The following is a 56897-nucleotide window of genomic DNA, read 5'->3' on the forward strand; positions in this document are numbered from 1 at the left end:
CAGGTCGAGGAGCGTCGGCCACGGCAGGTTGGTCGGGTACGCCGCGTCGAGGGCGCCGTGCTCGCGGAGGTCGAGGTCGAGCACGGGGTAGCGGGCCCGCCGGCCCGCGGCGCCGTCGCGGCCGTCGGAGGCCAGCACCCACCACCGCCCGTCGCGCTGCAGGAGCGTCACGCCCTCGGTCGCCGTCCGTCCGGTGTCGGTCGCCCGCGCCCCCAGCCGGTCGAGGGCGGGCCCCTCGGCCACGGCCGGGCCGAAGGAGAAGAACCGGGTCGCGGAGACGAAGGCCACCACCCAGCCGCCCTCGGGGTCGCGCACCAGGTGCGGGTCCCAGCGCCCGACCGACCGGTTGCCGTCGGGCAGCGGCAGGTCCAGCGGCACCGTGTCGAGCACGTGCGTGCCCCGCGTCGGGTCGTCGCCCGCCGGCACCTCGGCCACGGTGGTGGTCACCCGTGGGTGCCGGCGCCGGTCGAAGTCGCCCCACGTGCTGGTCGCCACCAGCCACCGGTCGCCGTCGCGCAGCACGTGGGTGGCGTGGTCGCCGAGGACGCCGGACCGTTCGGGCCGGCGGAAGAACAGGTCGCCGCGGTGCCGCAGGTCGAGCGAGAGCGGATCGAGGGCCCACACCGACGTGTGGCCGGTGCGGAACCCACCGGGCCCCGCGCTCGTGGCGCTCAGCAGGACCGCGCCCCCGGCCCCGTCCCGGTACGGCGTCGCGTCGGCGTGCGTGACCGCGCGGACGTCGCGCAGGCCGAGCTGCCCGAACGCGCCGGCGCGGTCACCCTCGGCCCGCAGGCCCGCGAGCCAGTCCTCGTCGTGCACGTCGGGCGCACCGCGGACGAGCGCGAGGTCGACCACCGCGCGGGCCGTCCAGGTGCCGTCGTGCCGCGCCCAGGCGGTCACGACCGGCCCGGTGAGGCTGACCGCGAGCGCCTCCGGAGCCGGGACCCGGCCGTGGCGCCGGCTGCGGTGGCGCGCCGACCGGCCCGCGAGCACGGTGCGCAGCGCGACCGCGCGCCCGTCCCAGGTGGCGGCCAGGCGGTCGGCTCCCGCGGTGAGGGCGACCTCCGCGCGCGGAGCACCCGGTGCCAGGTCGACCTCGGCGGCTGCGTACGGCGCGGGCGGCAGTGCGGTGCCCGGCTGGACGATCGCGACGGGGCGCCGTCGGGCCACCGGAGCGAAGGACGGCAGCCGTGGGCCGGGGCTCAGCGCAGGGCCCCGGGCCACATCCGGTCGACCGACCAGCGGTCGCCGATGGAGAAGTCGTACTGGACGAGGCGGAAGTCGGCGAGCAGCCGCTGCGTCTTGGGGTCGAGCTGCTCGGGCGTGACCTCGCGGCCCTGCGGGTCGATCATCCGGCCCTGCTCGAGGGCCGGCAGGCGCTGGCGGAGCCGGTCGAGCAGCACGTAGAAGGGTGGGAGCGGCACGTCCATCGTGTCGTAGAGCAGGGGGAGGAACTGGGTCGGGCTGACCTGCGGCAGCCGGCGCTGCTGGTTGCCCTCGGAGCTCCAGATGAAGAACGGCGTCGTGTACATCGTCTCGCCGGGGTTCTGGTCGGCGATCGAGGAGTCGTAGATGCCCGGCAGGTGGTCGCCGTAGAAGACCACGACGGTCTTCTCGTCGGACTTCTCCAGCTGGTCGAGGAAGTCGGCGAGGGCGCGGTCGGTGTAGGAGAGCCCGCGGGCGTAGTTGCCGATGCGGTCGGCCTGTGCGGCGTCGACGCCGGTGACCCCGATCGGGTCGGTGTAGTTGCCGTCGACCGGGATGTGGTTCTGCATGGTGACGAGGTTGACCATCAGCGGCGTCGCCGAGTCGTCGATCTGCTTGCGCACCTCGTCGAACGCCGACTGGTCGTCGATGAACTCGTTGTCGTCGATGCGCTCCTGCTCGCTCATCGTCGTGTCGTGGACGAACTGGTCGAAGCCCAGGACGTCGTAGACCTGGTCGCGCTTGTAGAAGCTCGTGATGTAGGGGTGCACGCCGACGGCGTCGTGGCCCTGGGACTTGAACGCGCCGACCGCGGAGGGGTACTGGTCGTACTCGGGCACCAGCATCTGGTACGGCGAGTTGAGCTGCGGGTTGAACAGGCCGATCGACTGGCCGGTGAGGGCCTCGAACTCCATGTTGGCCGTGCCGCCGCCGTACAGCTGGGCGAGCATGGTGCCGGAGGTGCCGGCCTCCATCAGCGCGCGGGTGCGCGGGATGGGGTCCTCGTCGAGCTGGAAGCCCTGGAGCTTGGTCGGGTCGGAGAACGACTCGCTGAGCACCACCACGACGTTGGTGTCGGCCAGCGACCCGGTGCGCTTGCGGTTGACCTTGGCGGCCGCCCGCTCGTAGCGCGTGGCCAGGGCGTCCATCGTCTCCTCGCCGTAGCCCTCGGGCGTCTCCATGGCCACGGTCGGCATGTTGTAGAGGAAGCCGCCGACGAAGCCGTTGGCGAGGTAGTTGGTGCGCTGGTTCCAGTAGCGCCACTTGCGGTCGCCGACCTCGTAGATGCCGCGCCAGCCGTTGCCGGGGTCGTTGAACTTCGTGGCGTCGGTCAGGAGCGCGAGGGCCAGGGTGACGAACGCCGCGCGCACCAGCACGGTGCCGAGCTGCCGGCGCACGGGCAGGTGGGCCGGCCAGATGCGGGCCATCGGCGGCTCGATGCGGCGACCGAGCCACCAGGAGAACGCCACCACGGCGACGAGCCCCAGCACCCCCACCACGATCATCGCGGGGGAGACCTGGGACAGCAGGAAGCCGGGCTGGCTGAGGAAGTCGACGTCGCTGGGGTAGATCGGCTCGGAGCGCAGGCCGAGCTTGACCCGGTTGGCGCCGGCCAGCACGAGCGTGAAGGCGGTGACCAGGCCCAGGGAGAGGATGACGCGGTTGGTCAGCCCGATCAGGACCACCAGGACCAGCCAGATGACCAGGCTGTCGGCGACGTAGCTGAGGCCGTCGACGAACGTCGAGCGCCACCAGCCGGACTCCTCGCCGACCAGGCCCGACAGCTCGAGGACGAGCGCACAGGCCATGGCGCCGATCCACGACACCCGCTGCGCCCACAGCACCGCACCCCAGGTGCTGCGCTCCTTCGGGGTACGCCGCCACCAGGGTGTCCGAGGCTCGTCGACGTCGGCGGCCGGCACCGGCACGTCGGGGAGTCGTTCGGACACGCGGGGCCTCTCGTCTCGCGGGGGTGTCCCCGGTGGGACCGGGGGAGCGCGGCTGGCGGTGGATCGGGGGTGGCCGCGACGGTGCGGCCGGCCAGAAGGGCCGAGTTTATCCGTTCCGACGCCCAGGCTTCATTCCGTATTTCCCGCACGGCGCCGTTCCACGCCCGCCCGTAGGGGTGGGTGTGAGCGGGGCCACCGCCGGGTCCACCCGCGGGCCGGAGGCGGCCCGCCGCTCCCCGCGACGGGCCGCCCTGCAGCCGCCCCGGCCGTCTGTGGGGACCGGCCGCGGCGAGGAGTCATGTAACCGATGCCACACCGGGCATTCGCGGGTCCAGACCACTTTTCGGGTGGTCGGTCGTGGCGAGCGGACGGCGTTCCCGCCGCGGCTTGGGCTGGGTACCCTAGGGGGGTAGGGTAGTTCTCATGGACCACGGACCGGGCTACGCCAGCCGCAAGGACGACTACCTCAAGCGCATGAGGCGCATCGAGGGGCAGGTGCGCGGGATCGAGCGCATGATCGAGTCCGACACCTACTGCATCGACATCCTGACCCAGGTCTCGGCGGTCACCAAGGCCCTCCAGGCCGTGGCCCTCGGCCTGGTCGACGAGCACATGAGCCACTGCGTGCTCGACGCCGCCAAGGCCGGCGGGCCCGAGGCCGAGGCCAAGCTCAAGGAAGCATCCGCAGCGATCGCGAGGTTGGTGAAGGCATGACCACTCCATCCACCCACACGTTCCACGGCACCGTCTCCGGGATGACCTGCCAGCACTGCGTCGCCTCGGTGACCGAGGAGGTCGGCGAGATCGCCGGCGTCTCCGAGGTGACCGTCGACCTCGAGTCCGGCGCCCTGACCGCCACCAGCGACCGACCCCTCTCCGACGACGACGTCCGCGCCGCCGTGGAGGAGGCCGGCTACGAGCTGACGTGAGCACGCTCGCGCGGCTCGGCGCCTTCGTCGTGGTGCTGGTCGCCGTCTTCCTGCTCGCGCTCGGCGTCGGCCGCGCGACCGGCCCCGTCGGACCGGTCGGGCCGGCCCCGGAGCGGCACCACGACGCCGGTCACGCGGCCGGGGACCCGAGCGGAGCTCACCGATGACGGCCACCACGACTCCCGACCACGGCGAGCGGGTCGAGCTCGCGATCACCGGCATGACCTGCGCGTCCTGCGCCCAGCGCATCCAGCGCAAGCTCAACAAGCTCGACGGCGTGGAGGCGTCGGTCAACTACGCCACCGAGAAGGCCACGGTCACCTACGCCGCGCCGGTGACGACCGACGACCTCCTCTCGACCGTCGAGGCCGCGGGGTACGCCGCCGCGCTGCCGGTCACGGAGGCTGACGCGCCCGACGGCGACGGACCCGCGGTGGTCGACCCGGTCCGGGCCCTGCGCGACCGCCTCGTCGTGAGCGCTGTCCTCAGCGTGCCCGTGGTGCTCCTGGCGATGTGGCCCGCGATCCAGGTCGACGGCTGGCAGTGGCTGTCCCTGACCCTGGCGGCGCCGGTCGTGGTGTGGGGCGCGCTGCCCTTCCACCGCGCAGCCTGGACCAACCTGCGCCACGGTGCGGCCACGATGGACACCCTGGTCTCCATCGGCGTGCTGGCGGCGTTCGGCTGGTCGGTCTACGCGCTGTTCTGGGGCACGGCCGGCGAGATCGGCATGACCCACCCCTTCGACCTCGTCATCGAGCGGACCGACGGCGCCGGCACGATCTACCTCGAGGCCGCGGCCGGCGTCACCACGCTCGTCCTCCTCGGCCGCTGGATCGAGGCCCGCTCCAAGCGGCGGGCCGGCGCCGCCCTGCGCGCGCTGCTCGACCTCGGCGCCAAGGACGTCGCGGTCCTGCGGGGCGGCGTCGACGGGCCCGAGGTCCGGGTCCCGGCCGCCGAGCTCGTCGTCGGCGACCTGTTCGTGGTCCGCCCGGGGGAGAAGGTCGCCACCGACGGCGAGGTCCTCGACGGCACCTCCGCGGTCGACGCCTCGATGCTCACCGGGGAGTCCGTGCCCGTCGAGGTCGGACCCGGAGTCCCCGTGGTGGGCGCCACCGTCAACGCCGGTGGGCGCCTCGTCGTCCGGGCCACGCGAGTGGGGTCGGACACCCAGCTGGCGCAGATGGCCCGGCTGGTCGAGGAGGCCCAGAGCGGCAAGGCCGCGGCCCAGCAGCTCGCCGACCGCGTCTCCGGCGTCTTCGTGCCGGTCGTGCTCATCATCGCGGCGGCGACCCTCGGCTTCTGGGTCGGCACCGGCGCCGGCACCGCCGCCGCGGTGACCGCCGCGGTCGCCGTCCTCGTGATCGCCTGCCCGTGCGCACTCGGCCTGGCCACCCCGACCGCGCTGCTCGTCGGCACCGGCCGGGGCGCGCAGCTCGGCATCCTGGTCAAGGGCCCCGAGGCCCTCGAGCAGGCCCGCCGCGTCGACGTCGTCCTGCTCGACAAGACCGGCACGGTCACCACCGGCGAGATGACGGTGCGGTCAGTGCACGGCGACGAGCGCACCCTCGAGCTGGCCGCCGCCCTCGAGCACGCCTCCGAGCACCCGATCGCCCGGGCCGTGGCCGGGGCCGTCGACGCCCCCCGCCCGGTCGCGGACTTCACGGCCCTGGAGGGTCTCGGGGTCACCGGCCGGGTCGACGGCACCGAGGTCGTGGTCGGCCGCCCGAGCCTGCTCGCCGAGCGTGGGCTGCCCCTCGGCGACGACCTGGCCCGCACGGTCGACGAGGCCCGGGCCGCCGGCGGCACCGCGGTCGCCGTCGGCTGGGACGGCGCCGCCCGCGGCGTCGTCGTGGTCGCCGACACCGTCAAGCCGACCTCGGCCGACGCCGTGCGCCGGCTGCGCGACCTCGGCCTCACCCCGGTGCTGCTCACCGGCGACCACGAGGCGGTGGCGCGGTCGGTCGCGGCCGAGGTCGGCATCGCGCCCGACCACGTCGTGGCCGACGTGCTCCCGGCGCAGAAGGCCGACGTCGTCGCCGACTGGCAGGCCCGCGGGCACGGCGTGGCGATGGTCGGCGACGGGGTCAACGACGCCGCGGCCCTCGCCCGGGCCGACCTGGGCCTGGCCATGGGCACCGGCACCGACGTGGCCATGGAGGCGGGCGACCTCGTGCTGGTCCGGGGCGACCTCGGGGCCGCGGCCGACGGCGTGCGCCTGGCGCGGCGCACGCTCGGCACCATCCGCGGCAACCTGGTGTGGGCCTTCGGCTACAACGTCGCCGCGATCCCGCTGGCCGCCGCGGGGCTGCTCAACCCGATGATCGCCGGTGGGGCGATGGCGTTCTCCTCGGTGTTCGTCGTGCTCAACTCCCTGCGGCTGCGGACCTTCCGGTGACCCCTTCCGCCGGACGCGTCCACTTGCGTACAGTCTGTATGTGACCTCCGCCGCACCCGTCGTCGAGCTGCCCGCCGTCCGGCGCGAGGACCGGGGCCTGCCGGTCCTCGGCCGCGCCCTGGTCTACGCCAAGGACCCGGTCTCGCTCTTCCGGCACCAGTGGGAGCACTACGGACCCGTGGCGCCGCTGCGCGGTCTCGGCGAGGAGTGGGTGATGCTGCTCGGTCCCGACGCCTGCCAGGCCGCACTGACCAACCCCACCAAGGCCTTCGTCAACGGCCCGGCCTGGTCGCAGCTGGTCGGCCCGTTCTTCGACCGCGGCCTGATGCTGCTCGACCTCGACGAGCACAAGCTGCACCGGCGGATCATGCAGGAGGCGTTCACCCGCCCCCGCCTCGAGGGGTACGTCGCCCGCACGCACCCCGCCGTCGAGCGGGGCCTGGCGGCGTGGCCGGCCGAGCGGCCCGGCTTCGAGGTCTACCCGGCGCTCAAGCAGCTGACCCTCGACGTCGCGGCCGACATCTTCATGGGGGGCGCGGAGGACGCGACGCCGCAGGAGATGGACGCGGTCAACCAGGCCTTCATCGACTGCGTCCAGAGCGCCGGTGCGATCGTCCGCAAGGACCTGCCCTTCACCCGCTGGGGTCGCGCCCACCGGGGCCGCCGGGTGCTCGAGGAGTGGCTGCGCCACTACCTGCCGTCACGCCGGGCGCGGGTCAGCGACGACCTGTTCTCCCAGCTGTGCCACGTCCAGAGCGAGGACGGCGAGCGCTTCAGCGACGACGACGTCGTCAACCACATGGTCTTCTTGATGATGGCCGCCCACGACACCTCGACCACCACGCTCTCGACGATGATGCAGCTCCTCGGCCAGCACCCCGAGTGGCAGGACCGCTGCCGCGCCGAGTCGCTGGCCCTGGGGCCCCGGCCGACCATGGCCGAGCTCGACGGGCTGACCTCGCTCGACCTGGTGATGAAGGAGAGCCTGCGGCTGCGGGCCCCCGTGCCGGTCGTCGTGCGCCGTACGGTCAAGGACGTCGTGGTCGAGGGCGTGCGCATCCCCGAGGGCCGCTTCGTCATCGTCGCCGCGCAGTTCTCCCACCTGATGCCCGAGCTGTGGACCGACCCCGAGCGCTTCGACCCCGAGCGGTTCTCGCCCGAGCGGCGCGAGGACAAGAGCCACCGCTTCGCGTGGGAGCCGTTCGGCGGCGGCGTGCACAAGTGCCTCGGCATGGTCTTCGCCGGCCTGGAGGTCAGCGCGATCATGCACCAGCTCCTGCGGGGCTGGGAGTGGCGCGTCGACCCGTCGTACGTCGCGCCGCTCAACAACCACTCGCTGCCGTTCCCCACCGACGGCCAGCCGGTCGACCTGCGGCCCCGCTCCGCCTGAACGCGGAGCCCAGCACGGGGGCACGGAGCCAGCACGGAGGCACCGAGCCAGCACGACGACGGCCCGCCGACCGGGTGGTCGGCGGGCCGTCGTCGCCCGTGGTGAGGGCTCGGTGAGGGGTCAGCCGGCGGCTGCGGCCGCCTCCTGCTCGCTGTGGGCGTCGGCCGTCGAGAGGTTGCCGCCCTTGTCCTCCAGGTGCGCCCGGACGAACCAGTGGAACAGCTCCAGCTTGTCGGTCTGGGCGATCAGCATGTCCTGGGTGACCAGGTCGAGGTCGTCGAGCTCCTGGATGTTCTCGCGGTAGCTCGTGATCACGCCCTGGTAGACGACGTCGAGGGCACCGAGGTGCTCCTGCGTCGTCGCCCGACCGATGGAGTACTCGTCCCAGCTGCGGCGCTGGGTCAGGCCGCCCGGCGTGCCCTGCGGGGAGCCGCCGAGGGTCGCGATGCGCTCGGCGAGGTCGTCGGCGAAGCCGCGGACCTCGTCGACGTGCGGGTCGATCATCTCGTGCACGGAGATGAAGTGGGGACCGACGACGTTCCAGTGCACGTGCTTGAGCGTGAGGTGGAGGTCGTTGGCCGCGTCGAGCCGGTCCTGGAGGATCGCCACGACGCGCTCGGCGTCGGCGGCCTCCAGCCCGGGGGTGGTGTAGCGAAGCTTGCCGTTGCTCGTAGCCATGTCCTCGAACGTAGCCACGCTCCCGGGGCCGGACGTCCACCGCAAGGGGTGGCACCCGCGGGCCCGTAGGGGTGGTCCTGCGGACCCTGGCCCTCCCTAGTTTCGACCCCATGGTCGATCACTCGGGGGCCACCGAGCCCAGCACCGCCGAGCTGCTCTCGCGGCTCGGCGACCAGTCCCGCCAGCTGGTGCGCGACGAGCTGCGCCTCGCCCAGGCCGAGACCTCGCAGAAGGTCAAGCAGGCCGGGGTCGGCGTCGCGGGCTTCGGCGCCGCCGGCGTCCTCGGGCTGTACGGCGTCGGCCTGGTCCTCGCGACCGCCGTGCTCGGCCTCGCGCAGGCCGTCGACGCCTGGCTGGCCTCGCTCATCGTGACCGTCGTGGTGCTGGTCGCGGCCGGCATCGCCGCGCTGGTCGGCAAGAAGAAGGTCGCCGCCGCCACGCCGCCTGCCCCGGAGCGGGCGGTCGCCGGGGTCAAGGAGGACGTCGAGACGTTGAAGGGACACCGGTCGTGAGCGAGGAGAAGAAGGGCGGCTCACCGTCGCCGGAGCAGATCCAGGCCGAGATCGAGCAGACGCGCGCCGAGCTCGCCGACACCGTCGACCAGCTCGGTGACCGGCTCACCGAGCGCAAGCAGCAGGCCACCCAGGCCGCGACGTACGCCGCGGCCGCGGTGGGCGCGCTCGTCGCCGTCCTCGTGGTGGTCAAGGTCGTCAAGAAGGTGCGCTCGTGAGCGGCCGGACGCCTCGGGCCAAGATCGAGGACCGCAGCAGCAAGTCCGCCAAGATCCTCTACAAGCCGTGGGGCATCGTCGGCTCGCTGCTCTCGGCGATCGTGGCCCGGCAGATCTTCCAGAAGGTCGCCACCAAGGTGATCCCCGTCGACTCCGACGACCCGCCCAAGCCGCTGGAGTCGGAGTACCGGCTGCGGGAGATCGTCATCACCGCCCTGGTCCAGGGCGCGATCTTCGCCGTGGTCAAGGCCCTGTTCCAGCGCGGGTCGGCGCGGGCCTTCCAGCGCTGGACAGGCGAGTGGCCGGGTGACTGACCGGCTGCTTCCCGCGCTCCGCCCTACCTGGTAGGCATGCCCGGTGAAGACCCTGTTGCGCTGCCCCTGCGGCGAGGAGATCCGTGGCGCCGACGAGGACGACCTCGTCGAGAAGGCCCAGACCCACCTCGCGGCGCAGCACCCCGGCCGTGAGTACGAGCGCGAGATGATCCTCTTCATGGCCACCTGATGGCCGACCTCCTCCTGGGCCCGCTGCTGCGCCACGTCGACGAGACGTCCGCGACGATCTGGGTCGAGACTGACGGGCCCGGCCGGGTGCGGGTGACCACCGACCCCGGTGACGCCGACGAGCGCCGCACCGAGGTGCCGACGTTCGCCGTCCACGGCCACCACTACGCCCTGGTCTGCCTCGACGGCCTGGACAAGGGGCGCCACCACCCCTACACCGTCGACGTCGACGGCGAGCGCTGCTGGCCGCCCCCGGACTCCTCGCTGCCGCCGTCGGTCGTGCCGACCCTCGACCACGCCAAGCCGCTGCGCCTGGCCTACGGCTCGTGCCGCACCTCGGTGGGCCACACCAAGGCCGACAACGACGTCCACGGCATCGACGCGCTGCGGGCCTACGCGCTGCGGATGGCCGGCCGCTCGCCGCGCGAGGCCGACGACCCCGACGGCGACACCCCCCGCTGGCCCGACCTCGTGGTCTTCCTCGGCGACCAGGTGTACGCCGACGAGACGACGAAGGCGATGCACGACTTCATCGCCGCCCGCCGCTCCCTCGACGAGCCGCCGGGCAAGGAGCTGAAGGACTACGAGGAGTACGCTCACCTCTACCTGCTGGCCTGGAGCGACCCGGTCAACCGCTGGCTGCTCTCGACGCTGCCCAGCCTGATGATCTTCGACGACCACGACGTCCGCGACGACTGGAACACCTCGGCGTCGTGGAAGCAGGAGATGAACGCCACCTCGTGGTGGCACGACCGGATCGTGGCCGGCCTGGCGTCGTACTGGGTCTACCAGCACGCCGGCAACCTCTCGCCCGCCGAGCTGGCCGAGGACGAGGTGTGGCGCGAGATCCAGGCCCACTCCGACGAGCCCGGCTGGGACGCCGGACCGCTGCTGGACGACCTCGCCGACCGGGTCGACCGCGACCCCACGTGCTACCGCTGGTCCTACGCCCGCGAGCTGGGCACCCAGGCCCGGCTGGTGGTCGTCGACTCGCGCGCCGCGCGCGTGCTCGACCCCGACGCCCGCGACATGCTCGACGACGACGAGCGCGCCTGGGTCGACGAGCAGGTCCGCGGCGACGTCGACCACCTGTTCCTGGCCACCTCGCTGCCCTACCTGCTGGGCACCGGCCTGCACTACGTCGAGGCGTTCAGCGAGGTCCTCGCCGGCGGCGGGTACGCCGGCGAGCGCGGCCGTCGGGTGGGGGAGTGGCTGCGCCAGACCGTCGACCTCGAGCACTGGGGCGCCTTCCAGGCCGGCTTCGGCGCGATCGCGCAGATGGTCCTGGAGACTGGCCGCGGCGAGCGCGGACGTCCGCCGGCGACGATCACCTTCCTCTCCGGCGACGTCCACCACTCCTACCTCGCGGCGGTGGAGCCGCCCGAGGGCGTGCACAGCCGGATCATGCAGGCCGTCTGCTCCCCGATCCGCAACCCGCTCTCGCGCAAGTGGCGCTTCGCCACCGCCGTGCTGGTCTACGGCCTCGCCGGTCCCATCGGCCTCGGGCTCAAGCGGCTCCGCAAGGTCCCCGACGCGCCGTTCGGCTGGAGCATCGTCGAAGGCCCCTGGTTCGACAACAACCTGGCGACCGTCGAGGTGAAGGGCCGCGGGTTGCGGATGTGGTGGGCCACCGGCCGTCCCGGCGACGACGTCGACCTGCCCCGCCTGGTGCGCGCCACCGACGTCAGCGTCGACTGCTGAGTCGGGCCGGGGTGCCCGGCCGACGGGTCAGCGCGCGAGCCGGGCGGCCTCGACGAGGGAGGGGCCGTACCAGGTGAGCAGGCGTCCGCTCACCAGCTCGGTGGGGGTGCGGGTGAACGCCTCGGGCCCGTCGGTGGCGGTGAACACGTAGGGCTCGTCGGGCAGCAGCACCACGTCGGCGCCCGCGCCGTCGACCTCCCCGAGCGCCAGGGTCGGGTAGCGGTCGCCGTCGGGCCGCTGCTCGGCCACCACGTTGGCCCAGCCGAGCCGTCGCAGCAGGTCGGTGGTGAACGTCCGCGACCCCACGACCATCCACGGGTCCCGCCACACCGGTACGACGACCCGGCGGGTCACCGGGGTCAGCGGTCCGCACCACAGCCGCCGCGCCTCGGCCAGCCAGGGCGGCCGGGTCCAGCCCAGGGCGTCGACGAGCCGCTCCATCGAGGCCACCGCGTCGGGCACGGTCTCGATCTCGGTGACCCACACCCGCACGCCCGACTCCCGCAGTCGGCGTACGTCGAGCTCCCGGTTCTCCTCCTTGTTGGCCACCACCACGTCGGGGGTCAAGGCGCGGATCGCGGCGAGGTCGGGGTTCTTGGTGCCGCGCACCCGGGTGACCCCGCGCTCGTCGAGGTCGGCGGGGTGGGTGCACCAGGCGGTCGCACCGACCACGGCGCCGGGCTCGATCGAGACCAGCGCCTCGGTCAGCGACGGGACCAGGCTGACCACCCGTCCGACCGGGCGGTCCAGGTCGAGGCGGGTGCCGAGGTCGTCCACGCTCATGGCTCCTCCTCGGCCGCGGCCCACCGGGCGAGCTCCGCCGCAGCCGCCGGCGGGTCGAGCATCCGGACCCACCGCTCCGCGTCCTCGCGCCGGAGCTCGTCGCCCACCTCGACGACGAGGACGAGGTCGGGGTGGTCGTCCAGGGTGCCGTCGGTGCGCAGCGGCAGCAGGCTCCCGGCGAGCAGGTCGGGCACGACCCGGCGGTAGGCGGCGAGCCCCGCGTCGTCGGCCCCGAACCGGTCGCCCGCCACCTGCAGCTCGGCCGCCACGGGCGCCAGGGGTGCGTCGGGGTCCTCGGCGTCGTCCTCCAGGTCCCACTCCTGGGGCGCCCACCGGTAGCAGGTCGGGTCGTCCGGGTCGGCCGAGACCAGCTCGGCCAGGTGCGCGCGCGTGCAGGCACCCATGGCGATGGTCACGCAGTCGGCGTCGGTCCACAGGCCCAGGCCCACCACCTCGCCCGGACGCTGGTCGGCGAGGAGACCGCGCGCGGCGCCGTGGACCGCGGACCCCAGGCGGGGCGTGAGGTCGGCGGCCCAGGAGCCGAGGTCGGTCGGTCCGCGGCGGAGGCGTCGCACGTCGTCTCCTAGCGCCGCAGGGTCAGGCCGGTCGCCGCGTCGGCGGCCCAGGCAGTGGTGGCGATGTCGGCGTCGAGCGCGGCGGCGACGTCGTCGGGCACCGGCACCGCGCGGCGCTCGTCGAGCGAGACGTGCACGTAGAGGATCTCCATCGTGCAGGCGATGACGTCGCGGGACTCGTCGACGATGAAGGAGATGCCGTGCAGCGCCTTGCCGGCCCGGCCCACGAACGCCGGCCGCACCGACAGCGGGTCGCCGAGCCGCAGCTCGCCGAGGTAGCGGATGTGGTGCTCGACGGTGAAGAACGACATCCGCCGCTCGGTCAGGTAGGACTCGTCGACGCCCAGCTCCTCCACCCGCTTCCACGGGGCCCAGGCCCCGAGGTCGAAGTAGCGGGTGATGTTCATGTGTCCGTTGACGTCGATGTAGTCCTCGGGGACGGTCATCTCGAAGTACGCCGGGAGGCTCCGGACCTCGTCGATGCCAGGCAGGCTGCTCACCCGCCCGACCGTAGTGGGACCACGGGTGGTCCGGACCAGGGTGTCGGCGGTCACGCCCCAGGGCAGCGTGCCCCCATGACCTCCGAGCGTGCACCCGAGCCCGTCGACGACCTGCCGTGGGAGCTGCAGGGGGTCGCCGAGGAGCTCGCCGCCGAGGAGGAGGCCGAGCAGCGCGACGCGGTCGCCCGCGAGCACGAGCCGGTCTCGACCAACGGGCTGGCCATCGCCTCGCTCGTCGTCGGTCTCTGCGGCGGCTCGATCATCGCCGTCGTGCTGGGTCACGTCGCGCTCGGGCAGATCAAGCGCCACCCGCGCCAGCAGGGCCGCGGCATGGCCATCGCCGGCATGGTGCTCGGCTGGCTCCCGATCGTCGTCGTGGTGGTGTTCCTGTTCGCCGCCGCGATCCTCAGCGAGGCCCAGGGCACCTGAGGCCAGCGCCCAGGACCAGCGGTTCAGCGGCCAAGTCGGGCAGGTCCCCACCACCCCGGGGACACCACGACAGCCCGGGCAGCTCGCGAAGCTGCCCGGGCCGTGACCACGTCACCGACGCCGGTCACCCGCCGCTGTAGGGCCCGGTGTCGGGACCCTCGTCGGGCACGACGGCCTGGCCGGCCTCGTCGCCCAGCCGCTCGGTGAGGTCGCCCAGGTGCTGGTCGAGCAGCTCGTCCATGCGGTTGTTGTTGGCCCCGAGGTACTCCTGGGGGTTGAAGACCTTGTCGGCGGTCTCCAGGTTGCCCGTGAACACGTCGAGGCCGCTGGAGAGCAGGTTGTTGGCGCCCTGGGTGACGGCCATGTCGACGACCGCGCGGGTCAGGTCGGCGGTGGCGTCGCCGTCGCCGTGCTGCCCCTGGTCGATGGCCTGGACGACCCCGGCCCCGGTGATGACGGCGGCACACGCCCCGAGGGCGACCTTGAGCGCGATCAGGCCGTAGGAGAAGTTGCGGTTGCACAGCACCGACGACGCCAGGCCCTGGGCGTAGACCGCCTGCGACGGGCCGAGGTTGCCGACGATGCTGGCCACGGCGGCGTAGAACAGGCTCGCGTTGGCGAACTGGATCGCCCCGACCACCGTGCAGCCCACGGGCCAGACGCCCAGCGCGATCGCCGCGGCGCGCAGGGTGCCGGAGACCACCTCGGCGAAGGTCTGGGCGTCCCCGATCTGGAGGGCGAGCTGCTGCACCTCCACCTCGAACGCGTCGCGGTCGTCACCACTCCACTGGTCCGAGCCGAGGCTCGAGACCAGGGACTCGAGCCGACCGCGGGCCTCCCCGAGCTGGCGGGCGGCGTCGGCCCACATCTCGGCCGACTCGTGGAGGGCGAACGGGCCGCCGAGACCGTCGTCCATCATCCACGCGGTGGCGGTGTTGAGCTTCAGGCGGCCACCGGGCAGGCCGCCACCGAGGAACTTCTTCCGGTTGCTGGTGATGCCGTACCCGGGCACGCCGTCGCCGTGGGTGCCGCTGCCGAGGATGCCGGTGGCGGCGGTGTTGATGGCGGGCACCCGCGACGCCGCTGCGGTCAGGGCCAGGTCGGCGCTGATGGGCAGGGGCGGTGGGACCACGTTGATCGGGAAGCACCCGGCGTAGATGCAGAAGCCCTGGTTGACCCGGACCGCGGCCTCGATGCCTGCGTCGACTCCCATGTCGTCTCCTTCGTCTCGTCGTTCGTCGGGGGAGGGGCGGCCGCTCAGACCTCGCGGACGGTGGAGGCCTCCTCGGCGGCCTCCCACTGGTCCGCGGTCCGGAAGAGCCGGTCCTGGATGGAGCCGACCTGCGCGGCCTGCTCGAACGCGTCGGTGCCGGCGTACTCGATCGAGGCGGCGAAGACGTAGGCCAGGATCTCCCCGGCCGGGCTGAAGGTGTCGGCGCTGACCTCCGAGCCGGTGATGGAGCTCTGCGCGGACGCCAGGGCGGAGACCACGTCGTCGAGGTCGCCGGCCAGGCGGCGCAGGGAGGCGGGGTCGACCCGTACTTGGCTGCTCATGGTTGTCCCTTCGTCGGTCCTCCTCGGTTGTCCGGTCCGCCGCGTGCCCAAACGTCGGGGGTTTGGTCGGCCCTCCCGGCGGTACCTTCCCGGTGTTCCGATCCCCCGCGCACAGGAGACCTCGATGGACGCCCTGGACCAGCTCTACCGCTTCCTGGACAAGGCCGAGCAGGACATGGCCGCGACCGAGCGGCAGCTCGGGTCCTTCCGCGACGCCGAGCCCGAGCTGGCGGCCCTCGTCGGCGAGGGCCGGGGGGCCGACGGGTGGATCCGGGTGACCTGGACCCAGCAGGGCCTCCAGGACCTCGAGATCGATCCGCGGGCCCTGCGCCAGCCCTCCGAGATCGTCTCGCGGGAGATCAAGGCGGCCATCGCCGAGGCCTCCCAGGACCTCAGCGCCAAGACCCTCGACCTCATCGAGGGCCTCGGCATCCGGGCGCCCGAGGCGCCGAGCCCGCAGGAGGCCCAGGCCCAGCTGGGCGAGATGCGCGAGCAGATGATGGGAGCGTTCCGCGCCAGTGCCTCCGAGCTCGACCGGGTCGCGCTGCTCCAGCAGCGCTACCACGACCCCCGGCGCGCCGACCGGGGCTGAGGCCGGGGGCGCGCCCCTCGCGGAGCCCGAGGGCCGCGGAGGACGAGCCTCAGACGTTGCGGCGGTAGGCGCCCCCGACCTCGAAGAAGGCCTCGGTGACCTGGCCCAGGGAGCAGACACGGGCGGCGTCCATGAGCACGGCGAAGACGTTCTCGCCGGAGGTGGCGGACTCCTTGAGGCGGGCCAGCGCGGCCTCGGCGTCGGTGGCGTGGTCCTCCTGGAAGGCGCGGACCCGGCGCAGCTGGGAGGACTTCTCCTCCTCGGTGGCCCGGGCCAGCTCGACGTGCTGCGGGGTGCCGTCGTCGTCGTCGCGGGCCGGCTTGAGGAACGTGTTGACGCCGACGATGGGCAGCGAGCCGTCGTGCTTGCGGTGCTCGTAGAGCATCGACTCGTCCTGGATGCGGCCGCGCTGGTAGCCGGTCTCCATCGCGCCCAGCACGCCGCCGCGCTCGCTGATCGCCTCGAACTCCCGCAGCACCGCCTCCTCGACCAGGTCGGTGAGCTGGTCGACGATGAACGAGCCCTGGAGGGGGTTCTCGTTCATGGCCAGGCCCCACTCACGGTTGATGATGAGCTGGATGGCCAGCGCGCGGCGCACGGACTCCTCGGTCGGGGTGGTGACCGCCTCGTCGTAGGCGTTGGTGTGCAGGGAGTTGGCGTTGTCGTAGATCGCGATGAGCGCCTGCAGCGTGGTGCGGATGTCGTTGAAGTCCATCTCCTGCGCGTGCAGGGACCGGCCGGAGGTCTGCACGTGGTACTTCAGCTTCTGGGAGCGCTCGCTCGCGCCGTACCGCTCGCGCATCGCCACCGCCCAGATGCGGCGGGCGACCCGGCCGATGACGGTGTACTCGGGGTCCATGCCGTTGGAGAAGAAGAACGACAGGTTGGGCGCGAAGTCGTCGATGTCGAGGCCGCGGGCGAGGTAGGACTCGACGTAGGTGAACCCGTTGGCCAGCGTGAACGCGAGCTGGCTGATGGGGTTGGCCCCCGCCTCGGCGATGTGGTAGCCCGAGATCGAGACGGAGTAGAAGTTGCGCACCTGGTGCTCGATGAACCACTCCTGGATGTCGGCCATCATCCGCAGCGAGAACTCGGTGGAGAACAGGCAGGTGTTCTGGCCCTGGTCCTCCTTGAGGATGTCGGCCTGCACCGTGCCGCGCACGGTGGCCAAGGCGGTGGCGTCGTCGACGCCGCGCTCGCGGGCCTGGTCGAGCACGGTGTTGAGGAAGAAGGCCAGCACGGTCGGGGCGGGGCCGTTGATCGTCATCGACACGCTCGTCGACGGGGCGAGCAGGTCGAAGCCGTCGTAGAGGACCTTCATGTCGTCGAGCGTCGCGACGCTGACGCCGGAGGTGCCGACCTTGCCGTAGATGTCGGGACGCTCGTCGGGGTCGCGGCCGTAGAGGGTGACCGAGTCGAACGCGGTCGACAGGCGGGTGGCCTCGCCGTCGGCGGAGAGCACCTTGAACCGGCGGTTGGTGCGCGCCGGGTCGCCCTCGCCGGCGAACATCCGGGCCGGGTCCTCGCCGTCGCGCTTGAACGAGAAGACGCCCGCGGTGAAGGGGAAGGAGCCCGGGAGGTTCTCGCGGCGCCAGAAGCGCACCAGCTCGCCGTGGTCGTCGTACGCCGGCAGCGCGACGCGCGGGATGCGGTTGCCGCTCAGCGACTCGCGGACCAGGGTCGTGCGGATCTCGCGGTCGCGGACCACGACGACCTGCTCCTCGCCGGAGTAGGACTCGACGACGTCGGACCAGCCCGCGAGCTGGTCGCGGACCGCGCGGGGGAGGTCGTCACGGGCGTCGGCGAGCAGGGTCTCGACCTGCTCGCGGGCCGGGCCCTCGAGCTCGGGCAGCGTGAGGTCGAGACGCTGGACCCGGCGGGCCTGCTCGACCAGCACGTCGGTCTCGGCGTGGTAGTCGCGCACGGTGGCGGCGATCTCGGCGAGGTAGCGGACCCGCTCGCCCGGGATGCTGGGGTGGATCTCGGAGGACGTGCGGCCCTCGACCGGGGCGAGCGTGCCCTCGTCGACGGGCAGGCCGTGCTCGGCCAGCAGGTCGCGCAGGTGCTGGTAGAGGGCGGTCACGCCGTCGTCGGCGAACCGGGCCGCCGAGGTGCCGAAGACCGGCATGTCGGAGGGCTGCTGGCCGAACGCCTCGCGGTTGCGCACCAGCTGGCGCCCCACGTCGCGCAGCGCGTCGGCCGCGCCCCGGCGCTCGAACTTGTTGATGGCCACCACGTCGGCGAAGTCGAGCATGTCGATCTTCTCCAGCTGGGAGGCGGCGCCGAACTCGGGCGTCATCACGTAGAGCGAGGCGTCGACGTAGGGCACGATCGCGGCGTCACCCTGGCCGATGCCGGGGGTCTCGACCACGACGAGGTCGAAGCCGGCCGCCTGCAGCGTGGCGATGACGTCGGGCAGGCACGCGGGGATCTCGTGCGCGCCGCGGGTGGCCAGCGAGCGGAAGTAGACGCGGTCGCCGTCGAGGGAGTTCATCCGGATGCGGTCGCCGAGCAGCGCGCCGCCGCCCTTGCGGCGGGTGGGGTCGACCGCGACGACCGCGATGCGGAGCTTGTCGTGCTGGTCGACGCGGAAGCGGCGGACGAGCTCGTCGGTCAGGGAGGACTTGCCGGAGCCGCCGGTGCCGGTGATGCCGAGCACCGGGGCGGTCGAGCGGCCGGCGGCCTCGCGGATCGCCGTCAGCACGTCGTCGGGCAGCCGACCGAGCTCGGCGCCGGTGATGGCCCGGGCCACGGCGGTGCGGTCACCGCTGAGGACCTCCTCGGCGCCGACCGCCCGCTGGGCCCACAGGTCGGTGTCGCAGTCGCGGACGACGGTGCTGATCATCCCGGCGAGGCCGAGCCGCTGGCCGTCCTCGGGGCTGAAGATCGTCACGCCGCTGGCGCGCAGCCGCTGGATCTCGTCGTGGACGATGACGCCGCCCCCGCCGCCGACGACCTTGACGTGGCCGGCGCCGCGCTCGCGCAGGGACGCGACGAGGTACTCGAAGTACTCCACGTGGCCGCCCTGGTAGGACGAGACCGCCACGCCCTGCACGTCCTCCTCGATCGCGGCGTCGACGACCTCCTGGACCGAGCGGTTGTGGCCGAGGTGGACGACCTCGCAGCCCTGGCTCTGGAAGATCCGCCGCATGATGTTGATCGAGGCGTCGTGCCCGTCGAACAGGCTCGAGGCCGTCACGAGCCGGACGGGGTTGGTCGGGACGTGGAGGTCGGCCACGGGCGCTCCTGGTGACGGCAACTGGTTGGACTTCCTACCAGATTAGTCGGACGTCCAACCAGGTGGCCAGGGGCCGAGCAGGGCCGGGGCCCGGCGGGGGCGTCCCCGCGGGTGGGGCGAGGCCCGACGGGGCTCGGTCAGGGTCGGAGGATGACCTCCCCAGTCCAGGAACCAGACGTCCCTCGCACCGGGCCCGGCGTGGCCGTGGTCACCGGCGGCACGGCGGGCATCGGCCGGGCGACGGTGCGCGAGCTGGCCGGCGCCGGGTACGACGTCGCCGTGCTCGCCCGCGGCGCGGCGGGCCTCGAGGCCACGCGGGCCGAGGTCGTGGCGCTCGGCCGGCGCTGCCTGGCCATCCGCTGCGACGTCTCCGACCGGGAGGCGATCGACGCCGCCGCGGAGCGCGTCGAGGACGAGCTCGGACCCGTCGAGGTGTGGGTCAACAACGCCTTCGTCGGCGCCCTGGCCCGCTTCTGGGACACCACGCCCGAGGAGTTCGAGCGCATCACGGCCGTCACCTACTACGGCCAGGTGAACGGCCTGCGCGCCGCGCTGCGTCACATGCGACCGCGCGACCGGGGCTCGATCGTCAACGTGTCCTCGGCGCTGGCCCACCGCGCCATCCCGCTCCAGTCGGCGTACTGCGGTGCCAAGCACGCGATCAAGGGGGTCACCGAGTCGGTGGTGACCGAGCTGCGGGCCGAGGGCAGCCACGTCACGGTCGACCTCGTGACCCTGCCCGGCGTGAACACGCCGCAGTTCGGCTGGAACCTCAACAAGATGCCCGGCCACCCGATGCCCGTGCCGCCGCTGGTGCAGCCCGAGGTGTGCGCGCGGATGGTGCGCTACGCCGCCGAGCACCCCCGACGGAACTCCTGGGTCGGCCTCGGCACCGTGCAGACGGTCCTGGGTGGCCGCGTCGCGCCGTGGTTCCTCGACCGCTACCTCGCGCGCAACGGCATCGAGTCCCAGCAGACCGACCGTCCGACCCACCCCGACGCCGGCTCCAACCTCTTCGCCCCGCTCGACGACACCGAGGACCGCGGCGCCCACGGCTCCTTCGACGACCAGTCCAGCGACCAGGACCCCGTCTCCGCCCTCGCCCGCACCGTCGACACCGGTGCCCGCGCCGTCGCCGGCACGGTCGGCGTCGGTGCGTCGGCGGCCACGCGGGTGCTGCGGTCCGGCGCCCGCCGCCTGCGGGTCGCCCGGCCGGGGTACTGACGCGGTACCGACGCGGGTGGACGCGGCTGGGCCGCGAGCACCCGCGTCAGCGGGTCAGCGGCCGGCGAGCTCCGGCTCGGGCTCGGCGACGTGCTTGCCGGGCGTGGCCCGCTGCAGCTTCTCGCCCTCGACGTCGACGTCGGGGAGGAGGCGGTCGAGCCAGCGGGGGAGCCACCACGCCTTGTCGCCCATGAGGTACATCAGCGCCGGGATCAGCACCATCCGGACGACGAACGCGTCGAGCACGACGGCGGCGGCGAGCGCGAAGCCGATCGACTTGATGATCGCGTCGTCCTCGAGCACGAAGCCGGAGAAGACCGCGGTCATGATGACCGCCGCCGCGGCGACCACGCGGGCCGAGCTGCGGAAGCCGTCGACCACCGCCTCGCGGGTCGAGGCGCCGTGGACGTGGGCCTCGCGCATCCGACTGGCCAGGAAGACCTGGTAGTCCATGGCCAGGCCGAAGACGACCCCGATGAGGAAGATCGGGATGAAGCTGACGATCGGCTGGCCTTCCATCAGGCCGAGCGCGCCCTCCTGGAAGATCAGCACGGTCACGCCGAGCGTCGCCAGGACCGAGAGCACGAACCCGAACGTCGCGGTCAGCGGCACCAGGATCGAGCGGAAGACGATCATCAGCAGCAGGAACGCCAGGCCGACGACGACCGCGAGGTAGATCGGCAGCGCGCCGTTGAGGCGGTCGGAGACGTCGGTGGTGATGGCGGTCAGGCCGGTGATGCCGATGACGGTGCCGGTCTGCTGCTCGATGTCGCCCTCACCGGAGCGCAGGGCCTCCAGGAGGCTCTTGGTGCGCGGGTCGTCGGGGCCGTACGACGGCACGACGAGCGCGGTCGTGCCCGGCGGCACCTGCGCGGCCTCCGCCTGGCCGCCGGGGGCGGCCTGGCCCTGCTCGCCGCCGCCCTGGCCGCCCTGCTGGCCCTCCTGGCCCTCGGCCGCGGCGCCCCCGCTGAGTGCGGTGGCGTCGGCCGCGGCCTGGACGCCGTCCTGGCCCTCGGCCCAGGAGACGACGTCGTCGAAGGCCTGCTGCCGCTGCTGGTCGTCGGTGATGCCACGACCGTCGACGACCAGCTGGAACGGCGCCTCGCGGCCGGGTCCGAAGCCCTCGGTCAGCAGGTCGCTGGCCTTGCGCTGGGTGGTGTCGCTCGCGGCGGTGCTGTCGGTCGGGAAGGCGAGGTAGAGGTCCTTCAGCGGGATCGCCAGCGCGCCGAGGCCGACGACCACGAGCAGGGCGAAGGCGACGGGGGCCCGGCCGACCAGCCGCGCCCAGCGGACGCCGTTGTTGAGGACCTTGCCGTCGGCCTCGCGCGTCGGGGCGTAGCGGCGTACCTGGCCCCCGAAGGCGCGGCGGCGCAGCAGCCCGAGCACGGCCGGCAGGAGGGTGAGCGCGACGAGCACGGCGAGCAGCACGGTGGCCGCGGCCGCCAGGCCCATGGTGGTGAGGAAGGGGATGCGAACGACCGACAGCGCGGCGAGCGCGATGAGGACGGTCAGGCCGGCGAAGACCACCGCCGAGCCCGCCGTGCCGACGGCGATGCCGACGGCCTCCTCCCGGTCCTCGGTGTGCTCGAGCTCGTTGCGGTAGCGGGCCAGGATGAACAGCGAGTAGTCGATGCCGACCGCGAGGCCGATCATCGTGGCCAGGATCGGCGCGCTGGAGCCGAGGTCGGCGACCGCCGACAGGGCGGTGATGCCGGCCAGGCCGATGCCGACCCCGAACAGGGCCGAGAGGATCGGCAGGCCCGCCGCGACCAGGGACCCGAAGGTCAGCACGAGCACGACGAGGGCGATGCCGATGCCGATGAGCTCGGCCGTGCCGCCGGGCGGGGCGAACTCGGCCATGCCCTGGCCGTTGGCCTCGACCTCGAGGCCGCTCTCGCGGGCCTGGGCCATGGCGTCGAGGACGGCCTCGCGGGCCTCGGGCTCGACGTCGGTCGTGGTCGCGGCGTCGAAGGCGTAGCTGATGACGCCGATGCGGCCGTCGGCCGAGGCGTTGGCGAACGTCGCCGCGGCGCCCTCGGGCGCGGGCCCGGCGAGCGCGCTGACGGGGTCGAGCGCCTCCTGGGCCTCGGGCGAGGCGAAGTCGGCGGGGAACTGCGGCCCGTCGGCGAGCTGCGAGACCAGGTCGCCCACCGCGGCGGCGTACGGCGCCTGGTCGAGCCGCTGGCCCTCGGGGGCGGCGACGACGACGTTGACCGTGGCCTGGTCGAACGCGCTCTTGGAGCCGGGGAAGAGCTCGGCCTGGAGGTCGGCCGCCTCCTCCGAGGGGATGCCGGGGATGGTGAACGCGTCGGTGCTCGGCTTGGAGAAGGCGGCCGCGAGACCGCCGAGGGCGACGAGCAGCACGATCCAGCCGGCGAGGAACGCGGGCCAGCGGCGGAAGGCGAGCTTGCCGAGGCGGTAGAGGTGGGTGGCCATGGGAGGGCTCCTGGTGGGGTCTGCGGGTGAGCGGGTGTCAGGCGCCGAGCAGCGACCGGGCGGTGTGCAGGCTCTGGTCGAAGTGGTGGGTGAAGGCGCGGTCGCGCGGGTCGTCGATGAAGGAGTCGAGGGCGGCGTCGAAGAGCGCGGCCAGGAGGGTGACCGCGACCTTGGCGCCGGACTTGCCGAGCGAGCCGTCGCGGGCGGTGTCGCGGGCGGTGATGTGCCCGACGACCTCGGTGCTGAGGTCCTCGTAGCGCTGGTGGACCGAGCCGAGCAGCCGCGGGTTGGCGCGCAGCACCCGGCGGGTCGCCACGAGCAGCTCGCGGTCGACCTCGTCGTCGCCGAGGAGCGGCATGACGAGCACGCGCAGGTCGGCCAGCAGGTCTCCGTGGGGGCCGCCGGACCGGAACCGCTCGACGTCGTCGTCGGCGAGGGCCGGCCACTCCCCGAGCACGGCGTCGAGCTTGCCCGGGAAGTAGTTGAACAGCGTGCGGCGCGAGACCTCGGCGGCCTCGGCCAGCTCGTCCATGGTGAACCCGTCGAGCCCCCGCTCGTCGGCCAGGCGCAGGGCGCACAGCGTGATGCGCTGCGACGTCGCCGCGCGGTCACGTTTTGCACTCTTGAGCATGGAGTGCAGTTTGCACTTGCGCGGGGTCGAGTGCAAAACCCGCAGGGGTGGTCGAGGGTGTGACCTTGGCTACGTGACGGGCGTCCCCGCCCCTTCGCGGGCGAGCAGGGCCGCCGTACGACGCAGGTGGTCGCGCATGGCCGCGGCCGCTGCGTCGGGGTCGCCGGCCGCCACGGCGGCGACGATCGGGGCGTGCTCGGCGTGGATCTCGGCCAGCGTGCGGCCGGTGGCCGTCGTCGGCGGGCCGAGGAGCGCGGTGGTGGCGCGCAGCTGCTCGACGATGCCGGCGGCACGGCGGTTGCCGGCCGCGACGAGGAGGGCGTGGTGCAGGGCGCGGTCGGCGGCCCAGAAGGCGGGCTCGTCGCCCGCGGTGGCGGCCGCGGCCATGGTCGCCAGGAGGTCGGCGGCGTCGGGGCAGCCGCGCTCGGCGGCCCGGGCCGCGGCAGGCGGCTCGAGGGCGAGGCGGACCTCGAAGATCTCCTCGACCTCGCGGGCACCCGGGACCACGACGCGGAAGCCCCGGTTGCGGGCGATCTCGACCAGGCCGACCTCGGCCAGCCGCAGCACGGCCTCGCGGACGGGGCTCCGGGAGGTGCCGAGGGCGTCGGCCAGCCGGTAGACCGAGTACGTCGGCCCCGGGACCAGCTCGCCGCGCTGCACGCCGTCGCGCACGGCGGCGACCACGGCGTCGGTCAGCGACGCCGCGTCGTCGGGGAGCTCTAGGCGCACGAGTAACATGCTACTCGTGACTGCGACGATGGAGCCCACGGTGGGCCACGACGTGACCGCGGCCCTGCGCGCCGCCGGGCTCGAGGTGCTCGACGACCCGGGCACCCGGGCGATGTACTCCACCGACGCCTCGCTCTACCGGATCCCGCCGCTGGCCGTCGTCCGGCCGCGGCACGTCGACGAGGTCGCGGCCGCCCTGGCCGTGGCCCGCGAGACCGGGGTGCCGCTGACCTCGCGCGGCGGCGGCACGTCGGTGGCCGGCAACGCGGTCGGCCGCGGCATCGTCCTCGACTTCTCCCGCCACCTCAACCGGGTGCTCTCGGTCGACCCCGAGGCCCGCACCGCCGTCGTCGAGCCCGGCACGGTGCACGCGGTGCTGCAGAAGGCGGTCGCGCCGCACGGCGTGCGGTTCGGGCCCGACCCCTCCACCCATCCGCGCTGCACCGTCGGCGGCATGATCGGCAACAACGCCTGCGGCTCGCGCTCGCTGGCCTACGGCCGCACCAGCGACAACGTCGCCGGGCTGCGGATGCTCCTCGCCTCGGGCGAGCAGCTCGTGACGTCGTACGACGGCGCGGGCCGGCCGGTCGTCGAGGGCGGCGACGCGGTGCTGGCGTCGGTGCGCGAGGTGATGGCGCGCCACCTGGCCACGGCGCGCACCGAGCTCGACCGCTTCGGCCGGCAGGTCTCGGGCTACGCCGCGCACCACCTGCTGCCGGAGCGGTTCGACCTGACGCCGGCGCTGGTCGGCTCGGAGGGCACGCTGGCCGTGGTCACCGAGGCCACGGTGCGGCTGGTCACCGACGCGCCGGTGCGGGTCGTCGTGGTGCTCGGGTTCGACGACATCGTCGCCGCCGGCGAGGCCGCCCCGGCCGTGGTCGAGCACGGCCCGACCTCGTGCGAGGGCCTCGACTCCCGGCTGCTCGGCGTGCTGCGCGCCCGCCGCGGCGAGGGTGCGGTGCCGCCGCTGCCCGAGGGGCGCGCGTGGCTGTTCGTCGAGCTGGCCGGCGACGACCGGGACGAGGTGGTCGCCCGGGCCGAGCGGCTCGCCGCGGCCGGTCTCGGCGTCGACGCCCTCGTCGTGCCCGACCCGCTCGTGCAGGCGCGGCTGTGGCGCATCCGCGAGGACGGCGCCGGCCTGGCCGGTCGTGCCCCCTCCGAGCGGCCCGCCTGGCCCGGGTGGGAGGACGCCGCCGTCCCGCCCGCGATGCTCGGCTCCTACCTGGCCCGCTTCGACGAGCTGGTGTCGTCGTACGGGATGACCTCGGCGCCCTTCGGCCACTTCGGCGACGGCTGCATGCACGTGCGGCTGGACCTGCCGCTCGACCGGCCCGACGGCACCCAGGTGCTGCGGTCGTTCCTGGTCGACGCGGCCAAGCTGGTGGGGGAGTACGGCGGGTCGCTGTCGGGCGAGCACGGCGACGGCCGCGCGCGCTCGGAGCTGCTGCCGCACCTGTACTCGCCGGAGGCGCTGGCCATGTTTGCCGGCATCAAGCACGCCTTCGACCCCGACGACCTGCTCAACCCCGGCGTGCTCGTCGACCCCGACCCGGTGGACGCCGACGTGCGCGTGGCCGGGGTGCCGCCCTTCCGCCGGAAGCTCGCGATGGCCTACCCGCACGACGACGGCGACCTGGCCCAGGCCCTGCACCGCTGCACCGGCGTCGGCAAGTGCCGCGCCGACAACTCCGCCGCCGGCGGCGTGATGTGCCCCTCCTACCTGGCCACGCGCGAGGAGAAGGACTCCACCCGCGGCCGTGCGCGCGTGCTGCAGGAGGTCGTGCGCGGGGAGATGGCGTGGTCCGACCCGGCCGTGCACGACGCGCTCGACCTGTGCCTGTCGTGCAAGGGTTGCGCCTCCGACTGCCCCACGGGCGTCGACATGGCGACGTACAAGTCCGAGGCGCTGCACCAGACCTACCGGCGCCGGCTGCGGCCGCGCTCGCACTACACGCTCGGGCGGCTGCCGTTCTGGGCCCGGATCGCCGAGCGCACGCCGCGCCTGGCCAACCTGGCCGTCCGGCTGCCGGTGCTCGGCCGGCTCGCGCTGTGGCTGGCCGGGGTCGAGCGGCGGCGGTCGGTGCCGGCCTTCGCCCGCCGACCGTTCCGGCGGTCGTGGACGGGGTCGGGCTCGGGCCGCACGACCGGGACACCGGTCGTGCTGTGGGTCGACTCGTTCAGCGACTCCTTCGACCCCGAGGTCGCCGCCGCGACGGTGCGGGTGCTCGAGGCGGCGGGCTACGCGCCCCGGCTGCCCGACGAGCGGTTGTGCTGCGGCCTGACCTGGATCACCACCGGCCAGCTCGACGCGGCCAAGAAGATCCTGGGCCGCACGGTCGCCTCGCTGGCGACGGCGGCCCGCGCGGGGACCCCGATCGTGGGCATGGAGCCGTCGTGCACGGGTGTGCTGCGCTCCGACGTGCTCGAGCTCGTGCCCGGCCCCGACGCCGAGGCCGTCGCCGGCGCCACCGTCACGCTGGCCGAGCTGCTCGCCCGGACGCCGGGCTGGACCGCCCCCGACCTCTCGGGCACCTCGGTCGTGGCGCAGCCGCACTGCCACCACCACGCCGTCATGGGCTGGCAGGCCGACGCCGACCTGCTCGCCTCGACCGGCGCGATGGTCACCCGGCTCGCCGGTTGCTGCGGGCTCGCCGGCAACTTCGGTGTCGAGCTCGGCCACTACGAGGTCTCGGTCAAGGTCGCCGAGCAGCAGCTGCTGCCCGCCCTCGACGCAGCCCCCGACGCGGTCGTGCTCGCCGACGGGTTCTCCTGCCGCACCCAGGTCGCCGACCTGCGCGACCGGCCCTCGGTGCACCTGGCCCAGCTGCTCGACCCGGAGCGCACCCCGGGGCGCGCGTGAGCCTCGACTACGACAACCGCACCGGCCGCCCGCCGGGTCGCCTGGTCCGCACGGCGGGGGTGGTGCTGCCGGGCGTGCGCCGGGTGTGGGCCCAGGCCGAGCCGTACGCCGACGCCTGGCGCGCGCACAACCGCGAGGTCCTGGCCCGGCCCGGCGGCTCGGGTCGTCGGCGGTGGGTCGTGCTCGGTGACTCGATGTCGCAGGGCGTCGGCGCCACCGCCCCCGACCGCGGCTGGGTCGGCCAGCTGGCCGACCGGCTGGCGGCGACCGGCGACCGCCTCGAGGTGCTCAACCTCTCCGCCACCGGCGCCCGCACCGACGACGTGCTCGACCAGCAGCTGCCCGCCCTGGCCGCGGTCGGGCGGCGCCCCGACGACGTGGTGACCGTGATGGTCGGGTCCAACGACCTCTTCGGCGGCCGCGCCGTGCGGGCCCGGCTCGAGCGGTCGTGGGCGCGGCTGGTCGAGGAGGTCCCGGCCGGGACGGTCGTGATGACGCTGCCCCAGCCGACCCGGGCGGCCGACCTGGCCAACGCCCACGTCGAGCGGGCGGCGGCGACCGGCCGGATCGTCATGCTCGACCTGCGCGAGACCGGTCCGACGTCGTGGCGCGGCCGGCTGGCCGCCGACCACTTCCACCCCAACGACGCGGGCTACGCCGCCATCGCCGACGCCGTCGAGCCGGGCCTGCGCGCGGCGCTGCGGGCCTGAACCCCGCAGGACCGGCTCAGGCGGCGGCGGGCTCGGACGTCGCGGACCCCTGCGGCGCGCGCTGGTGCACGTGGGGGACCAGCGCGGTGATGCCGACGCCGACGAAGGCCGCGGCCGCGCCGATGAGGAAGCACAGCTCGAACCCGTCGCGGCCACCCGACCCGGAGAGCACCGCGGCCATCACGGCGGCGGCCACGGTGGTGCCGAGGGAGCGCATCAGGGCGTTGACGCCCAGCGCCGACCCGGCCTCGGCGGGCGGGGTGGAGCCCATGATGAGGGCCGGCATGGCGGCGTACCCGATGCCGACGCCGGCGCTGGCCACGATCGAGGCGAGCGCGAGCTGCCAGGGGGCGTCCATGAGGAAGAAGGCCAGGAGGTAGCCCCCGCCGAGCACGGTGGCACCGAGCATCAGGGCGACCCGGGGCCCGACGCCGGTCATCAGCCGGCTCGAGACGGGCGCGAAGAACAGCATCATCAGGCCGCCGGGGGCCATCCACAGGCCGGCCTCGAGGATGGTCTGGCCGAGGCCGAAGCCGGTCGCGGTCGGCAGCTGCAGCAGCTGGGGCACCACGATGGCCTGCGCCATCATGCCGAAGCCGATGGCCACGGCGGCCACGTTGGTGAGCAGCACCGGACGGCGCGCGGTGGCGCGCAGGTCGACCAGCGGCTGGTCCTGGCCGAGCTCGAGGAAGCCCCAGCCGACCAGGACGGCCAGGCCGAGGCCGGCCGAGAGCAGGGTCCGGCCGTCGAGCCAGCCCCACTCGTTGCCCTTGGACACCGCGAGCAGCACGCCCACCAGGCCGGCGGCGAGGCCGAGGGCGCCGAGCACGTCGACGCGGCCACCGCGGGCGTCGGAGACCCGCGGCACCAGGGTGACCAGCCCGAGCAGCAGCACCGCGGCCAGGCCGGCGGCGAACCAGAACAGCGCGTGGTACTCGAAGGTCTGCACGACCCACGCCGAGAGCGGCAGCCCGATCGCGCCGCCGACGCCGAGGGTGGCGCTCATGGCGGCGATGCCGGTGTTGGCCATGTCGGGCGGCACGACCTCGCGCACCAGGGCGATGGCGACCGGGATGAAGCCCATGGCCAGGCCCTGCAGCGCCCGCCCGACGAGCACCGGCGCCAGGTCGGAGGACAGCGCGCACACCACGGAGCCGACCACGAGGATCGCGGCGCTGCCGATGAGCACCGGCGGCTTGCCGAACAGGTCGCCGAGCCGGCCGCTGATCGGCATCGTCACCGCCGCGGCCAGCAGCGTGATCGTCACGACCCATCCGGCGTTGGCCGCCGAGGTCGACAGCAGGGCCGGCAGCTCGCCCTGGATCGGGATGACGAGGGTCTGGGTGAGCGAGACGCTGAGGCCGCCGAAGCACAGGACGACGACGGTCAGCAGCGCACGGGAGTGCCGGGAGTCCACGGATGTGTACGGTACACACGGCGGTCACCTCTGCCATCATCCTGTGGCCATGACCACCCCGGCCGACGACCCCGACGACCCCCTCGCGCAGGTCACCGCGCTCGGCGACCAGCTGCTGCGCCTGCAGCGCCGTCGCCGCCACGTGTACGACGGCACCGTGCTGGAGAACTCCGCGTTCCGGCTGCTGTGGGTGCTCGCCGACGGCGAGCCGCGCACCCTGCGCCGGTTGGCCACCGACCTCGACCTCGAGCAGTCGACGGTCAACCGCCAGGTCAACGCCGCGATCGCCGCGGGGTGGCTGGAGCGGTTCGAGGTCGAGGGCAGCGCCAGCCGGCTGGTGCGGCCGACCGCGGCCGGGACCGACGCCTTCCGGCACGACGGGCTGGTGCGGGCCACCGCGATCCGGGCCGCGCTCGACGCGCTGGGTCCGGAGCGGGCGGCGGTGCTCGTCGACCTGCTCGGGGAGCTCAACGACGCGTGGGACGCGGCCGTCGTCGGTGTCACCGGCTCCGGTGTTCGGCAGGCACGGGGGCCCGCGACGGGCTAGGTTCGAGGGCCTCCCCCCGCGCGACCTCGTGTCGTCCCTACCTCCCCGGTGCCCATGACCATCATCCCGCGTCCGTCGACGACGCCCGCGGCGGACCACACGCCGGCGTACGCCGCCCCCGACCTGACGACGTGCGACACCGAGCCCATCCACGTGCCCGGGGCGATCCAGCCCCACGGCGTGCTGGTGGCGGTCGACGGGGACGACCGCGTCGTGGTCGCCTCGGCCAACCTCGAGGAGCTGCTGGGCGTGCCGGCGGCGACCGCCATCGGGTGCGACCTCGTCGACGTGGTCGGGCCGGGCTTGGGCGACCTGGTGCGCGGCGTGCTGCGGCGGGAGCTGCCCCACGAGCCGCTGACCGTCGTCCTGACCGATGCGGTCGGCGGCTCCCTGGCGGGCGAGCCCGTCGACGTGCGGGTGCACCGCTCGGAGGACCGCGTCGTGCTCGAGGTCGAGGGCCTGGTCCGCAGCGAGGGCCCGGCGCCCACCGGCAACAGCCTGGCCCGGCTCGCCCAGGGCACCACGACCGAGCGGCTGGCCGACCTGCTGGCCCGCGAGGTGCGGGCGCTGACGGCGTTCGACCGGGTGATGGTCTACCGGTTCGACGAGCAGTGGAACGGCGTGGTCGTGGCCGAGGCCCGCGCCGCGACCCTCAACCCGTTCCTCGGGCTGCACTACCCCGCGACCGACATCCCGGCGCAGGCGCGGCGGCTCTACCGGGTCAACCCGATCCGGCTCATCGCCGACGTCCACTACACGCCGGTGCCGCTGCACCCGGTCTTCGACCCCGACAGCGGCCAGCCGCTCGACCTGTCGCACGCCGGGCTGCGCAGCGTCTCGCCGATCCACGTCGAGTACCTGTCCAACATGGGCGTCACCGCCTCGATGTCGGTCTCGATCCTGCTCGACGGCGAGCTGTGGGGCCTGGTGGCCTGCCACCACTACTCCGGGCCCCACCGGCCCAGCCAGGAGGCCCGGGCTGCCGCCGAGGTCGTCACGCAGGCCACGGCGCACCTCATCGGCCACCGCCAGCGCGCCGAGGCCCGCGAGGCCGCGCTCGAGACCCAGCGCCGCGTGACCGAGATGGGCCAGCGCATCGCCCGCGACCCGCGGTCGCCCGTCGAGACCCTGGCCGACGACCCCGCCCTGCTCGAGCTCGTCGGGGCCACCGGCGTGGCGATCTGCTTCGACGGCGAGGTGCGCACCCGGGGCGTCGTGCCGCCGCGCCACGTCCTGTCGCGCATCGCCGCGGCCACCGACGACCCCGACCGCTACGTCAGCAGCACCCAGCACCTCGGGGCCCTCGACGCCGACCTCGCGGCACACGCCGGGCAGGCGGCGGGCGTGCTGCGGATCGGCTCGGTGCCGGAGCGCTGGTTGATGTGGTTCCGTCCCGAGCAGCGGGTGGTCGTCGACTGGGGTGGCGACCCCTCCAACAAGCGGCTCGCCGCCGACGCCGACCCGGCCGTCCGGCTCAGCCCGCGGCAGTCGTTCGAGAAGTGGCAGGAGGTCACCGAGGGCGTCAGCGCGCCGTGGCGGACGTGGGAGCTCGACGGCGCGGACGTGCTCGGGCGCAACGTCAACGCCCAGCTGCTGGTGCGCTCGCGCGAGCAGATCGCGATGGCCGAGTCGGTGCAGCGCACCGTCGTGCTCGACCGGGCTCCGGTCTTCTCCGGGGTCGCCGTGGCCGCGCGCTACCACCCGGCGACCAGCTACCAGCTCGGCGGTGACTGGTGGGACGTCTTCGAGCTCGGTGACCGGGTGGCCGTGGTGGTCGGCGACGTGGCCGGGCACGGGGTCGCGGCGGCCTCCGCCATGACCCAGCTGCGCACCGCCATGCGGGCCTACCTGTTCGAGGGCCACCAGCCCGGCGAGTGCCTCGACCGGCTCGACGCGCTCCTCGACGGCCTGCTCGACCTGGGCCTGGCCACCGCGGTGGTCGCCACGCTCGACCGCACGACCGGCGAGGTGCGGCTGGCCAGCGCCGGCCACCCGGCGCCGTTGCTGCTGCCCGCGGCCGGCGGCGCGCACCTGGTCGACGTCGACCCCCGCCCGATGCTCGGGGTGGGCTCCGGCGTGGCCGAGGAGGTCCGGCTGCGCCTCGACCCCGGCGACGGCCTCCTGCTCTACAGCGACGGGCTCGTCGAGCGGCGCGGCACCGACCTCGTCGAGCGGACCGAGCGGCTGCGCCGCCTCGCCGGCGACCGGCCGCAGGCCGACCACCTCGAGCGCTGGGTCGACGGGCTCGTGCTCGACCTCGCGGCCACCGACGCCGCCGACCCGACCGACGACGACGCGACGCTGCTGGTGGTCAGGCGGAGCTAGCGGCTCCGGCCCGCTCGCGGGCCAGGCCCGGCCCGACCGGGCAGCCGGGCGCGAAGGTGCCCATCCCCTCGAGGTCGGTGCGGGTGATCGGGCCGCGGTAGGAGCGGATGCGGGGCGTGTCGACCCCGAGCCGCGCCGTACGACGCGGGGGCAGGAGCGCGACCACGCCCGCCCGGACCCTCAGCGCGGCCGTGCTGGCCCGGCGCAGGGCGGGGGAGGGCGCGGCGTACCCGAAGGCGTCGATGAGGGGCTGGTCCATCAGGGCCCGGCTGAAGGCCCGGACCGCGCCCGCGGCGGGCGCGGGGTAGAAGGAGACCAGCAGCTCGAGGGTGGCGTCGGCGACCCGGCGCGCACCGGGGTCGGGAGCGAAGTGCTCGGCCTCGTAGGAGTCCATGAGGTCGGCGAACTCCTCGTAGGTCCCCGGCAGGTCGCGGATGGCCATGTGCCGGCCGAGGGTGCGGTAGTAGTGCACCGAGGCCGTCACCTCGCCGTCGGTCATCGGGCGCCAGCCGTGGTCGTCGAGCCACCGCTTGGGCACCACGACGAAGGTGGCCAGGACGTAGCGCATGTCGTCGTTGCTGATGTCGTACATCGCGTGCATCTGATTGACCCGGCGCACCCCCGCGCGACCCTCCGGGCTGTCGAACCCGTGCACCGCCGGCGCCTCGAGGAGCAGGGCGGTGTCGTCGTACCGCTTCTGGCAGGCGGTGGTGAACTGCCCGGTCTCGTCGAGCAGCCGACCGATGCTCGGCACGGCGTAGGTGCGGAACAGGGCCAGGCTGAGCGCTTGGTTGAGGTCCCACGGGAAGTCGAGGGTGAACAGCTCGCGGTAGATCTCCGCGCAGTCGGCCACGGGGTCGCGCCCCGCACTGCGGTCGGCGGTCTTCCAGGGCATGACGGGTGGGCGCACACGGCCTCCTGACGGCGGGAGGGCCGAGGCTAGCGGGTCGGCCCGACGGGGGCGAGGATGCCGCTGCTGGTGACCAGCTGCCCGGGGCGCATCGTGGCCGTGCCGATGACCCGGACCGGCCCGCCCTGGCGGATGGGGGGCAGGCCGTCGCGGCGGGTCTCCCACAGTCGTGGACCGGACCCGCGGGTCTTGTCGACGTCGTAGTCGCGCAGGGTGAGCGCGAGGTTGTCACCGTAGAAGTCGAGCACCAGGGCCGTGGTCAGGCCGTACTGGAAGGCGCCGCCGTGGCTGACCTGCACGATGCCGTCGCGCTCGACCAGCGTGGTGTCGTGCACCTCGCCGGTGAGGTAGAGGTCGACGCCGTGGCGGCGCATGACCTGCCACAGCGGGGAGTCGGTGCCCCGCTCGAGGTGCAGCGCGCTGGAGGCCCGGTGGCGCACCGGGTAGACGACGGGCACGTGGCTCTGGACGACGGTCCAGCGGACGCCGTCGCGCTCGGCGCGGACCAGGACCTGCTCCAGCCAGCGCAGCTGCTGCGGGTCGATGCGCAGCCGGGCCCGCGACGGCGTGATGTCGAACGGGTCGAGCGAGACGACCTGGACGTCGGGGGTGGGCCGGGCGGCCCAGGCCGTCAACCGAGCCGGGCCGGGCGGCCGGTCGGCGTACCGCGGGGAGCCGTCGGGGAGCCGGGTGAACTGGCGCGCGAACTCGACCCGGGCCGTGGGCGCGAGCCGCTGCTTGGCCGGGGAGAACGGGCCGTCGCCGTACTCGTGGTCGCCGATGGAGGGGAAGACGAGCAGCCCGCGCCGGTCGAAGCGCTGCTGCCACTGGGGGTAGTAGGTGCGCGCGGCGCGGCGCAGCGCGGCCTCCTGCTCGGCCGGGGTGCGCACGGGACCGAAGGTGCCGGTGCGGGCGTCGTCGAAGCCCCACCGGCCGTTGACGAGGTCGCCGGCCACGAGGACGGCCGCCGGCTGCAGGCGGACCCAGTCGTCGAGGATGCCCCCGATCGCCCGCTCGTACGTCGGGCTGGTGCCGTTGCGGGACCGGCGGGGGTTCCAGCGGCCGGGGCCGCGGCGCAGGTCGGCCACGTCGGCGTTGAGGAAGTCGGGGCTGGAGAGCAGGCGCAGGTCGGGCCGGGGGACCCGGCCGCCCACCACGAGCCGGTCGGGCAGCGTCGACATGGCCGTCGACCCGTCGGTGGCCTCGAGGGACACCGACCCGCGCACGGTGCTGCCGCTCGCCCCGTCGACCAGGGCGAGCACGACGATCTCTCCGCGGCCGTCGACGGGCTCGCACGACAGGGTGTGCTCGTCGAGCCAGGAGCGGCGGACCTTGACGTTGCTGGGCGTGCACCCGCCGGGGAGCAGGAGCGGCGTCGCGCCGTCGAGGGTGAGCGTGACGCGGCGGGTGCCGGAGGGCAGCACCAGCCGGGCCCGGGCGGCCCCGCCGGCGGTGAGCGTGACCTGGCCGTCGTCCCAGGTGGCGCGAGCGGGGGTGGCCTGCGGCTCGCCGCCGGCGGGCCGGCCGCCGCACGCGGCCAGCACGGCGGCGGCGAGGGCGAGCACGGTCGCGGGCACGACGAGGCGGTTGCGAGGACGACGGGCACGCGTGCGGGCGGTGGCGGTCACGGTCCTCCGTCCGGGCGTCGAGCGGGCTGGCATCGTCGGGAGGCCCCCATGGTCGGGGGAATGCTAACCCCGACCGCCACGCGCACGCCCGACGACGGCGGTGGCGTCGAGGTCGTCGTCCTCGGCCACGCCCGGCTCGAGGCCGCGGGCGGACATCATCGCCAGTGCGGCGTCGACCTGCTGCGGGGCGACCTCGACGAGCAGGTGGCCGCCCGGGGCCAGCCAGCGCGCCGCCGCGTCGGCCACGCGGCGGTGGACGTCGAGGCCGTCGCCACCGCCGTCGAGGGCGACCCGGTGCTCGTGGTCGCGGGCCTCGCCCGGCATGAGGTCGAGCTCGGCGGTCGGGACGTACGGCGCGTTGACGACGAGCACGTCGACCCGGCCGGCGAGGTCGCCGGGGAGGGCGTCGAACAGGTCGCCCTGGTGCACGCGGTCGGGCGGGAGGTTGCGCCGCGCGCAGGCGACGGCATCGGGGTCGAGGTCGGCGGCGTGCCCGACGAGGTCGGGACGGCGCCGCAGCAGCGCCGCCAGCAGCGCGCCGGTGCCGCAGCACAGGTCGACCGCGGTGCCGCCAGGCGGCGCCAGCTGCTCGGCGAGCTCGACCAGCAGCAGGGTGCGGCTCCGGGGCACGAAGACGCCGTCGGTGACCACGACCCGCAGCCCGTCGAAGGCCGCCCAGCCGAGCAGGTGCTCCAGCGGGCGTCCGGCGACCCGCTCGGCGACCAGGCGCTCGAGCCGGGCGCCGCGGTCGTCGTCGCCCGCGGTGGCCTCGAGGAGGAGGGCGGCCTCGTCCTCGGCGTACACGCACCCGGCGGCGCGCAGGCGGCCGGTGAGCGCGGCGAGCGCGGTGAGAGTGGTGGGCTCGTCGAGGTCCATCGAGGCTCGATCCTACGGAACTAGAACGCGTTACAGTTCTGCGGTGAGTGCACCCGACGTCTTCGCCCCCACCACCCTCGGGCCGGTGCGGTTGCGCAACCGGACGGTCAAGGCCGCGACGTTCGAGGGACGCACGCCGCACGGCCAGGTCACCGACGGCCTCCTCGACTACCACCTGGCCGTCGCCCGGGGCGGGATCGGGCTGACCACGGTGGCCTACCTCGCCGTCGCGCCCGAGGGCCGCACCCACCGCGAGCAGGTGGTGGTGGGGCCGGCCACGGCCGGTGGGCTGCGCCGGCTCACCGACGCCGTGCACGAGACCGGCGCGGCGATCGCGGGCCAGGTCGGGCACGCCGGGCCGGTGGCCAACGGCCGCTCCAACGGCGTACGAGCGCTGTCGTCGAGCCGGATGCCGAGCCCGTTGTCGATGCAGGTGGTCGGGGCGGCCACCGAGCGCGACCTGACCCGCATCACGCGGGCGTACGTCGCCGCGGCGCGGGTGCTCGTCGACGCCGGGTTCGACGTGCTCGAGCTGCACATGGCCCACAGCTACCTCGTCTCCTCCTTCCTCGCGCCGGGGCTGAACAGGCGGCGCGACCGGTGGGGCGGGTCGCTGGAGAACCGGGCCCGGCTCGCCCGGCAGGTCGCCCGTGCCGTGCGGGAGGAGGTGGGGTCGGCCTGCGCGGTGACGGCCAAGCTGTCGGTCTCCGACGGGTTCCGCGGCGGCGTCACGACCGAGGAGAGCCTCGAGACCGCCCGGATGCTCGAGTCCGACGGCCACCTCGACGCCCTGCAGCTCTCCGGTGGGTCGTCGCTGATGAACCCGATGTACCTCTTCCGTGGCGAGGCGCCGGTGGCCGAGTTCGCCGCGACCATGCCGCCGCTCGTGCGGTGGGGGATGCGGACGCCCGTGGGCCGGTCGTTCCTGAAGGCCTACGACTTCGAGGAGGCCTACTTCCGCGACAAGGCGCTGCGCTTCCGCTCGGCACTGGCGATGCCGCTCGTGCTGCTCGGCGGCATCAACCGGCTCGAGACCATGCAGCAGGCCATGGCCGACGGCTTCGACCTCGTCGCCATGGGTCGCGCGGTGCTCCGCGAGCCCGACCTGGTCAACCGCCTCGCCTCCGGCGCGGCCGTGGGGGGCGCGTGCGTCCACTGCAACCGGTGCATGCCGACCATCTACTCCGGCACGCGCTGCCCGGTCGTCGTCGAGCTCGGTGCGACGCGGGGGTAGCTGGGCGGCCGGGGTGGGGAACACCCGGTCGACCGGGTGTTCCTGCAGCTGGGCGGGTTCTTCTGCCGCTTGCCAGGCAATGCATTGCCTGGCAAGCGCGGGAAACCCCGGCCGACCGGGGTATCCGGCGCCCGGCGACACTCTGGCGCCGAACTAGAACCTGTTCTAGTCTCCGCCCATGTCCCAGGTCGTGCCCGAGAAGCCCCTCCGCGTCGTCGTGTGGTCCACCGGGACCGTGGGGAGGCACGCGATCGCCGGGATCGACGCCCACCCCGACCTGGAGCTGGTCGGGGTGTGGGTGAGCAACCCCGACAAGCACGGCCGCGACGCGGGCGACCTGGCCGGACTGGGTCGCGAGCTCGGCGTCCGTGCGACGACGGACCGTGACGAGCTGGTCGCGCTGGCGCCCGACGCGATCGTGCACACCGCGATGGCCGACGACCGGGTCTTCGAGTGCATCGACGACCTGGTCTCGTTCGTCGAGGCGGGCATCAACGTCACCTCGAGCGGGCCGGTGCTGCTGCAGTGGCCCGAGCGGATCCTCTCGCCCGACGACATCGCGCGCATCGAGGACGCCTGCGCCCGCGGCGGGGCGAGCATGCACGTCAACGGCATCGACCCCGGCTTCGCCAACGACGTGCTGCCGCTGGTGCTGACCAGCCTCAGCCAGCGCATCGACGAGGTGCGGGTGATGGAGGTCTGCGACTACTCGACGTACGACCAGGCGGTCGTGATGAACGACCTGTTCGGGTTCGGCAAGCCGATGGACGAGCCCGGCTGGCTGTGGAACCCCGGCATCCTCACCATGGCCTGGGGCAGCGTCGTGCGCCAGATCGCCGCCGCCCTCGACGTCGTGCTTGACGAGCCGCTGGTCGAGGAGGTCGAGCGCCGGCCCGCCGCGCGGGACACACCGTCGGTCTCGGGCGACATCGCGGCCGGGACGATGGGCGCGGTGCGCTTCCAGCTCATCGGCACCGTCGACGGCGTGCCCCGCGTGGTGCTCGAGCACGTGACGCGCACCGACGCCGCCGACCACCCCGACTGGGAGCAGCCGGCCGCCGGCACCGACGGCTGCTACCGCGTGCGGGTCACCGGCGAGCCCTACCTCCAGCTCGACCTGGTCCACCACGGCGAGCACGGCGACCACAACGTGAGCGGCATGATCACCACCGCCCAGCGCATCGTCAACGCACTCCCGGCCGTCGTCGCCGCGCCCCCGGGCCTCGTCCGGGCCATCGACCTGCCGCTCGTCACCGGCCGCGGCCTGGTCACCGGGACCCGAGGGGTCGTGCGCCGGTGAGCATCCTCGACCGCTTCGCCCTGCCCGGCCACGTCGCCGTGGTCACCGGCGCCGGCCGCGGCCTCGGCGCCGCCACCGCGGTCGCGCTGGCCGAGGCCGGCGCCGACGTCCTCGTCTCCAGCCGTACGCCGGAGCAGCTCGACGAGGTCGCCGCGCAGGTGCGCGCGGTCGGCCGTCGCTGCGTGACCGTGCCCGCCGACCTCAGCGACCTCGACGCGGTCGCGGGGCTGGCCCGGACGGCGTACGACGAGCTCGGCCGGCTCGACGTCGTGGTCAACAACGTGGGCGGCACCTTCCCGCGGGAGTTCCTCAAGACCTCGCCGCGCTTCCTGGAGGAGTCGTTCTCCTTCAACGTGAGCACTGCTCACGCCCTGACCCGCGCCGCGGTGCCGTTCCTGCTGGAGGACGCCGACGCCGGCACGCACCAGAAGGCCGTGGTCTCGATCAGCTCGATGATGGGCCGCACGGCCGACCGCGGGTTCGTCGCCTACGGCACGGCCAAGGCCGCGCTCGCGCACTGGACCCGGATGGCCGCGCGCGACCTCTCGCCCCGCATCCGGGTCAACGGCATCTTCGTCGGCTCGATCATGACCAGCGCGCTGGAGATGGTGGCCGGCGACCCGGGCCTGATGGGCCAGCTGGAGAGCGGTACGCCGCTCGGGCGGGTCGGCGAGCCCGAGGACATCGCGGCCGCGGTGCTCTACCTGGCCAGCCGGGCCGGGCAGTACGTCACGGGCAAGATGATCGAGGTCGACGGCGGCATCCAGCAGCCCACCCTCGACATGGGCCTGCCCGACCTGACCGCCGAGGCGGTCGGGACCACGTCCTAGGGTCCGGGGGTGGCCCACGACCCCGGTACCCCCACCGCCCTGTCCGTCTCGCCCGACTCGGGCGAGCACTGGACCGCCGAGGGGGCCTGGGAGGTGGCGCCGGGGATCCACCGCATCCCGCTGCCGCTGCCCATGGACGGCCTCCGGGCCATCAACGTCTACACGGTGCAGGACGGCGACGGCCTCACGTTGGTCGACGGCGGCTGGCACATCCCCGAGGCCCGCGAGCTGCTCGACCGGAGCCTGCGCTCCATCGGGTCGGGGTTCGGTGACATCAGGCGGTTCCTGGTCACCCACGTGCACCGCGACCACTTCACCATGGCCACCGTGCTCGGCCGCGAGCTCGGCATCGACGTCGCGCTCGGTCTCGGCGACAAGCCCGCGCTCGACCTGCTCAACAACGCCCACGAGCTCACCGAGAACCCCTTCCACGCCGTGCTCCGCACCGCCGGCGCCGGTGTCGTCGCCGAGGAGTGGGAGCGGCTGCAGGACGCCGACGAGGACCTGCGCGACCTCTGGCAGTACCCCACGACGTGGCTGGACGGCGACCACGAGGTCGCGTTGTCCTCCCGCACCCTCGACGCCGTGCACACCCCCGGCCACACCCCCGGCCACTACGTCTTCGCCGACCGGGCCGACGGCCTGCTCTTCGCCGGCGACCACGTGCTGCCCACGATCACGCCGTCGATCGGCTTCACGGTGCCGCCGGCCCTCGACCCGCTGGGCGATTTCATGGCCTCGCTGACCCGGGTCCGGTCCCTGCCCGACCTGACGGTCCTGCCCGCCCACGGCCCCGTCGCACCGTCCACCCACGAGCGCGTCGACCAGCTGCTCGCCCACCACGAGGCCCGGCTCGCCGACAGCCTGGCGGCCGTGGACCCTGCCACCGGCTCCACGGCGTACGACGTCGCGCGGCAGCTGGGCTGGACCCGGCACCTGCACGCCTTCGACAGCCTCGACTGGTTCAGCCGGGGGATGGCCGCGATGGAGACCAAGGCCCACCTCGACGTGCTCGCCGCGCGCGGGCAGGTGACCGCGACCGACGTGGCCGACGGCGTCGTCTACCGGGTGGTCGGGTCGGCCTGAGGCTCCGGGTCGAGCCGCATCGGCAGGTGCGGGATGCCGTCCTCGAGGAACTCCGGGCCGCTGACCTCGAAGCCGAAGGTGGCGTACCACCGCGCCAGCGGTGCCTGCGCGTCGAGCACGACCGGGCGGCCGGGCACGACGTCGAGCGCGGCCCGCACGAGCACGTCGGCCAGGCCGCGGCCCCGGGCCGACCGGGCCAGGGTGACCCGGCCGATGCGCCAGAGGTCGCCGTCGTCGAGGGTGCGCGCGACGCCCCGGAGCACGTCGTGCTCGTCGAGGAGCAGGACGTGGCGGGTGCCGGGCTCGGTGTCGCGGCCGTCGAGGTCGGGGTAGGGGCACTCCTGCTCGACGACGAACACGTCCTGGCGCAGCCGCGCGACGTCGTGGACCTCGCGACCGGTGAGGTCGGTGAAGGCACGCACCTCGGTCCTCACCGGGGCTGCTCCCGGCCGTCGAGGAACGCCGTCGTGTGCCGCCAGGCCCGGCGGGCCTCGGGCAGCCCGGGCAGGATGCCGAAGACGTGGATGAGGTCGGGGGCCTCGAGGTAGGTCAGGTCCCACCCGTCCTCGCCGCCGCCCGGGAGTGCGGCCGCCCGGTCGGCGAGCAGCCGGGCGTCGCGGACCAGCAGGTCGCGGGTGCCGCAGAACACGATCGTCGGCGGCAGGCCGGTCAGGTCGGCGTGGGCCGGGGAGACCTCGGGCCGGCGCAGGTCGGCCGGGTCGCCGGCCCACCACGCGGCGTACGCCTCGAGCTTGGAGAGGAACAGCCACGGGTCGACGGCGTCGTGCGCCCGGGCCTCGCGGTCGGCCGAGGTGGTGGTGAGGTCGGCCCACGGGGCGTGCAGGACGAGGTGGCTGGGCTGCCGGCCCCCGCGGTCGCGGACGGTCTGGGCAACGGCGAGGGCGAGCCCGCCGCCGGCCGAGTCGCCCGCGACGACGACGCGGTCCTGGGTGGCGGCCAGCCCGGTGAGCAGGTCGACGAGTGCGTCGTGGCTGTCGCGCCAGGTGTGCTCCGGCGCGAGCGGGTAGTCGGGCAGCACGACCTCGGCATCGAGGTGCCGGGCCAGCCGCAGCGCGTAGCGGACGTGGACGGGGTCGGCGGGCGCGACGTACCCGCCGCCGTGGAGGTAGAGCACCGTGGTGCGCGGCCGGGCCCCGCGCGGCCGGAGCGTGTGCACCGGGAACGGCTCGTCGGTCGTGCGGACGTCGTACCGGGTGCTGGTGCGGGAGAGCCGGCCGGTCGGCAGCGACCGGTCGAGGCCGGCGTGCCAGCGCTCGATGCGGGCGCGCTCGGCGTCGGCGTCGTCGAGGTCGCCCGACCCGCGCAGCCGCGGGATGGCCCAGGCGAGGAGGTCGTGGACGAGGCTCGGCACGGGTGCAGCCTGGCACGGCCCGACGTGGGGGAAGCGGTGAGGTGGCGACCTCCGTGGGCGGCTGTCGGGTCGGCAGGTCACCCTCGCCGGGGACGGGCTCGGGGGAGTGGTGAGGTGGCGACCTCCTCGGGTGGCGGTTCGGTCGCGAGGTCACCGCCTCCGCTGAGCACCCGGCGCGAACCGCTCGAACCGCTCGGCCACGGCGGTCGTGAGTGGCAGGAACAGAAGACGCCAGAGGTCGCCGGCGACATCCGGTGCCGGACCGTCGTAGCCGCAGGCGACCATGCGCTGGTGGATGTCGTCGACGGTCCGACGCGGGTTGCGCAGACGTTCCTTCGTCACCTGCACGTACTGCAGGCCGCTCTCGCGGATGGCGGCGTACCGGTCGATGTCAACGGTGTACTGCCGCCGGTCCGCCTGGTGGTGTGCTCCCTCGTACTCGATGAGGAGGCCGAGCTCGCGGTAGACCAGGTCACCCGCGACGACGAGGCCACCGTCGAGCAGCAGCTCGGCGTTGCTGAGTGGCCGCGGCAGGCCGCTGAAGACGAGGAGCGCCCGGGCCTCGCTCTCCTTGATCGACCGCGAGCGCGGTTCGAGGTGGTCGACGACGTACCGCGCCTGGTCTGCTCCCGCGCGCCACGGCTGGGCGAGGGCGAGCTCGAGCAGGGACGCTTGCGTCATGTGCCCGTGGTGGAGCAGCCAGTCGCCGACGACGATCGCGTCCAGGGTGCGCGTCGTCGAGCTCGCGCAGTGAGCGAGGAAGGCGGCTTCGACGGCCACCCCGTCCCCGTCCACGGGCGGCAGCCGCTTGGTGCGGTGGAGGAATATCCCGTCGAGCGCAATGTGGTGGTCGCGGGCGACGACGAAGTGCAGCGGACGGCGTGGTCCGTGCTCGAGCCCGAGCGCACGCAGCCGCGTGATGCCTGTGACGTGGGCGTCCGGCGGCATGGCGAGTCGGGCCGCCTCGACCTCGTCTGCCTCCGTCATCACGTGGTCCGTGCACCGCCAGACGCGCGGGTGGATGGAGGTGAACCGCTGGCCGCGCAGCATCCGTTCGGTCACGCCGAGTGCGCCAGCTTCGACGTGCGTGAAGGGACGCCCGCGCAGCGCGGGAGGGATGGGTCTCACCCGGGCATCACACGCGGGCGCGGCCACTCCTGCGAGCGCCGTCGCGCAGCCTGGGGAGAGGCGGGCGGGGCAAGGGCGCTGTGGACGTCTCCTGGACGCCGGACCCCGGACGGGGACGGTGACTGGAACGGCACCGGGGCGGGGTGGGGCGGGAGGTGGGCTGGCGACCTTCTCGGGGTTGATGTGGTCGCCAGGTCACCGTTCCCCGGGGTGCGGGCGGGGCTCGGGTGGGCTGGCGACCTTCTCGGGGGCTGATGTGGTCGCCAGGTCACCGCTCCCCGGGGTGCGGACGGGGCTCGGGTGGGCTGGCGACCTTCTCGGGGGCTGATGTGGTCGCCAGGTCACCGCTCCCCGGGTCGGGGCCCGTCACGCCGCGGACTACGCTGGCCCCACAGACAGGGGAGCACGACAGCGTGCTGAGAGTGCGGGCGAGCCGCAGACCCTCCGAACCTGCTCCGGCTAGCACCGGCGAAGGGAGTCCAGATGAGGTGTGCGCGCGGTGCCGCGCTGGCGGCGACGGTCCTGCTGACCGCGTCCTGCAGCCTGGCCGGTGGCGGTGACGGCGGTCAGGGCGGCGGGTCCGGGGGCGGGGTCGAGGGGGAGGCGCCGACGACGGTCGTGCTGCTCACCCACGGCTCGTTCAGCCTGCCCGAGGAGCTGATCGGCGACTTCGAGGCCGACACCGGCCTCACGCTCGACGTCCGCAGCAACGGCGACGCGGGCGAGGTGACCAACCGGCTCGTGCTGACCAAGGACGCGCCCGCCGGCGACGTCGTGTACGGCGTCGACAACGCCTTCGCGAGCCGCGCCCTCGACGAGGGCGTGTTCGCGCCGGCCGAAGTGGAGTGGCCGGCGGGGGCGGAGCAGTTCGCGCTGCCGGGCGACGACGAGCGCCTCCTCGCACCGGTCGACGACGGCAACGTGTGCGTCAACGTCGACACCACCTGGTTCGCCGAGCGCGACCTCGAGCCGCCGGCCTCCCTCGACGACCTCACCAAGCCGGAGTACGAGGGCCTGTTCGTCACGCCCTCGGCCGCGACCAGCTCGCCCGGCCTGGCCTTCCTGCTCGCCACCGTCGCCGCGTACGGCGACGACTGGCCGCAGTACTGGCAGGACCTCGTGGACAACGGCGCCGAGATCGCCAGCGACTGGACCGACGCCTACCAGGTCGCGTTCACCCAGGGCGGCGGCGAGGGCGACAAGCCGATCGTGACGTCGTACGACTCGAGCCCGGCGTTCACCGTGCCCGAGGGCAGCGACACCAGCACCACGAAGGCGCTGCTCGACACCTGCTTCCTCCAGGTCGAGTACGCCGGCGTGCTGGCCGGCGCGGCCAACCCCGAGGGCGCGGCGCAGGTCGTCGCGTGGCTGCAGAGCCCGGAGGTGCAGGCCGCCCTGCCGGAGAGCATGTACGTCTTCCCGGTGGCCGACGGCGTCGAGCTGCCCGCCGAGTGGTCCCGGTACGCCGAGCGGCCGGCCGAGCCGCTGGCCGTCGACCCCCAGGAGGTCGCCGACCGGCGCGAGGAGTGGCTGCGCACCTGGAACGACATCGTCACCCGGTGAGCACCCGGTGAGCACCCGATGACCCGCAGGACCGCGGCGCTGCTCGGCCTGGCGGCCCTGCCGGTCGCGGTCCTCGGCGTCTTCTTCGTGCTCCCGGTGGCCGGGATGCTCGACCGCGGGTTCTGGCCCGACGGCCGGTTCGACCCGGGCGCCGTGGGCGAGGTGCTGACCCGGCCGCGCACGGGTCGGGTGCTGTGGTTCACGGTGTGGACCTCGACGGTCGCCACGGCCGCCGCGGTGGCGCTCGGCCTGCCGGCGGCGCACGTGCTGCACCGGCTGCGGTTCCCCGGCCGCGGGCTGGTGCGGGGGCTGCTGCTGGTGCCGTTCGTGCTGCCGACCGTGGTGGTCGGGGTGGCGTTCCGGCAGCTGCTGCGCGAGGGCGGTCCGCTGGGCGGGCTCGGCCTCGACGGCACGCCGGCGGCGATCGTGGCCGCGCTGGTGTTCTTCAACGTCGCCGTGGTCATCCGCACCGTGGGCGCGACCTGGGAGGGGCTGGACCGGCGCCCGGCTGAGGCCGCGGCGGCGCTGGGCGCCGGGCCGTGGACGGTGTTCCGCACGGTCACCTTCCCGGCGCTGCGGCCCGCGGTGGTGTCGTCGGCGAGCGTGGTGTTCCTGTTCTGTGCGACCGCGTTCGGGGTCGTGCTCACCCTGGGCGGCAGCCGCTACGCCTCGGTCGAGACCGAGATCTACCTGCTCACCGTCGAGCTGCTCGACCTGCCGGCGGCGGCCGCCCTGTCGGTGCTGCAGCTCGTCGTCGTGGTCGGCCTGCTCGCGGTCGCCGGCCGTGCGCGCACGGTCGCCGACCCGCAGGTCGCGCGGTCGGTGGCCCGACCGGCCCGCCCCCGCGCGGCCGACCTGCCCCTGCTCGCCGTGACCGCGCTGCTGCTGGCCGCCGCGGCCACACCGGTGGCGACGCTGGTCGTCGGGTCGCTGCGCACCGACGACCGCTGGACGCTGGCCTTCTACCGCGCGCTGGGGTCGACCGCCGACGGCACGCTCGTCGTCCCCGTCACCGAGGCCCTGGCCAACTCCCTGCGCACCGCCGTCGACGCCACCTGGATGTCGCTGCTCCTCGGCCTCCTCGTCGCGGTCACCGTCACCCGCCGCTCGCGCACCCGCGCCGAGCGCCGCCTGCGGGCCGGGCTCGACGGCTTCTTCATGCTGCCGCTGGGCGTCTCGGCGGTGACCCTCGGCTTCGGCTTCCTCATCACCCTCGACCGCCCGCCGCTGAGCCTCGGCGCCTCGCCGCTCCTGGTCCCGGTCGCCCAGGCGCTGGTGGCGCTGCCGCTGGTGGTGCGCACCCTGGTGCCGGTGCTGGCCGGCGTCGACGACCGCCAGCGCCAGGCCGCGGCCTCCCTCGGCGCGGGCCCGCTGCGGACCGTGCTCACCGTCGACCTGCCCGTGCTGTGGCGGCCGCTGCTGGCCGCGGCCGGGTTCGCCTTCGCGGTCTCGCTGGGGGAGTTCGGCGCGACGTCGTTCCTGGCCCGCGACGACCGGCCCACCCTGCCGGTGGTCATCTTCCGGCTCATCGGGCGCCCCGGCGAGCTCACCTACGGCACGGCCCTGGCCGCCTCGGTCGTCCTCGCCCTCACCACGGCGGCGGTCCTGCTCCTCGTCGAGCGCCTCCGCGTGCCCGCCCTGGGAGCGTGGTGACGTGCTGAGCCTCGCCCACGTCGACGTCGCGTACGACGGCACGCCGGCCGTCGTCGACGCCACCGTCGAGGTGCCCGACGGCGCGGTGGTGGCGGTGCTGGGGCCCTCCGGCTGCGGCAAGTCCACCCTGCTGCGCACCGTCGCCGGCCTCGAGCAGCCCACCCGCGGCACGGTCGCCTGGGAGGGCCGCGACCTCGCGGGCGTGCCCACCCACAAGCGCGGCTTCGCGCTGATGTTCCAGGACGGCCAGCTCTTCGGCCACCTCACCGTCGCCCGCAACGTCGCCTACCCGCTCCGCCTCCGCCGCGCCCGGGGCGTGGCCGAGCGGGTGGCCGAGCTGCTCGACCTCGTCGGCCTCACCGGGTACGCCGACCGCCTCCCCGGCACCCTGTCCGGCGGCGAGCGCCAACGGGTCGCGCTGGCCCGGTCGCTGGCCGCCGACCCGCGGCTGCTGCTCCTCGACGAGCCCCTCTCCGCCCTCGACGCCGGCCTGCGCGAGCGCCTCGCCGCCGACCTGCACGGCATCCTGCGCGCCGCCGGCACCACCACGCTCGTCGTCACCCACGACCAGGAGGAGGCCTTCGCGCTGGCCGACCGGCTCGTCGTCATGCGGGCCGGCCGCGTCGTGCAGCAGGGCCCGATCGCCGACGTCTGGGCGCACCCGGCCGACCCCGACACCGCGCTGTTCCTCGGGTACGCCCGCGTGCTCACCGGCCCCGCCGCGGCCCGGGTGCTCGCCGCCGCCGGCACCCCGGGCGCCGGCCCCGTCGCCGTACGACGCTCGGCGCTGGCGCTCGACCCCGCCGGCCCACTCGCCGGGACCGTGCGCTCGGCCCGGGCCACGCCCGACCAGGTGCGCCTCGTGGTCGACGTCGAGGGCGTCGGCGAGGTCGACGCCGTGGCCGGTCCGGGTGCGGCCGCCGCGCCCGGCGACGCCGTCGCGCTGGCCGTCGACCCGGCGCGCACGGCCGTGGTCAGCGACGGTCCCTAGACTGGGTCGGTGCACCGCCGCGCCATGCTCGTCGCCATCGGCGTCGCGGCGACCACCGGACTCCTCGCGTTCGTCATCGCGCGGCGCTACGACCAGCCCCTGCTCGACCCCGAGGGATCCTTCCTCGGACCCTCCTGGATCCGGCTGCCGCTGCTCCTGCTGCTGTGCGTGGCCCTCGACCTCGTGCCACGGATGCTCTACCACTCCCGGCTGCGCCGCAGCGCGATGCTGCCGGTCGTCAAGGAGCGGCTGCGCACCCACTGGACCCGGGAGCGCGTCGTCCTGGTCGTCACCGGCGTGACCTGCTTCTACGTGACCTACGTCGGCTACCGCAACCTCAAGTCGGCGCTGCCGTTCGTGCGCGACTTCAGTGACCCCTCGCAGATGTTCGACCGCGAGCTCAACGGCCTCGACCGGCTGTTGTTCTTCGGCCGCCACCCCGGCCCGGTGCTGCACGACGTGCTGGGCACCACCGTCGCCGCACACGTGCTCTCGACGATCTACCTGCTCTTCGTGCCCATGGTCCCGCTGCTGGTCATGGCCTGGATCGTCTGGTCGCGGCGCATCTCCTTCGGCTACTGGTTCGTGGTCTCCCAGTGCTTCGCCTGGGCGATCGGCACCGCGTCCTACTACGCGCTGCCGACGCTCGGCCCGGCGTTCCACTACGCCTCGGGCTACACCGACCTCACGCGCACCGGCACGACCACGCTCATCGCCTCGCTGCGCAAGAGCCGCGACACCGTCATCAACGGCTCCTACGACGGCAGCAGCGTCGAGGGCATCGTCAACTCGGTGGCCGGGTTCGCCAGCCTGCACTGCGGCATCACGCTGCTGTGGGCGCTCATGGTGCAGTTCACCGTGCGCAGCCTGTGGGTCAAGCGGGTGTTCTGGACCAACTTCGGCCTCACCGTCATCGCGACCATCTACTTCGGCTGGCACTACCTCGCCGACGACGTCGCCGGCATCACGATCGCGCTCGTCTCCTTCTACCTCGGCGGCCTCGCGACCGGGCAGCGGTTCGACCGGCACCGGGCCCGCGCGCGCGGCGACGCCTCGGCCGCCGACGCGGTCACGCCGCGGGAGGAACGAATTACACGGGTGTAGTCTGTCAAGTCGACACGCCGTACGGGTTGTGACTTCTGCGAACTTCTGTTTCGGTTGTGACTCGTGAGACTCGTGTTGCCCCTGCGGCCTGTCCGCGCCGCCCTGGCCGCCACCGCCGTCACGACCCTGCTGTGCAGCGGGCTGGCCTCTCTGGCCCCGCTGGCCGCCGCCGACGACGAGCCGCTGCCGAGCCCGGGCGACGTACGCCGGGCGCAGGCCGCCGCCGAGTCCGGCGCGCGCGACGTCAGCGCCGTGCGGGCCGACCTCGCCGACGCCCAGGCCCGGGCCGAGGCCGCGCAGGTCGCCGCGGCCAAGGCGGCCGAGGCCTTCAACGGGGCCCGGTACGCCGCCGAGGTGGCCGCAGACGAGGCCGAGGCCGCACGCACCGCCGAGACGGCGGCCGTCGCCGAGGCCGACCGGCTGCGCACGGTCTACCGCCACTCGGCCGTCTCGTCCTACACCTCGACCAGCGACCTGGCCGCGCTCGCCTCGATCGGGGAGTCCTCCGGTCTCGGCGACCTCGTCGACCGGCTCGCCACCGTGCGCACCGGCCAGCAGGCGCTGGCCCAGCGCGGCGCCGAGCTCACCCGCGCCGAGGACGCCGCCACCACGGCCCGCGGCCGCGCCGAGCGCGCCGAGCGGGACGCCGCCGCGGCGGCCGAGGCGTCCCGCACCGCCCGCGACGAGGCCGCGGCGGCCGCGAGTGCTGCCGCCGGCGAGGCCGCCGCCACCGCCGTGCGTCGCGACGGGCTCATCGCCGAGCTCGCCCGCCTGCAGGGCGTCAGCACCGACCTCGCCGCTCGCCGCCAGGCCGGGCTCGAGCGCCGCGCCGCTGCCGAGCGCGCTGCGGCTGCGCGGGCCGCCGCCGAGCGGGAGGCCCAGGCCGAGGCGGAGGCCCAGGCGGAGGCCCAGGCGGAGGCACAGGCGGAGGCACAGGCGGAGGCGCAGGCGCCGGCCACTCCGGCGCCCCCGGCCACGCAGGACCCCGCACCGACCCAGGACCCCCAGCCGGACCCCGCACCGACCCAGGACCCCGAGCCCGAGCCCGCGCCGGACCCGGAGCCGGACCCCGAGCCCGAGCCCGACCCGGCCCCGCCGGCCCCGGCCGGCGGCGCGGCGGAGGCCATCGCCTTCGCCCGGGCCCAGCTCGGCGAGCCCTACCGCTGGGGCGCGGCCGGCCCCGACGCGTGGGACTGCTCCGGCCTCACCCAGGGCGCCTGGGCGGCGGCGGGCCGCTCGCTGCCCCACTACTCCGTCGCCCAGCACGAGCAGTCGACCCCGATCAGCCGGTCCGACCTCCGCCCCGGCGACCTCGTCTTCTGGGGCGACTCCAGCAGCCCGTCGTCGATCTACCACGTCGCGCTGTACGCCGGCGGCGGCATGATCATCCACGCCCCCCGCACGGGTCGCCCGGTCGTCGAGGAGTCCATCGACTACTGGATCCCGCCCGACTTCTACGCCCGGCCGTAGCCACCTGGACAGCCACCCGGACAGCCACCCGGACAGCCACCCGGACAGCCACCCGGACAGCCACCCGGGCCAGCCCGAACGGGGATGGTGCGGGCCGCGCGCCCTGGCTACCGTCGAGTACATGGCGAGCGACACCGTGGCCCCACCCGTCTCGCAGGCCCCCGGGCCCGACGACCGGCAGCCGACCCCTGCACCGCGCAGGGACGGCTACGTCCAGCCGCAGGTCGACGTGCCCGCGCTGACCGCGCTCCTGGACGGGAAGTACGCCGAGGTCCGGCAGCTGGTCCGCGACCAGCTGGCCGAGCACGCCTCGGTCCTCGAGGACGCAGAGCGGATGACCTCGGCCGAGTTCCGTGACCGGGTGCGCGACATCGTGGTCGAGATGGCCGGCACGGGCCAGACCGGCATGGGCTTCCCCACCGAGCACGGCGGCGGCGGTGACATCGGCGCCTCCCTGGCGGCCTTCGAGACCCTGGCCCTGGGCGACCTGTCGGTCCTGGTCAAGGTCGGGGTGCAGTTCGGGCTGTTCGGCGGCGCGGTGCTCCAGCTGGGCACGAAGCGCCACCACGACGCCTACCTGGCCGACATCGTCAGCGGCCGCCTGCTCGGCTGCTTCGCCATGACCGAGACCGGGCACGGCAGCAACGTCCAGGCGCTCGGCACGGTGGCGACCTACGACCCGGAGACGCAGGAGTTCGAGATCACCTCGACCCGGCCCGACGCCTGGAAGGACTACATCGGCAACGCCGCCGCCCACGGCACGATGGCGGCGGTCTTCGCCCGCCTCGTGGTGGGCGGCGAGGACCGTGGCGTCCACGCGTTCCTGGTGCCGATCCGCGTCGACGGGGGCATCGCGACCGGTGTCCGCATCGAGGACGACGGGCTCAAGATGGGCCTCAACGGCGTCGACAACGGCCGGCTGTGGTTCGACGGCGTGCGGGTGCCGCGCGAGGCGCTGCTCAACCGGTTCGCCGACGTCACGCCCGAGGGCGACTACACCAGCGACATCGACAACCCCAACAAGCGCTTCTTCACCATGCTCGGCACCCTGGTCCAGGGTCGGGTGTGCGTCGGCGGCGCCGGCATCAACGCCTCGAAGGTGGCCATCACGCTCGCGGTGAAGTACGCCGAGCACCGCCGCCAGTTCGAGGCCTCCAGCGAGGAGGAGGAGCTGCTCCTCGACTACGGCATGCACCAGCGGCGCCTCTTCCCGCTGCTCGCCCGCACCTACGCCCTGCACTTCGCGCAGGAGGTCGTGGCCGCGCAGGTGCACGACGTCTTCTCCGGCACCCTCGCGCCCGGGGCCGACCCCGACCTGGCCCGCCGCGAGCTGGAGTCGCGGGCCGCCGGCACCAAGGCGCTCGGCACCTGGCACGCCACCCGCACCATCCAGGAGTGCCGCGAGGCGTGCGGCGGCGCCGGCTACCTCGCGGTCAACCGGTTCGCCGCGCTCAAGGCCGACACCGACGTCTTCACGACCTTCGAGGGTGACAACCACGTCCTGCTGCAGCTGGTCGCCAAGGGCCTGCTGACGGCGTACTCGAGCGAGTTCGAGGAGATGGACCAGCTCGGGTTGGTGCGCTTCGTCGCCGGCCTCGCCGTGGAGACGGTCATCGAGAAGACCAACGTGCACAAGCTCCTCGAGCGGGTGCGCGACGTCCTCCCGGGCGCCTCGGCCGCCGGCGGGGGCAAGTGGGACCAGGACGCCGGGCTGCTCGACCCGGACTACCAGCTGGCGATGTACCGCTTTCGCGAGGAGCACACCCTCGCCGGCGTCGCGCGGCGGCTCAAGCGCGGCATCGACAACGGCATGAACCCCGGCGTGGTGTTCTCCCGCGTGCAGGACCACGTCATCGCCGCCGCCCGCGCCCACATGGAGCGGCTGGTGCTGGAGGCGTTCGTCGAGAAGACCGCCGCCCTGCCCGACGGCGACCTCAAGACCGCGCTCAACCTGCTCTGCGACCTGCACGCGCTCGTCGGCATCGAGTCCGACCGCGCCTGGTACATGGAGCACGGCCGCCTCACCTCCCAGCGCAGCAAGGCCATCAGCCGCGAGATCGGGTCGCTGTGCCGCAAGATCCGGCCGATCGCCGGCGACCTCGTCGACGGCCTGGCCGTGCCGCCCGAGGTGCTGCGCTCGCCCGAGCTGGTCTCGCCCGAGCCCGCCTCCCGGGAGCCGGTCTCGTCGTGAGCCCGTCGTGAGGGCGTGGTGAGCCGGACGGCGGTGGCCCTCCCGGGTCGCGCCTACCCGGTCACCGGCCCCGCGCTCGCGGCCGTCCTCGACGTCGTCGCCCGCCACGGGTACGCCGTCGCGCCGGTCGCCTGGTCCTTCCCCGACCCCGCCGACCTGCCGGCCGACCCCGACGCCTTCGTCACCGGCCGGCTGGCCGAGGCGACCCCCGACGGCTGCGACCTCGTCGTCGGCAAGTCCCTGGGCACCCGCGCGGCGTCGTACGCGGGGGAGCGGGGGTGGCCCGCGGTCTGGGTCACCCCGCTGCTGCGCGACGCCGCGGTGGTGGCGGGCGTCCGCGCCAACCCGGCGCCGCAGCTGCTCGTCTGCGGCGCCGCCGACCCGCTGCACGACGCCGAGGTCGCCGGCGACCTGGCGGGCCCGTCGGTCACGGTGCTCGAGCTGCCCGGCGTCGACCACGCCTTGAGCAGCACGGGGGACTGGTCGGTGGCGCCCGACATCCTGGCCGCGGTCGCGTCGGCGGCCGACGACTTCACCAGGAGGCTGGCGTGAGGATCCCCGGGCTGGGCGGCTGGAGCGAGGACCCGGCCTGGGCCCACGTCTACGACTGGTCGGTCGAGCACCCGCGGGCGGGCGGCCTGCTGTGGCGCTTCGGCATCCAGAGCGACCTGCAGCGCCTGTACGCCGCGACCGACGAGATCCGTCGCCTCCCGGCCGGCGCCCGCGTGCTCGACGTGCCGTGCGGCGGTGGGGTCGCGCTGCGCGGGGTCGGCCGCGGCCAGGGACTGGAGTACGTCGCGGCCGACATCGCCCAGGCGATGCTCGACCGCACCGAGCGGGCCGCCCGGCGGCGCGGCGTCGCCGACCAGGTGCAGACCCGGCTGGCCGACGTCGGCGACCTGCCCTTCGACGACGGCTCGTTCGACATGGTCGTCACCTTCACCGGGCTGCACTGCTTCCCTGACCCCGCCCGCGCGGTCGTCGAGATGACCCGGGTGCTCGCGCCCGGCGGCGTCCTGCTGGGCAGTGCCGTGCTCAACGACACCGGACTCCTGCACGAGCCCATGCGGCGGGTCGGCCGGCTCTCCGGGCTGCTCGGCCCGTCGGCCACCGGCCCCGAGGTCCTCGCCTGGCTCGCCGCCCAGGGCCTCCCCGACGCCACCCTCGAGCGCTCCGGCGCGATCGGGTACGTCCGGGGCGTGAAGGCCGGCTGAGCCGGCCGGCGGCGGGCAAAATCTCCGGTTAAGCGGAGAATCTCCCACTCCTGACGGGGAACTCCCCACCAGGAGTGGGAGTTCCCCGTCAGGAGTCGCTCAGGCCGCCGGCGCCGCGGGCGCAGCCAGAGCCCGCCGGATGCGCTCCGCCGTTCGTGCGGGGGTCTGCAGGTCGGCCCACGTCAGCCGGACGAACCGCCACCCCGTCACCTCGCGGATGAGGTCCTCGCGCCGCTTCTCGCGCGCCACCGCGTCGGAGATCGACTCGCCCTCGCGCCGGTGGTGCAGGTACTTCTCCCGCCCGTCGAACTCGACGATGAGGCGGTGCTCCGGCCAGGCGAAGTCGACGCGACCCAGCAGCGTCCCGTCGTGGTCGCGAACCTCCCACTGGGGCTCGGGGCGCGGCAGCCCGGCTCGGAAGACGAGCAGCGACGTGAGCGTCTCGCCCACGGACTCGAGCCGCCCGTCGGCGAGGTGCAGGACGGGGTGCAGGCGCAGCGAGCCCGGCCAGCGCAGCGCTGCGTCGGCTTGCTGGGCGAGCTCGTCGGGCAGGAGCAGGCCGGCGCGGAGGAAGTGGTTGGCCTGCACCAGCCCGGCCCCGACGCCGTCCGCGCACGCCACCTCGACCACCGCACGGGCCGGCGTCGTGACCCACCAGCCGTGCCAGCGCCGTACCTCCCCCACGCGGCACCCGCCGACGTGGCGGGAGATGCGGGCGCCGTTGCGGCCGCCGCCGTGCAGGTGCGTGAGGTGGGCGCGCAGGAGGTCGGAACCGTACGCCGGCCCGCCCTGCGCCAGGCAGCTGCTCGCGTGGGAGAGGCAGACGTGGTCGGCGTACTGCAGGAGGGCGGCGCGGCAGAGCAGGAGGTGACGCCCGGCCTCGTCGGCGGCCTGGTAGGTCGAGCGCAGGCAGTAGGCGCCCTGGCGCAGGCGGACGAGGACGCCGGCGTGGGTCAAGCGGGCGAGCGCCTTGTCGTCCACTCCCATCTCGACGGCGTCGCGGCGCAGGAGGATGCCCCAGGGGTCGCAGAGCTGGCTGACGGGATGGTCGTGGGTGGCGGACACGTGCGTCAGCGTGCGTCGTCGGTCAGCCGGTCGCCACGGGGCGCGGCGCGGCTGTGGACGGTCGGCGGCGTTGCCGCGCCTGTGGGCGGTTCCCGGACGCCGGGCCCCGAATGGGGGCGCGACTCATGGCACGGAACTCCCACTCCTGGCGGGGAATTCCGTCGCAGAAGTGGGAGATCCTCCGGTTAACCGGAGAATCTGCCACCACCGCAGCCGAGGCCTCAGTGGCCGCCGTGCTCCTTGAGCCGCTCGAACGACGCGCGGACCTCGGCCTCGGCCTCGGTGCGGCCGACCCAGTCGGCGCCCTCGACGGACTTGCCGGGCTCGAGGTCCTTGTAGACCTCGAAGAAGTGCTGGATCTCCAGGCGGTCGAACTTCGGCACGTGCGCGATGTCGCGGATGTGCTCCTGGCGCGGGTCGGTGGCGGGGACGCACAGCACCTTGTCGTCGCCGCCGGCCTCGTCGGTCATCCGGAACATGCCGATCGCGCGGCAGCGGATCAGGCAACCCGGGAAGGTCGGGGCCTGCAGCAGCACCATCGCGTCGAGCGGGTCGCCGTCGAGACCGAGGGTGCCCTCGATGTAACCGTAGTCGGTCGGGTACTGCGTCGAGGTGAACAGCATCCGGTCCAGGCGCATCCGGCCGGTCTCGTGGTCGAGCTCGTACTTGTTGCGCTCGCCCTTCGGGATCTCCACCAGCACGTCGAACTCGAGCACGTCCATCCTCCGGGTCTTGAGCAGCTGCCAGGCAGCCTGTTGTCGCTGACGTCGTGGGCCGAGCGCCCGGGGTGGGCGCGGCGTCGCCGCACAGTCTCGCGCACAATGTCCCGGACCGTGCGGGAGGGAGGGACATCGTGGGCCGAGGTGACGCAGGACACCCCACCGGCGACCCCGGCGACCGCCACCCCGTGCGGGGCACGCTGGTGCTGCTGCTCGTCCTCGCGCTCGTCGTCGGCGGCATCGCCGCGTGGCGCTACGACCTCCTCGACCGGTTCCGCGACGCCCCCGACCCCGGCACCGAGCCGGCCGCCGTGGCCCCGCCCCCGGGCGTCACGGTCCCCGGGGTCGTCGCCCCGCCGGCCGTCGCCGCGGCCTCCGCCACGACCCGCTCGCTCGACCCCGCCGCCGTGCGCCGCACCCTCGCGCCCTACCTGCGCGACCGCGACCTCGGTCGCCACGTCCTGGCCGAGGTCGCGCCGCTCGAGGGGGGGCCGCGCTTCACCAGCGGCGGACCGCGCGACACCGCGATCCCGGCCTCGACGACCAAGGTCGTCACCTCCACGGCCGCGCTGCTGGCGCTCGGTCCCGACCACACCTTCACCACCGAGGTACGTCGGCAGGGGCGCCGGCTGGTGCTCGTGGGCGGGGGTGACCCGCTGCTGGAGCGCGGGCCGCGCGCCTCCGACGGCACGCCGTGGGCCTACCCGGCCCGCGCGACGCTGAGCGACCTCGCGGCGGCGACCAAGGCCGCCCTGGCGCAGGAGCCCGCGCCCCGGGCGCTGCGCCTCGACTTCGACGACTCCCTGTTCTCCGGACCGGCGGTCAACCCGACCTGGGAGGCCGACTACGTGCCCGACAGCGTCGTCTCGCCGACCAGCGCGCTCTGGGTCGACGAGGGACGCTCACCCGACGGCAGCGGCTCCCGGGTCGCCGACCCGGCGGCCGAGGCGGCCCGCTCGTTCGCGGCCGCGCTGGCGGAGGTCGGCGTCACCGTCCGGGGCACGCCGACCCGGGTCACGGCGCCCGACGTGCAGCCGCTCGCCTCGGTCGAGAGCGCCCCGCTCGGCTCGGTCGTCGAGCGGGTGCTCGGGGTGAGCGACAACGAGGCCGCCGAGGTGCTGCTGCGCCACGTCGGGCTGGCGCGCGCGGCCGAGGGCTCGATCGCCGCCGGGCGCGAGGGTGTGCGCACCATCCTGGCCCAGGCCGGCGTCCCGCTCGGGCGCAGCGTCTTCCACGACGGCAGCGGCCTCTCGCGGGCCAACCGCGCCGACCCCTCGACCCTCGTCGGCGTGCTCCAGGTGGCGGCGTCCGCCGACCACCCCGAGCTGCGCCACGCCGTCACCGGCCTGCCGGTGGCGGCGTTCACCGGGTCGCTGGCCGACCGGATGTCGGAGGGACCCCCCGCCGGCCGCGGGCGAGTGCAGGCCAAGACCGGCACCCTCGAGTTCGTCCGCAGCCTGGCCGGCCTGGCCACGATGCCCGACGGCACGGTCGTGGTGTTCGCCCTGATGGCCGACCGCATCCCGGCTGAGAAGAGCACGGTGGCGCAGGTCGACCTCGACTCCGCGGCCGCCGCGCTGGGGGCCTGCTCCTGCGGTTCGTGACCTGCGCCACGGGTTGGTGCGACACGTGTCGCGCGTTGTTACCGATTGCTGTGGATCGTGTGGATCGCCCGTGGTCCGCGCCTCCGTAGTGTTCTGGTCATCGGATCGACCGTCACCGCGGACCTGGGGGGATCGCGGGGCGGGCCGAGCCGCGTGAAGGACCGATCCGGGTCCGCTCGGCCACTCCTGGGGGGGAGGGGCCTCGAGCGGGCCCGTTCGGCTTCCCCGGGCTTTCCCGGCGGCCGGCGCCGGCCCGGCGGGTAGGTTCGCGGCATGAGCAGCGCCAGCCCGATGGTCGACTGGGACCTCGCCGTCCGCATCGCGTCCCGCCTGGCCGGACAGGGCCCCACGGTCTCGCCGGACGAGGCGGCGGCCGCCGTCGCCGAGCTCCGCGCCGGGGCCGACCGGTCCACCGCCCTGGTGCGCGGCTTCACCGGGCTCGTCGCCGCCGACCACACCGCGCCGGTGCTCGTCGTCGACCGTCCCGGCTGGATCCAGGCCAACGCCGACGCCTTCGCCCACCTCGTCAGCCCGCTGGTCGACAAGCTCACCGAGAAGAAGCCGCCCACCGGCCTGGCCCTCGCCGTCGGCTCGCGCATCACCGGGGCCGAGGTCGGCGGCCTCCTCGGGTTCCTGGCCGGCAAGGTGCTCGGCCAGTTCGACCCGTTCCACGACCCCGACGGCCGGCTGCTGCTGGTCGCGCCCAACATCGTCCACGTCGAGCGCGAGCTCGACGTCGACCCCACCGACTTCCGGCTCTGGGTCTGCCTGCACGAGGAGACCCACCGCGTGCAGTTCACGGCCGTCCCCTGGATGCGGGAGCACCTGTACTCCGAGGTCTCCGCCCTCGCGGCCACGGTGGGGCCCTCCGGCATCGAGGAGGTCCTGTCCCGGGCCAAGGACGCGCTGTCCGGCGGGATCGGCGACG

General features: G+C 74.4%; 52 protein-coding genes and 1 riboswitch (2 of these 53 only partly in view). Of the genes, 31 read left to right on the plus strand and 21 right to left on the minus strand.

The features are described 5' to 3' along the window. Both FJQ57_RS16880 and FJQ57_RS16885 read right to left on the minus strand, forming a co-directional pair. Nucleotides 1-1170: the 5' portion of a hypothetical protein gene (locus FJQ57_RS16880; RefSeq protein WP_246081870.1), read on the minus strand. Its footprint begins 150 nt before the window's first position; 1170 of the gene's 1320 nt are visible here — the first part of the coding sequence; its start codon is at nt 1168-1170; its stop codon lies beyond the left edge, outside the window. Nucleotides 1171-1202: 32 nt separating this feature from the next. Then, nucleotides 1203-3155, minus strand: coding sequence for an LTA synthase family protein (locus FJQ57_RS16885; protein WP_139982580.1), 1953 nt, complete (start codon nt 3153-3155; stop codon nt 1203-1205). A 423-nt stretch (nt 3156-3578) separates the two neighbouring features. Between FJQ57_RS16885 and FJQ57_RS16890 the strand changes: the two genes are divergently transcribed. Genes FJQ57_RS16890 through FJQ57_RS16905 form a run of 5 tightly spaced genes read left to right on the plus strand, consistent with a single transcriptional unit; the run spans nt 3579 to nt 7869 of the window. Continuing rightward, nucleotides 3579-3869, plus strand: coding sequence for a metal-sensitive transcriptional regulator (locus FJQ57_RS16890; protein WP_139982582.1), 291 nt, complete (start codon nt 3579-3581; stop codon nt 3867-3869). Beyond that, nucleotides 3866-4084 carry a heavy-metal-associated domain-containing protein gene (locus tag FJQ57_RS16895; protein ID WP_139982584.1) on the plus strand — a complete coding sequence of 73 codons (219 nt, stop codon included), beginning with the start codon at nt 3866-3868 and terminating at the stop codon, nt 4082-4084. The genes FJQ57_RS16890 and FJQ57_RS16895 overlap by 4 nt, the downstream gene beginning before the upstream one ends. After that, entirely contained in the window at nt 4081-4251 is a 171-nt protein-coding gene (locus FJQ57_RS22650) for a hypothetical protein (protein ID WP_170219483.1), read from the plus strand. The genes FJQ57_RS16895 and FJQ57_RS22650 overlap by 4 nt, the downstream gene beginning before the upstream one ends. Continuing rightward, complete coding sequence (locus FJQ57_RS16900) at nt 4248-6479, plus strand: heavy metal translocating P-type ATPase (protein WP_139982586.1); 2232 nt, start codon at nt 4248-4250, stop codon at nt 6477-6479. Before FJQ57_RS22650 ends, FJQ57_RS16900 begins: the two co-directional genes overlap by 4 nt. 40 nt (nt 6480-6519) lie before the next feature. Next, nucleotides 6520-7869 carry a cytochrome P450 gene (locus FJQ57_RS16905; protein WP_139982588.1) on the plus strand — a complete coding sequence of 450 codons (1350 nt, stop codon included), beginning with the start codon at nt 6520-6522 and terminating at the stop codon, nt 7867-7869. 120 nt (nt 7870-7989) lie between these two features. Here FJQ57_RS16905 and FJQ57_RS16910 read toward each other — a convergent pair whose 3' ends face one another. Further along, nucleotides 7990-8547, minus strand: coding sequence for a Dps family protein (locus FJQ57_RS16910; RefSeq protein WP_139982589.1), 558 nt, complete (start codon nt 8545-8547; stop codon nt 7990-7992). Between the two features lie 110 nt (nt 8548-8657). On the opposite strand from FJQ57_RS16910, the gene FJQ57_RS16915 reads away from it, so the two are divergent. Genes FJQ57_RS16915 through FJQ57_RS16935 form a run of 5 tightly spaced genes read left to right on the plus strand, consistent with a single transcriptional unit; the run spans nt 8658 to nt 11481 of the window. After that, on the plus strand, nt 8658-9059 hold the full coding sequence (locus FJQ57_RS16915) for a phage holin family protein (protein WP_139982591.1): 402 nt from the start codon (nt 8658-8660) through the stop codon (nt 9057-9059). Beyond that, nucleotides 9056-9277, plus strand: coding sequence for a DUF3618 domain-containing protein (locus FJQ57_RS16920; RefSeq protein WP_139982593.1), 222 nt, complete (start codon nt 9056-9058; stop codon nt 9275-9277). The genes FJQ57_RS16915 and FJQ57_RS16920 overlap by 4 nt, the downstream gene beginning before the upstream one ends. Next, nucleotides 9274-9591 (plus strand): DUF4235 domain-containing protein, encoded by a 318-nt coding sequence (locus tag FJQ57_RS16925; protein ID WP_246081871.1) that lies wholly within the window; start codon nt 9274-9276, stop codon nt 9589-9591. The genes FJQ57_RS16920 and FJQ57_RS16925 overlap by 4 nt, the downstream gene beginning before the upstream one ends. Nucleotides 9592-9634: 43 nt before the next feature. Then, on the plus strand, nt 9635-9781 hold the full coding sequence (locus FJQ57_RS16930; protein ID WP_139982595.1) for a DUF1059 domain-containing protein: 147 nt from the start codon (nt 9635-9637) through the stop codon (nt 9779-9781). Beyond that, on the plus strand, nt 9781-11481 hold the full coding sequence (locus tag FJQ57_RS16935) for a DUF7800 domain-containing protein (RefSeq protein ID WP_139982597.1): 1701 nt from the start codon (nt 9781-9783) through the stop codon (nt 11479-11481). The genes FJQ57_RS16930 and FJQ57_RS16935 overlap by 1 nt, the downstream gene beginning before the upstream one ends. A 27-nt stretch (nt 11482-11508) precedes the next feature. Here the strand turns inward: FJQ57_RS16935 and FJQ57_RS16940 are convergent, their stop codons facing one another. From FJQ57_RS16940 to FJQ57_RS16950, 3 genes are read right to left on the minus strand one after another with little or no spacing between them, the layout of a single operon-like run. Next, complete coding sequence (locus FJQ57_RS16940) at nt 11509-12264, minus strand: helical backbone metal receptor (RefSeq protein ID WP_139982599.1); 756 nt, start codon at nt 12262-12264, stop codon at nt 11509-11511. Further along, on the minus strand, nt 12261-12839 hold the full coding sequence (locus tag FJQ57_RS22655; protein WP_170219484.1) for a DUF4303 domain-containing protein: 579 nt from the start codon (nt 12837-12839) through the stop codon (nt 12261-12263). Before FJQ57_RS22655 ends, FJQ57_RS16940 begins: the two co-directional genes overlap by 4 nt. Before the next feature lie 8 nt (nt 12840-12847). Beyond that, nucleotides 12848-13339 (minus strand): thioesterase family protein, encoded by a 492-nt coding sequence (locus FJQ57_RS16950; protein ID WP_139982603.1) that lies wholly within the window; start codon nt 13337-13339, stop codon nt 12848-12850. 75 nt (nt 13340-13414) lie between these two features. Here FJQ57_RS16950 and FJQ57_RS16955 point away from each other — a divergent pair, with 75 nt between their 5' ends. Then, on the plus strand, nt 13415-13768 hold the full coding sequence (locus FJQ57_RS16955) for a DUF4190 domain-containing protein (RefSeq protein WP_139982605.1): 354 nt from the start codon (nt 13415-13417) through the stop codon (nt 13766-13768). 124 nt (nt 13769-13892) lie between these two features. Here the strand turns inward: FJQ57_RS16955 and FJQ57_RS16960 are convergent, their stop codons facing one another. Both FJQ57_RS16960 and FJQ57_RS16965 read right to left on the minus strand, forming a co-directional pair. Then, the gene (locus FJQ57_RS16960; protein WP_139982607.1) at nt 13893-14981 is read right to left on the minus strand and encodes a WXG100 family type VII secretion target; all 1089 of its coding nucleotides are present in this window, start codon (nt 14979-14981) and stop codon (nt 13893-13895) included. A 44-nt stretch (nt 14982-15025) separates the two neighbouring features. Further along, nucleotides 15026-15322 carry a type VII secretion target gene (locus FJQ57_RS16965; protein ID WP_139982609.1) on the minus strand — a complete coding sequence of 99 codons (297 nt, stop codon included), beginning with the start codon at nt 15320-15322 and terminating at the stop codon, nt 15026-15028. Between the two features lie 124 nt (nt 15323-15446). Here FJQ57_RS16965 and FJQ57_RS16970 point away from each other — a divergent pair, with 124 nt between their 5' ends. Next, a complete protein-coding gene (locus FJQ57_RS16970; RefSeq protein WP_170219485.1) occupies nt 15447-15914 on the plus strand; it encodes a YbaB/EbfC family nucleoid-associated protein in 468 nt (155 codons plus the stop codon). 49 nt (nt 15915-15963) lie between these two features. On the opposite strand, the gene icmF is transcribed toward FJQ57_RS16970, so the two are convergent. Continuing rightward, on the minus strand, nt 15964-19152 hold the full coding sequence (gene icmF / locus FJQ57_RS16975; RefSeq protein WP_139982613.1) for a fused isobutyryl-CoA mutase/GTPase IcmF: 3189 nt from the start codon (nt 19150-19152) through the stop codon (nt 15964-15966). A gap of 150 nt (nt 19153-19302) precedes the next feature. On the opposite strand from icmF, the gene FJQ57_RS16980 reads away from it, so the two are divergent. After that, the gene (locus FJQ57_RS16980) at nt 19303-20376 is read left to right on the plus strand and encodes an SDR family oxidoreductase (protein ID WP_139982615.1); all 1074 of its coding nucleotides are present in this window, start codon (nt 19303-19305) and stop codon (nt 20374-20376) included. Between the two features lie 54 nt (nt 20377-20430). On the opposite strand, the gene FJQ57_RS16985 is transcribed toward FJQ57_RS16980, so the two are convergent. From FJQ57_RS16985 to FJQ57_RS16995, 3 genes are all read right to left on the minus strand, one after another. Continuing rightward, nucleotides 20431-22812 carry an MMPL family transporter gene (locus FJQ57_RS16985; protein WP_139982617.1) on the minus strand — a complete coding sequence of 794 codons (2382 nt, stop codon included), beginning with the start codon at nt 22810-22812 and terminating at the stop codon, nt 20431-20433. 37 nt (nt 22813-22849) lie between these two features. Further along, nucleotides 22850-23443: a TetR/AcrR family transcriptional regulator gene (locus FJQ57_RS16990; RefSeq protein ID WP_139982619.1), complete on the minus strand. Its 594-nt coding sequence runs from the start codon at nt 23441-23443 to the stop codon at nt 22850-22852. Nucleotides 23444-23512: 69 nt separating this feature from the next. Further along, entirely contained in the window at nt 23513-24172 is a 660-nt protein-coding gene (locus tag FJQ57_RS16995) for a GntR family transcriptional regulator (RefSeq protein WP_211349042.1), read from the minus strand. A 7-nt stretch (nt 24173-24179) separates the two neighbouring features. On the opposite strand from FJQ57_RS16995, the gene FJQ57_RS17000 reads away from it, so the two are divergent. Together FJQ57_RS17000 and FJQ57_RS17005 are read left to right on the plus strand one after the other, a co-directional pair. Continuing rightward, on the plus strand, nt 24180-27032 hold the full coding sequence (locus FJQ57_RS17000) for an FAD-binding and (Fe-S)-binding domain-containing protein (RefSeq protein WP_211349044.1): 2853 nt from the start codon (nt 24180-24182) through the stop codon (nt 27030-27032). After that, nucleotides 27029-27742: an SGNH/GDSL hydrolase family protein gene (locus FJQ57_RS17005; protein WP_139982623.1), complete on the plus strand. Its 714-nt coding sequence runs from the start codon at nt 27029-27031 to the stop codon at nt 27740-27742. The genes FJQ57_RS17000 and FJQ57_RS17005 overlap by 4 nt, the downstream gene beginning before the upstream one ends. Before the next feature lie 16 nt (nt 27743-27758). Here the strand turns inward: FJQ57_RS17005 and FJQ57_RS17010 are convergent, their stop codons facing one another. After that, nucleotides 27759-29159, minus strand: a complete 1401-nt coding sequence (locus FJQ57_RS17010) for an MFS transporter (RefSeq protein WP_139982625.1) — start codon at nt 29157-29159, stop codon at nt 27759-27761. Between the two features lie 49 nt (nt 29160-29208). Here FJQ57_RS17010 and FJQ57_RS17015 point away from each other — a divergent pair, with 49 nt between their 5' ends. Together FJQ57_RS17015 and FJQ57_RS17020 are read left to right on the plus strand one after the other, a co-directional pair. Further along, a complete protein-coding gene (locus tag FJQ57_RS17015) occupies nt 29209-29706 on the plus strand; it encodes a MarR family winged helix-turn-helix transcriptional regulator (protein WP_139982627.1) in 498 nt (165 codons plus the stop codon). Nucleotides 29707-29760: 54 nt separating this feature from the next. Continuing rightward, entirely contained in the window at nt 29761-32031 is a 2271-nt protein-coding gene (locus FJQ57_RS17020) for a SpoIIE family protein phosphatase (protein WP_139982629.1), read from the plus strand. On the opposite strand, the gene FJQ57_RS17025 is transcribed toward FJQ57_RS17020, so the two are convergent. The 3 genes from FJQ57_RS17025 to FJQ57_RS17035 form a co-directional block, all read right to left on the minus strand. Then, nucleotides 32018-32941, minus strand: a complete 924-nt coding sequence (locus FJQ57_RS17025; RefSeq protein ID WP_246081872.1) for an oxygenase MpaB family protein — start codon at nt 32939-32941, stop codon at nt 32018-32020. The two genes, FJQ57_RS17020 and FJQ57_RS17025, sit on opposite strands and share 14 nt — an antisense overlap. Before the next feature lie 29 nt (nt 32942-32970). Beyond that, on the minus strand, nt 32971-34569 hold the full coding sequence (locus FJQ57_RS17030) for a metallophosphoesterase family protein (RefSeq protein WP_170219486.1): 1599 nt from the start codon (nt 34567-34569) through the stop codon (nt 32971-32973). A 63-nt stretch (nt 34570-34632) separates the two neighbouring features. Further along, a complete protein-coding gene (locus tag FJQ57_RS17035) occupies nt 34633-35445 on the minus strand; it encodes a putative protein N(5)-glutamine methyltransferase (protein ID WP_139982633.1) in 813 nt (270 codons plus the stop codon). Nucleotides 35446-35488: 43 nt separating this feature from the next. Here FJQ57_RS17035 and FJQ57_RS17040 point away from each other — a divergent pair, with 43 nt between their 5' ends. The 4 genes from FJQ57_RS17040 (at nt 35489) to FJQ57_RS17055 (ending at nt 39895) form a co-directional block, all read left to right on the plus strand. Next, nucleotides 35489-36679, plus strand: coding sequence for an oxidoreductase (locus FJQ57_RS17040; protein WP_139982635.1), 1191 nt, complete (start codon nt 35489-35491; stop codon nt 36677-36679). A 178-nt stretch (nt 36680-36857) separates the two neighbouring features. Continuing rightward, nucleotides 36858-37979, plus strand: coding sequence for an NAD(P)H-dependent amine dehydrogenase family protein (locus FJQ57_RS17045; RefSeq protein WP_139982637.1), 1122 nt, complete (start codon nt 36858-36860; stop codon nt 37977-37979). Continuing rightward, nucleotides 37976-38809: an SDR family oxidoreductase gene (locus tag FJQ57_RS17050; RefSeq protein ID WP_139982639.1), complete on the plus strand. Its 834-nt coding sequence runs from the start codon at nt 37976-37978 to the stop codon at nt 38807-38809. The genes FJQ57_RS17045 and FJQ57_RS17050 overlap by 4 nt, the downstream gene beginning before the upstream one ends. Before the next feature lie 9 nt (nt 38810-38818). Further along, nucleotides 38819-39895 carry an MBL fold metallo-hydrolase gene (locus FJQ57_RS17055; RefSeq protein ID WP_139982640.1) on the plus strand — a complete coding sequence of 359 codons (1077 nt, stop codon included), beginning with the start codon at nt 38819-38821 and terminating at the stop codon, nt 39893-39895. Here FJQ57_RS17055 and FJQ57_RS17060 read toward each other — a convergent pair. The 3 genes from FJQ57_RS17060 to FJQ57_RS17070 all read right to left on the minus strand — a co-directional run bounded on the left by FJQ57_RS17060 (nt 39871) and on the right by FJQ57_RS17070 (nt 42422). Further along, the gene (locus tag FJQ57_RS17060; protein WP_139982642.1) at nt 39871-40329 is read right to left on the minus strand and encodes a GNAT family N-acetyltransferase; all 459 of its coding nucleotides are present in this window, start codon (nt 40327-40329) and stop codon (nt 39871-39873) included. The two genes, FJQ57_RS17055 and FJQ57_RS17060, sit on opposite strands and share 25 nt — an antisense overlap. Continuing rightward, the gene (locus FJQ57_RS17065; RefSeq protein WP_170219487.1) at nt 40326-41267 is read right to left on the minus strand and encodes an alpha/beta hydrolase fold domain-containing protein; all 942 of its coding nucleotides are present in this window, start codon (nt 41265-41267) and stop codon (nt 40326-40328) included. The genes FJQ57_RS17060 and FJQ57_RS17065 overlap by 4 nt, the downstream gene beginning before the upstream one ends. Before the next feature lie 150 nt (nt 41268-41417). Beyond that, complete coding sequence (locus FJQ57_RS17070; protein WP_139982646.1) at nt 41418-42422, minus strand: hypothetical protein; 1005 nt, start codon at nt 42420-42422, stop codon at nt 41418-41420. A gap of 360 nt (nt 42423-42782) precedes the next feature. Next, nucleotides 42783-42889, plus strand: a riboswitch (TPP riboswitch). Here FJQ57_RS17070 and FJQ57_RS17075 point away from each other — a divergent pair. From FJQ57_RS17075 to FJQ57_RS17110, 8 genes are all read left to right on the plus strand, one after another. After that, on the plus strand, nt 42879-43958 hold the full coding sequence (locus tag FJQ57_RS17075; protein WP_139982648.1) for a thiamine ABC transporter substrate-binding protein: 1080 nt from the start codon (nt 42879-42881) through the stop codon (nt 43956-43958). (Overlaps the previous riboswitch by 11 nt.) Nucleotides 43959-43976: 18 nt before the next feature. Then, entirely contained in the window at nt 43977-45611 is a 1635-nt protein-coding gene (locus FJQ57_RS17080; RefSeq protein ID WP_139982650.1) for an ABC transporter permease, read from the plus strand. Nucleotide 45612: 1 nt separating this feature from the next. Further along, complete coding sequence (locus tag FJQ57_RS17085; RefSeq protein WP_139982652.1) at nt 45613-46602, plus strand: ABC transporter ATP-binding protein; 990 nt, start codon at nt 45613-45615, stop codon at nt 46600-46602. 9 nt (nt 46603-46611) lie between these two features. Then, nucleotides 46612-47706, plus strand: a complete 1095-nt coding sequence (locus FJQ57_RS17090) for a phosphatase PAP2 family protein (RefSeq protein ID WP_246081873.1) — start codon at nt 46612-46614, stop codon at nt 47704-47706. A 75-nt stretch (nt 47707-47781) separates the two neighbouring features. Continuing rightward, entirely contained in the window at nt 47782-49176 is a 1395-nt protein-coding gene (locus FJQ57_RS23060; RefSeq protein ID WP_139982654.1) for a C40 family peptidase, read from the plus strand. Nucleotides 49177-49297: 121 nt separating this feature from the next. Continuing rightward, on the plus strand, nt 49298-51367 hold the full coding sequence (locus FJQ57_RS17100; protein ID WP_139982656.1) for an acyl-CoA dehydrogenase family protein: 2070 nt from the start codon (nt 49298-49300) through the stop codon (nt 51365-51367). Nucleotides 51368-51400: 33 nt separating this feature from the next. Next, nucleotides 51401-51919, plus strand: a complete 519-nt coding sequence (locus FJQ57_RS17105; RefSeq protein ID WP_139982658.1) for an alpha/beta hydrolase — start codon at nt 51401-51403, stop codon at nt 51917-51919. Continuing rightward, nucleotides 51916-52581, plus strand: a complete 666-nt coding sequence (locus FJQ57_RS17110) for a class I SAM-dependent methyltransferase (protein ID WP_139982660.1) — start codon at nt 51916-51918, stop codon at nt 52579-52581. Before FJQ57_RS17105 ends, FJQ57_RS17110 begins: the two co-directional genes overlap by 4 nt. Before the next feature lie 99 nt (nt 52582-52680). Here FJQ57_RS17110 and FJQ57_RS17115 read toward each other — a convergent pair whose 3' ends face one another. Then, nucleotides 52681-53646 carry a type IV toxin-antitoxin system AbiEi family antitoxin domain-containing protein gene (locus FJQ57_RS17115; protein ID WP_139982662.1) on the minus strand — a complete coding sequence of 322 codons (966 nt, stop codon included), beginning with the start codon at nt 53644-53646 and terminating at the stop codon, nt 52681-52683. Between the two features lie 221 nt (nt 53647-53867). Beyond that, nucleotides 53868-54368, minus strand: coding sequence for an inorganic diphosphatase (locus FJQ57_RS17120; protein WP_139982664.1), 501 nt, complete (start codon nt 54366-54368; stop codon nt 53868-53870). Nucleotides 54369-54499: 131 nt separating this feature from the next. Here FJQ57_RS17120 and dacB point away from each other — a divergent pair, with 131 nt between their 5' ends. Next, complete coding sequence (gene dacB, locus FJQ57_RS17125) at nt 54500-55969, plus strand: D-alanyl-D-alanine carboxypeptidase/D-alanyl-D-alanine endopeptidase (RefSeq protein ID WP_139982666.1); 1470 nt, start codon at nt 54500-54502, stop codon at nt 55967-55969. 273 nt (nt 55970-56242) lie between these two features. Continuing rightward, nucleotides 56243-56897, plus strand: partial view of a zinc-dependent metalloprotease gene (locus tag FJQ57_RS17130; RefSeq protein WP_246081875.1) — the 5' portion only. Its footprint extends 380 nt past the window's final position; only the first 655 of its 1035 coding nucleotides appear in the window; its start codon is at nt 56243-56245; its stop codon lies beyond the right edge, outside the window.

This window comes from Nocardioides litoris (genome assembly GCF_006346315.1).
Taxonomy (GTDB): Bacteria; Actinomycetota; Actinomycetes; order Propionibacteriales; family Nocardioidaceae; genus Nocardioides; species Nocardioides litoris.

Coding starts and splice junctions, on each gene's coding strand:
- FJQ57_RS16890 (WP_139982582.1), top strand. CDS start 3,579: ATGGACCACGGACCGGGCTACGCCAGCCGCAAGGACGACTACCTCAAG.
- FJQ57_RS16895 (WP_139982584.1), top strand. CDS start 3,866: ATGACCACTCCATCCACCCACACGTTCCACGGCACCGTCTCCGGGATG.
- FJQ57_RS16900 (WP_139982586.1), top strand. CDS start 4,248: ATGACGGCCACCACGACTCCCGACCACGGCGAGCGGGTCGAGCTCGCG.
- FJQ57_RS16910 (WP_139982589.1), bottom strand. CDS start 8,547: ATGGCTACGAGCAACGGCAAGCTTCGCTACACCACCCCCGGGCTGGAG.
- FJQ57_RS16915 (WP_139982591.1), top strand. CDS start 8,658: ATGGTCGATCACTCGGGGGCCACCGAGCCCAGCACCGCCGAGCTGCTC.
- FJQ57_RS16935 (WP_139982597.1), top strand. CDS start 9,781: ATGGCCGACCTCCTCCTGGGCCCGCTGCTGCGCCACGTCGACGAGACG.
- FJQ57_RS16940 (WP_139982599.1), bottom strand. CDS start 12,264: ATGAGCGTGGACGACCTCGGCACCCGCCTCGACCTGGACCGCCCGGTC.
- FJQ57_RS16955 (WP_139982605.1), top strand. CDS start 13,415: ATGACCTCCGAGCGTGCACCCGAGCCCGTCGACGACCTGCCGTGGGAG.
- FJQ57_RS16960 (WP_139982607.1), bottom strand. CDS start 14,981: ATGGGAGTCGACGCAGGCATCGAGGCCGCGGTCCGGGTCAACCAGGGC.
- FJQ57_RS16965 (WP_139982609.1), bottom strand. CDS start 15,322: ATGAGCAGCCAAGTACGGGTCGACCCCGCCTCCCTGCGCCGCCTGGCC.
- FJQ57_RS16970 (WP_170219485.1), top strand. CDS start 15,447: ATGGACGCCCTGGACCAGCTCTACCGCTTCCTGGACAAGGCCGAGCAG.
- FJQ57_RS16980 (WP_139982615.1), top strand. CDS start 19,303: ATGACCTCCCCAGTCCAGGAACCAGACGTCCCTCGCACCGGGCCCGGC.
- FJQ57_RS16985 (WP_139982617.1), bottom strand. CDS start 22,812: ATGGCCACCCACCTCTACCGCCTCGGCAAGCTCGCCTTCCGCCGCTGG.
- FJQ57_RS16990 (WP_139982619.1), bottom strand. CDS start 23,443: ATGCTCAAGAGTGCAAAACGTGACCGCGCGGCGACGTCGCAGCGCATC.
- FJQ57_RS17000 (WP_211349044.1), top strand. CDS start 24,180: ATGCTACTCGTGACTGCGACGATGGAGCCCACGGTGGGCCACGACGTG.
- FJQ57_RS17015 (WP_139982627.1), top strand. CDS start 29,209: ATGACCACCCCGGCCGACGACCCCGACGACCCCCTCGCGCAGGTCACC.
- FJQ57_RS17020 (WP_139982629.1), top strand. CDS start 29,761: ATGACCATCATCCCGCGTCCGTCGACGACGCCCGCGGCGGACCACACG.
- FJQ57_RS17035 (WP_139982633.1), bottom strand. CDS start 35,445: ATGGACCTCGACGAGCCCACCACTCTCACCGCGCTCGCCGCGCTCACC.
- FJQ57_RS17045 (WP_139982637.1), top strand. CDS start 36,858: ATGTCCCAGGTCGTGCCCGAGAAGCCCCTCCGCGTCGTCGTGTGGTCC.
- FJQ57_RS17075 (WP_139982648.1), top strand. CDS start 42,879: ATGAGGTGTGCGCGCGGTGCCGCGCTGGCGGCGACGGTCCTGCTGACC.
- FJQ57_RS17080 (WP_139982650.1), top strand. CDS start 43,977: ATGACCCGCAGGACCGCGGCGCTGCTCGGCCTGGCGGCCCTGCCGGTC.
- FJQ57_RS17100 (WP_139982656.1), top strand. CDS start 49,298: ATGGCGAGCGACACCGTGGCCCCACCCGTCTCGCAGGCCCCCGGGCCC.
- FJQ57_RS17120 (WP_139982664.1), bottom strand. CDS start 54,368: ATGGACGTGCTCGAGTTCGACGTGCTGGTGGAGATCCCGAAGGGCGAG.